General features: G+C 61.0%; 58 protein-coding genes (2 of these 58 cut by a window edge). 32 read left to right on the top strand and 26 right to left on the bottom strand.

Annotated features, from left to right (window positions below; translation table 11 throughout):
- Positions 1-264 carry the 5' portion of a helix-turn-helix domain-containing protein gene (locus AC07OE_RS03020; protein WP_495069081.1) on the bottom strand. 291 nt of this gene lie to the left of the window's left edge, so the window shows 264 of its 555 coding nt (coding positions 1-264); it begins with the start codon at positions 262-264; its stop codon lies beyond the left edge, outside the window.
- Between the two features lie 102 nt (positions 265-366).
- Positions 367-1,146, bottom strand: coding sequence for a DODA-type extradiol aromatic ring-opening family dioxygenase (locus tag AC07OE_RS03015; RefSeq protein ID WP_495069080.1), 780 nt, complete (start codon positions 1,144-1,146; stop codon positions 367-369).
- 141 nt (positions 1,147-1,287) lie between these two features.
- Here AC07OE_RS03015 and AC07OE_RS03010 point away from each other — a divergent pair, with 141 nt between their 5' ends.
- A complete protein-coding gene (locus AC07OE_RS03010) occupies positions 1,288-2,373 on the top strand; it encodes a calcium:cation antiporter (protein ID WP_495069079.1) in 1,086 nt (361 codons plus the stop codon).
- A gap of 24 nt (positions 2,374-2,397) precedes the next feature.
- Positions 2,398-3,297, top strand: coding sequence for a LysR family transcriptional regulator (locus tag AC07OE_RS03005; RefSeq protein ID WP_495069078.1), 900 nt, complete (start codon positions 2,398-2,400; stop codon positions 3,295-3,297).
- 1 nt (position 3,298) lies between these two features.
- Here AC07OE_RS03005 and nudK read toward each other — a convergent pair whose 3' ends face one another.
- The gene (gene nudK / locus AC07OE_RS03000) at positions 3,299-3,940 is read right to left on the bottom strand and encodes a GDP-mannose pyrophosphatase NudK (RefSeq protein WP_495069077.1); all 642 of its coding nucleotides are present in this window, start codon (positions 3,938-3,940) and stop codon (positions 3,299-3,301) included.
- 33 nt (positions 3,941-3,973) lie between these two features.
- Here nudK and AC07OE_RS02995 point away from each other — a divergent pair, with 33 nt between their 5' ends.
- Positions 3,974-4,732 carry a DeoR/GlpR family DNA-binding transcription regulator gene (locus AC07OE_RS02995; protein WP_495069076.1) on the top strand — a complete coding sequence of 253 codons (759 nt, stop codon included), beginning with the start codon at positions 3,974-3,976 and terminating at the stop codon, positions 4,730-4,732.
- Positions 4,733-4,746: 14 nt separating this feature from the next.
- On the opposite strand, the gene aroQ is transcribed toward AC07OE_RS02995, so the two are convergent.
- The 3 genes from aroQ to aroC are packed head-to-tail and all read right to left on the bottom strand — an operon-like array spanning position 4,747 to position 7,537.
- Complete coding sequence (gene aroQ, locus AC07OE_RS02990; protein ID WP_495069075.1) at positions 4,747-5,199, bottom strand: type II 3-dehydroquinate dehydratase; 453 nt, start codon at positions 5,197-5,199, stop codon at positions 4,747-4,749.
- 29 nt (positions 5,200-5,228) lie between these two features.
- A complete protein-coding gene (locus tag AC07OE_RS02985) occupies positions 5,229-6,437 on the bottom strand; it encodes an MFS transporter (protein ID WP_495069074.1) in 1,209 nt (402 codons plus the stop codon).
- Positions 6,438-6,442: 5 nt separating this feature from the next.
- The gene (gene aroC, locus AC07OE_RS02980; RefSeq protein ID WP_495069073.1) at positions 6,443-7,537 is read right to left on the bottom strand and encodes a chorismate synthase; all 1,095 of its coding nucleotides are present in this window, start codon (positions 7,535-7,537) and stop codon (positions 6,443-6,445) included.
- A gap of 110 nt (positions 7,538-7,647) precedes the next feature.
- Here aroC and AC07OE_RS02975 point away from each other — a divergent pair, with 110 nt between their 5' ends.
- A complete protein-coding gene (locus AC07OE_RS02975; protein ID WP_495069072.1) occupies positions 7,648-9,222 on the top strand; it encodes a methyl-accepting chemotaxis protein in 1,575 nt (524 codons plus the stop codon).
- Positions 9,223-9,301: 79 nt separating this feature from the next.
- The gene (locus AC07OE_RS02970) at positions 9,302-9,724 is read left to right on the top strand and encodes a cupin domain-containing protein (RefSeq protein ID WP_495069071.1); all 423 of its coding nucleotides are present in this window, start codon (positions 9,302-9,304) and stop codon (positions 9,722-9,724) included.
- Between the two features lie 6 nt (positions 9,725-9,730).
- Here AC07OE_RS02970 and AC07OE_RS02965 read toward each other — a convergent pair whose 3' ends face one another.
- Positions 9,731-10,387 (bottom strand): glutathione S-transferase, encoded by a 657-nt coding sequence (locus AC07OE_RS02965; protein ID WP_495069070.1) that lies wholly within the window; start codon positions 10,385-10,387, stop codon positions 9,731-9,733.
- A gap of 146 nt (positions 10,388-10,533) precedes the next feature.
- On the opposite strand from AC07OE_RS02965, the gene AC07OE_RS02960 reads away from it, so the two are divergent.
- Positions 10,534-11,751: a polyhydroxyalkanoate depolymerase gene (locus tag AC07OE_RS02960; RefSeq protein ID WP_495069069.1), complete on the top strand. Its 1,218-nt coding sequence runs from the start codon at positions 10,534-10,536 to the stop codon at positions 11,749-11,751.
- 27 nt (positions 11,752-11,778) lie between these two features.
- On the opposite strand, the gene AC07OE_RS02955 is transcribed toward AC07OE_RS02960, so the two are convergent.
- A complete protein-coding gene (locus tag AC07OE_RS02955; RefSeq protein ID WP_495069068.1) occupies positions 11,779-12,240 on the bottom strand; it encodes a CBS domain-containing protein in 462 nt (153 codons plus the stop codon).
- A 90-nt stretch (positions 12,241-12,330) separates the two neighbouring features.
- On the opposite strand from AC07OE_RS02955, the gene AC07OE_RS02950 reads away from it, so the two are divergent.
- From AC07OE_RS02950 to AC07OE_RS02925, 6 genes are all read left to right on the top strand, one after another.
- Entirely contained in the window at positions 12,331-13,644 is a 1,314-nt protein-coding gene (locus AC07OE_RS02950) for an O-acetylhomoserine aminocarboxypropyltransferase (RefSeq protein ID WP_495069067.1), read from the top strand.
- Positions 13,644-14,465 (top strand): alpha/beta fold hydrolase, encoded by an 822-nt coding sequence (locus AC07OE_RS02945; protein ID WP_495069066.1) that lies wholly within the window; start codon positions 13,644-13,646, stop codon positions 14,463-14,465. The genes AC07OE_RS02950 and AC07OE_RS02945 overlap by 1 nt, the downstream gene beginning before the upstream one ends.
- Positions 14,466-14,532: 67 nt before the next feature.
- Positions 14,533-14,871, top strand: a complete 339-nt coding sequence (locus AC07OE_RS02940; RefSeq protein ID WP_495069065.1) for an Mpo1-like protein — start codon at positions 14,533-14,535, stop codon at positions 14,869-14,871.
- 175 nt (positions 14,872-15,046) lie between these two features.
- Positions 15,047-16,276 carry an MFS transporter gene (locus tag AC07OE_RS02935; RefSeq protein ID WP_495069064.1) on the top strand — a complete coding sequence of 410 codons (1,230 nt, stop codon included), beginning with the start codon at positions 15,047-15,049 and terminating at the stop codon, positions 16,274-16,276.
- A 178-nt stretch (positions 16,277-16,454) separates the two neighbouring features.
- The gene (locus AC07OE_RS02930; protein WP_495069063.1) at positions 16,455-18,182 is read left to right on the top strand and encodes an ABC transporter permease; all 1,728 of its coding nucleotides are present in this window, start codon (positions 16,455-16,457) and stop codon (positions 18,180-18,182) included.
- Positions 18,183-18,197: 15 nt separating this feature from the next.
- Entirely contained in the window at positions 18,198-19,514 is a 1,317-nt protein-coding gene (locus AC07OE_RS02925; RefSeq protein WP_495069062.1) for an ABC transporter ATP-binding protein, read from the top strand.
- A gap of 252 nt (positions 19,515-19,766) precedes the next feature.
- Here AC07OE_RS02925 and AC07OE_RS02920 read toward each other — a convergent pair whose 3' ends face one another.
- The 4 genes from AC07OE_RS02920 to AC07OE_RS02905 form a co-directional block, all read right to left on the bottom strand.
- Positions 19,767-21,683 carry an alkaline phosphatase gene (locus tag AC07OE_RS02920; RefSeq protein WP_495069061.1) on the bottom strand — a complete coding sequence of 639 codons (1,917 nt, stop codon included), beginning with the start codon at positions 21,681-21,683 and terminating at the stop codon, positions 19,767-19,769.
- Between the two features lie 67 nt (positions 21,684-21,750).
- Positions 21,751-22,296 carry a hypothetical protein gene (locus tag AC07OE_RS02915; RefSeq protein ID WP_495069060.1) on the bottom strand — a complete coding sequence of 182 codons (546 nt, stop codon included), beginning with the start codon at positions 22,294-22,296 and terminating at the stop codon, positions 21,751-21,753.
- Positions 22,297-22,536: 240 nt separating this feature from the next.
- Complete coding sequence (locus tag AC07OE_RS02910; protein ID WP_495069059.1) at positions 22,537-23,760, bottom strand: YihY family inner membrane protein; 1,224 nt, start codon at positions 23,758-23,760, stop codon at positions 22,537-22,539.
- A gap of 16 nt (positions 23,761-23,776) precedes the next feature.
- The gene (locus tag AC07OE_RS02905) at positions 23,777-24,577 is read right to left on the bottom strand and encodes a substrate-binding periplasmic protein (protein ID WP_495069058.1); all 801 of its coding nucleotides are present in this window, start codon (positions 24,575-24,577) and stop codon (positions 23,777-23,779) included.
- A gap of 111 nt (positions 24,578-24,688) precedes the next feature.
- Between AC07OE_RS02905 and AC07OE_RS02900 the strand changes: the two genes are divergently transcribed.
- From AC07OE_RS02900 to AC07OE_RS02875, 6 genes are read left to right on the top strand one after another with little or no spacing between them, the layout of a single operon-like run.
- Positions 24,689-25,093: a DUF2069 domain-containing protein gene (locus AC07OE_RS02900; RefSeq protein ID WP_495069057.1), complete on the top strand. Its 405-nt coding sequence runs from the start codon at positions 24,689-24,691 to the stop codon at positions 25,091-25,093.
- Complete coding sequence (locus AC07OE_RS02895; RefSeq protein ID WP_495069056.1) at positions 25,090-26,511, top strand: FAD-binding oxidoreductase; 1,422 nt, start codon at positions 25,090-25,092, stop codon at positions 26,509-26,511. The genes AC07OE_RS02900 and AC07OE_RS02895 overlap by 4 nt, the downstream gene beginning before the upstream one ends.
- A 20-nt stretch (positions 26,512-26,531) precedes the next feature.
- Complete coding sequence (locus AC07OE_RS02890; RefSeq protein ID WP_495069055.1) at positions 26,532-27,692, top strand: MFS transporter; 1,161 nt, start codon at positions 26,532-26,534, stop codon at positions 27,690-27,692.
- A gap of 20 nt (positions 27,693-27,712) precedes the next feature.
- Entirely contained in the window at positions 27,713-28,561 is an 849-nt protein-coding gene (locus AC07OE_RS02885; protein WP_495069054.1) for a thymidylate synthase, read from the top strand.
- Positions 28,562-28,563: 2 nt separating this feature from the next.
- Positions 28,564-29,070, top strand: coding sequence for a dihydrofolate reductase (locus AC07OE_RS02880; protein WP_495069053.1), 507 nt, complete (start codon positions 28,564-28,566; stop codon positions 29,068-29,070).
- Between the two features lie 11 nt (positions 29,071-29,081).
- Positions 29,082-29,681 (top strand): DUF4337 domain-containing protein, encoded by a 600-nt coding sequence (locus tag AC07OE_RS02875; protein ID WP_495069052.1) that lies wholly within the window; start codon positions 29,082-29,084, stop codon positions 29,679-29,681.
- Positions 29,682-29,715: 34 nt separating this feature from the next.
- Here the strand turns inward: AC07OE_RS02875 and AC07OE_RS02870 are convergent, their stop codons facing one another.
- Positions 29,716-29,931 carry a YMGG-like glycine zipper-containing protein gene (locus AC07OE_RS02870; RefSeq protein ID WP_495069051.1) on the bottom strand — a complete coding sequence of 72 codons (216 nt, stop codon included), beginning with the start codon at positions 29,929-29,931 and terminating at the stop codon, positions 29,716-29,718.
- A gap of 194 nt (positions 29,932-30,125) precedes the next feature.
- On the opposite strand from AC07OE_RS02870, the gene AC07OE_RS02865 reads away from it, so the two are divergent.
- Positions 30,126-30,536 (top strand): response regulator, encoded by a 411-nt coding sequence (locus AC07OE_RS02865; RefSeq protein ID WP_495069050.1) that lies wholly within the window; start codon positions 30,126-30,128, stop codon positions 30,534-30,536.
- A 5-nt stretch (positions 30,537-30,541) separates the two neighbouring features.
- On the opposite strand, the gene AC07OE_RS02860 is transcribed toward AC07OE_RS02865, so the two are convergent.
- Positions 30,542-31,174, bottom strand: coding sequence for a response regulator (locus AC07OE_RS02860; RefSeq protein WP_495069049.1), 633 nt, complete (start codon positions 31,172-31,174; stop codon positions 30,542-30,544).
- Between the two features lie 56 nt (positions 31,175-31,230).
- On the opposite strand from AC07OE_RS02860, the gene AC07OE_RS02855 reads away from it, so the two are divergent.
- The 8 genes from AC07OE_RS02855 (at position 31,231) to AC07OE_RS02820 (ending at position 38,785) form a co-directional block, all read left to right on the top strand.
- A complete protein-coding gene (locus AC07OE_RS02855; RefSeq protein ID WP_495069048.1) occupies positions 31,231-32,586 on the top strand; it encodes a CHASE3 domain-containing protein in 1,356 nt (451 codons plus the stop codon).
- A 187-nt stretch (positions 32,587-32,773) separates the two neighbouring features.
- The gene (locus tag AC07OE_RS02850) at positions 32,774-32,938 is read left to right on the top strand and encodes a DUF1328 domain-containing protein (RefSeq protein WP_495069047.1); all 165 of its coding nucleotides are present in this window, start codon (positions 32,774-32,776) and stop codon (positions 32,936-32,938) included.
- On the top strand, positions 32,939-33,322 hold the full coding sequence (locus tag AC07OE_RS02845; RefSeq protein ID WP_495069046.1) for a hypothetical protein: 384 nt from the start codon (positions 32,939-32,941) through the stop codon (positions 33,320-33,322).
- Positions 33,319-33,675, top strand: coding sequence for a hypothetical protein (locus AC07OE_RS02840; RefSeq protein WP_495069045.1), 357 nt, complete (start codon positions 33,319-33,321; stop codon positions 33,673-33,675). The genes AC07OE_RS02845 and AC07OE_RS02840 overlap by 4 nt, the downstream gene beginning before the upstream one ends.
- Positions 33,676-33,746: 71 nt before the next feature.
- Positions 33,747-34,061, top strand: coding sequence for a BON domain-containing protein (locus AC07OE_RS02835; RefSeq protein ID WP_495069044.1), 315 nt, complete (start codon positions 33,747-33,749; stop codon positions 34,059-34,061).
- Positions 34,062-34,112: 51 nt separating this feature from the next.
- A complete protein-coding gene (locus AC07OE_RS02830) occupies positions 34,113-34,337 on the top strand; it encodes a CsbD family protein (RefSeq protein ID WP_495069043.1) in 225 nt (74 codons plus the stop codon).
- A 116-nt stretch (positions 34,338-34,453) separates the two neighbouring features.
- Positions 34,454-37,804 (top strand): EAL domain-containing protein, encoded by a 3,351-nt coding sequence (locus AC07OE_RS02825; protein WP_495069042.1) that lies wholly within the window; start codon positions 34,454-34,456, stop codon positions 37,802-37,804.
- Between the two features lie 210 nt (positions 37,805-38,014).
- Positions 38,015-38,785: an exodeoxyribonuclease III gene (locus AC07OE_RS02820; RefSeq protein ID WP_495069041.1), complete on the top strand. Its 771-nt coding sequence runs from the start codon at positions 38,015-38,017 to the stop codon at positions 38,783-38,785.
- Positions 38,786-38,889: 104 nt separating this feature from the next.
- Here AC07OE_RS02820 and ntrC read toward each other — a convergent pair whose 3' ends face one another.
- The 7 genes from ntrC to AC07OE_RS02785 all read right to left on the bottom strand — a co-directional run bounded on the left by ntrC (position 38,890) and on the right by AC07OE_RS02785 (position 46,345).
- Positions 38,890-40,443: a nitrogen regulation protein NR(I) gene (ntrC, locus tag AC07OE_RS02815; RefSeq protein ID WP_495069040.1), complete on the bottom strand. Its 1,554-nt coding sequence runs from the start codon at positions 40,441-40,443 to the stop codon at positions 38,890-38,892.
- A gap of 28 nt (positions 40,444-40,471) precedes the next feature.
- Positions 40,472-41,548, bottom strand: a complete 1,077-nt coding sequence (glnL, locus tag AC07OE_RS02810; protein ID WP_495069039.1) for a nitrogen regulation protein NR(II) — start codon at positions 41,546-41,548, stop codon at positions 40,472-40,474.
- Positions 41,549-41,599: 51 nt separating this feature from the next.
- Positions 41,600-42,100, bottom strand: coding sequence for a hypothetical protein (locus AC07OE_RS02805; protein ID WP_495069038.1), 501 nt, complete (start codon positions 42,098-42,100; stop codon positions 41,600-41,602).
- Positions 42,101-42,284: 184 nt separating this feature from the next.
- Positions 42,285-43,700, bottom strand: coding sequence for a type I glutamate--ammonia ligase (gene glnA, locus AC07OE_RS02800; protein ID WP_495069037.1), 1,416 nt, complete (start codon positions 43,698-43,700; stop codon positions 42,285-42,287).
- A gap of 224 nt (positions 43,701-43,924) precedes the next feature.
- Positions 43,925-44,734: a competence/damage-inducible protein A gene (locus AC07OE_RS02795; RefSeq protein ID WP_495069036.1), complete on the bottom strand. Its 810-nt coding sequence runs from the start codon at positions 44,732-44,734 to the stop codon at positions 43,925-43,927.
- Positions 44,731-45,591 carry an EI24 domain-containing protein gene (locus tag AC07OE_RS02790; protein WP_495069035.1) on the bottom strand — a complete coding sequence of 287 codons (861 nt, stop codon included), beginning with the start codon at positions 45,589-45,591 and terminating at the stop codon, positions 44,731-44,733. Before AC07OE_RS02790 ends, AC07OE_RS02795 begins: the two co-directional genes overlap by 4 nt.
- A 4-nt stretch (positions 45,592-45,595) precedes the next feature.
- Complete coding sequence (locus tag AC07OE_RS02785; RefSeq protein WP_495069034.1) at positions 45,596-46,345, bottom strand: 16S rRNA pseudouridine(516) synthase; 750 nt, start codon at positions 46,343-46,345, stop codon at positions 45,596-45,598.
- A 69-nt stretch (positions 46,346-46,414) separates the two neighbouring features.
- Here AC07OE_RS02785 and AC07OE_RS02780 point away from each other — a divergent pair, with 69 nt between their 5' ends.
- A complete protein-coding gene (locus tag AC07OE_RS02780) occupies positions 46,415-47,944 on the top strand; it encodes a DUF3369 domain-containing protein (protein ID WP_495069033.1) in 1,530 nt (509 codons plus the stop codon).
- 77 nt (positions 47,945-48,021) lie between these two features.
- Positions 48,022-48,729, top strand: a complete 708-nt coding sequence (locus AC07OE_RS02775) for a DUF2726 domain-containing protein (RefSeq protein ID WP_495069032.1) — start codon at positions 48,022-48,024, stop codon at positions 48,727-48,729.
- 16 nt (positions 48,730-48,745) lie between these two features.
- Here AC07OE_RS02775 and AC07OE_RS02770 read toward each other — a convergent pair whose 3' ends face one another.
- Positions 48,746-49,420 (bottom strand): transaldolase family protein, encoded by a 675-nt coding sequence (locus AC07OE_RS02770; protein WP_495069031.1) that lies wholly within the window; start codon positions 49,418-49,420, stop codon positions 48,746-48,748.
- 37 nt (positions 49,421-49,457) lie between these two features.
- Complete coding sequence (locus AC07OE_RS02765; RefSeq protein ID WP_495069030.1) at positions 49,458-49,895, bottom strand: RbsD/FucU family protein; 438 nt, start codon at positions 49,893-49,895, stop codon at positions 49,458-49,460.
- Between the two features lie 284 nt (positions 49,896-50,179).
- Here AC07OE_RS02765 and AC07OE_RS02760 point away from each other — a divergent pair, with 284 nt between their 5' ends.
- Complete coding sequence (locus AC07OE_RS02760) at positions 50,180-51,100, top strand: PfkB family carbohydrate kinase (protein ID WP_495069029.1); 921 nt, start codon at positions 50,180-50,182, stop codon at positions 51,098-51,100.
- A 26-nt stretch (positions 51,101-51,126) separates the two neighbouring features.
- Entirely contained in the window at positions 51,127-51,531 is a 405-nt protein-coding gene (arfB, locus tag AC07OE_RS02755) for an alternative ribosome rescue aminoacyl-tRNA hydrolase ArfB (RefSeq protein WP_495069028.1), read from the top strand.
- Here arfB and AC07OE_RS02750 read toward each other — a convergent pair.
- From AC07OE_RS02750 to ompA, 3 genes are all read right to left on the bottom strand, one after another.
- On the bottom strand, positions 51,528-52,193 hold the full coding sequence (locus tag AC07OE_RS02750; RefSeq protein ID WP_495069027.1) for an HAD family hydrolase: 666 nt from the start codon (positions 52,191-52,193) through the stop codon (positions 51,528-51,530). The two genes, arfB and AC07OE_RS02750, sit on opposite strands and share 4 nt — an antisense overlap.
- Complete coding sequence (gene ubiG, locus AC07OE_RS02745; protein WP_495069026.1) at positions 52,190-52,909, bottom strand: bifunctional 2-polyprenyl-6-hydroxyphenol methylase/3-demethylubiquinol 3-O-methyltransferase UbiG; 720 nt, start codon at positions 52,907-52,909, stop codon at positions 52,190-52,192. Before ubiG ends, AC07OE_RS02750 begins: the two co-directional genes overlap by 4 nt.
- A 71-nt stretch (positions 52,910-52,980) precedes the next feature.
- A complete protein-coding gene (gene ompA, locus AC07OE_RS02740) occupies positions 52,981-53,619 on the bottom strand; it encodes an outer membrane protein OmpA (protein ID WP_495069025.1) in 639 nt (212 codons plus the stop codon).
- Positions 53,620-53,854: 235 nt separating this feature from the next.
- On the opposite strand from ompA, the gene gyrA reads away from it, so the two are divergent.
- Positions 53,855-56,107: the 5' portion of a DNA gyrase subunit A gene (gene gyrA, locus AC07OE_RS02735; RefSeq protein ID WP_495069024.1), read on the top strand. 387 nt of this gene lie beyond the right edge of the window; 2,253 of the gene's 2,640 nt are visible here — the first part of the coding sequence; its start codon is at positions 53,855-53,857; the stop codon falls past the right edge of the window.

Genomic DNA, 56,107 nt, shown 5'->3' with positions numbered 1-56,107 from the left:
CGTCCCTTGGGCGGACGCCTCGGTTAACGCCGTGGCTACGCCAAACGCAGCAACCTCGGCCAGGCGTTTGCAAACCGTATCCACCAGCTCTGCTGCACTACCCGCCACGGGCGGCATCACCAACTCCAGCCCGGCCACACGCAGCACACGGGCATCGGGGCCGTCTTCCACCTCCACGTGCTGCGCAAAGGTGGCCTTCAGTTGGTCAAACAAGCCGTCCAATGCGGGCAGCTTGTAGCCAGGGAATGTGGGGGTGTAGGACATGGGCGTAGGCGCAGAGGCTGCGCGGCAGTGGACGCCCTATTTTTACTGCAAATGCCGATTAATTCGAAATAATCGAAATTAATTTTTATTAATTCGAAAAAATCACTGCAGCGTAAATGCGTCCATGGCCAGCATGCTGTACATCACTTCGCGGCTCAGGTAGTCGGGCCGTGCATCCGCACCCGCAGCGCCCAACGCGAAGAACAGCGGCAAGAAGTGGTCTTCGCTGGGGTGGGCACGGCTGGCGTGCGGCGCCTGGGCGCGGTAGGCCAGCAAGGCGTCCAGGTTGCCCGTGCTCAATTGCTGCTCGATCCAGCGGCTGAACTCGGTCACATAGGGCGCCACGGCGCGCTCGCCCCCAAAGAATTCGCTGAGGTTATGCGTCATGCTGCCAGAGCCCATCACCAGCACACCTTGGGCGCGCAGGCCCGCCAGTGCCGCCCCCATGGCGTAAACGTCCCGCGGTCCATAGCCTATGGGCAGGGCTACTTGCACCACGGGCACGTTAGCCTGCGGCAGCATGTGCATGAGCGGCACCCAAGTGCCATGGTCCAGCGGGCGGGTGTCATCGGGTTGGGCGGTGATGCCGGCGGCTTTGAGCGCCGCAATCACTTCGTAGCCCAGCGCCGGGCTGCCGGGTGCGGGGTACTGCAACTCATACAGCGCGGGCGGAAAGCCGCCAAAGTCGTGCCAGGTCCTGGGCTGGGGCGTGATCATCACCGCAGGGCTGCGCGCCATCCAGTGCGGCGACATGATGACGATGCCGCGCAGGTCGGCCGGCAAGGTGGCGCCCCAGGCTTGCAGCGCGGGGCCAGTGGTGCCGGCGTCCACCGCAAACAGTGGGGCACCGTGGGAGACAAACAGGCTGGGCAGTGCGGTCATGGAGGGTTCCTTGTGCAGGTTCAAAAGCGATACCTGCACTGTAAAAGCCTAGAAAATAAAGATAAATAACCGACCCATTGATTCAATGTCTCTATTTTGTTGACAATAGAGACATCCACACTGTTTCAAAAAAGCTCCGCCATGCAAAAGCACGCTCCCCTGCCCCTTTGGTCTGTGGCCTGGCCCGTGGGCGGCTGGGTGCTGTTGGGCGGCAGCCTGCTGGGCCTGGCCGGAGGCTGGTGGGTGACGCTGTTGGCCGTCGGGCTGGTGGGCACCGTGCTGTCCGCCGTGCACCATGCCGAAGTGGTGGCGCACAAGGTGGGCGAGCCCTACGGCACGTTGGTGCTGGCTTTGTCCATCACGGTCATCGAGGTTGCACTGATTGTTTCCATGATGCTGGCCGGCGGCCCCGAGACCACGGCGCTGGCACGCGACACCGTGTTTGCCGCGGTGATGCTGATCCTCAACGGCATCGTGGGCCTGTGCCTGTTGGCTGGCGGCAGCCGCTACCGCGAGCAAACCTTTGGCCAACTGGGCGTGAGCGCCTCGCTCACTACGCTGGCCGCCATTGCGGTGCTGACCCTGGTGCTACCCAACTACACCACCAGTGTGGTCGGCCCCGTGTACAGCCCCAGCCAGCTGGCATTTGTGGCCATCGTCTCACTCGTGCTGTATGGCACCTTTGTGCTGGTACAGGCCGTGCGCCATCGCGATTACTTTTTGCCCACCGAGGCCAAGACTGACGAAGAAGCCCATGCGCAGCCTCCTGGCGGCAAGCTGGCCGCCATCAGTGCAGGCCTCTTGTTGCTCGGCCTGGTGGCCGTGGTGCTCTTGGCCAAGGCGCTAGCCCCCACGATTGAAACCGCCGTGGCCAGCGCGGGTGCACCCAAAGCCGTTGTCGGCATCATCATCGCCATGGTGGTGCTCTTGCCCGAAGGCTTGGCTGCATTTCGTGCAGCGCGTGCCAACCGGCTGCAGACCAGCCTGAACCTGGCGCTGGGTTCGGCCCTGGCCAGCATCGGGCTCACCATTCCCGCTGTGGCCATCGTGTCGCTGGCCACAGGCTGGACACTGACGCTGGGGCTGGACATCAAGTCCAGCGTGCTGTTGCTCCTGTCGCTCTTCGTGTCCACGCTGTCATTGAGCACTGGGCGCACCACAGTGCTGCAAGGCGTGGTGCATCTGGTGCTGTTGGCCACCTATTTGTTCACCACCATCGTGCCCTGAGGCACCACCACCGCGGCCACCGCCATGGACCAGTTCCGCCAGATGCAGGCCTTTGTGGCCGTGGTGCAGGCCGGCAGTTTTGTGCAGGCGGCGCAGCGGCTGGACACCTCCAAGGCCGTGGTCTCACGCCTGGTGCTGGAGCTGGAGGCCACCCTCAACACGCGCCTGCTGAACCGCACCACGCGCCGCCTTTCGCTCACCGATGCTGGCAGCGACTACCTGGAGCGCTGCCGCCAAATTCTGGAAGATGTGAACGATGCCAATGCCGCAGTGAGCGAAGGTGCGGGCGCAGTGACCGGTCGGTTGAAGATCAATGCACCGCTGACGTTTGGCAACCTGCACCTGGCGCCGCTGTGGGGCGAATTTTTGAAGCTGCACCCGCGCGTGGAGCTGGACATTGCGCTGACCGACCGTGTGGTGGACCTGGTGGAAGAAGGCTTTGACATGGCGGTGCGCATTGCGCTGCTGGCTAGCTCCACGCTGGTCTCGCGCACGCTCGCGCATGACCAGGTACTGCTGTGTGCTTCCCCCGCCTACCTGCGCTCAGCCCCACCCATCACTACGTTGGACGACATTGCCCGGCACAGCGTGATGGCGTATTCGTGGTGGTCTGGCGGCGACGTGTGGACGCTGACCGATACCCAGGGCAAGCCCCACAGCGTGACCACCCACCCACGCCTGCGCGCCAATAGCGGCGACACCTGCCGCGCCGCCGCGCTGGCCGACCAGGGCCTGATTTACCAGCCCGGTTTTCTGGTGGGTGACGATGTCCGCGCTGGCCGCCTGGTGCGGGTCTTGCCTGACCTGCACGGGCCCACGCTGGGCATCCATGCGGTCTACCCCACACGCAAACATTTGCCGGGCAAGGTCCGCGCCATGGTGGACTTTCTGGCCCACGCGTTCCAGACACCCGCTTGGGTCTGAACTAGCGCAGCTGCGCCAACCCGGTCAGCGCCGCGTGCTGCAACAGCATGATGGTTTTGCCATCCTGAATGGCGCCACTGTGCACCATGGCCAGCGCATCCACCAGCGGCAGCTCCAGCACTTCGATGTCTTCGCCTTCCTGTGCCATGCCACCGCCCTCACCGGTCTGCTGGTGGGCCTGGTACTCGGCCACAAAGAAGTGCAGCTTCTCGGTCACCGAACCCGGGCTCATATAGGCCTCAAACAGCTTGCGCGGCGACTGGATCTGGAAGCCGGTTTCCTCCTGCACCTCGCGGCGGATGCAAGCCTCGGGGTCGTCGCCATCGAGCAATCCCGCGCAGGCCTCAATCAGCATGCCATCGGGACTGCCATTCACAAAGGCCGGAAAACGGAACTGCCGCGTCAGGATCACCGTGCCACGCTCGGCATTGAACAGCAGCAGCACCGCGCCATTGCCCCGATCGTAGGTCTCCCGGCTCAGGCGCTGCCAGCTGCCATCGCGGCGCTGGAACTCGAAAGTGGTTTTCTTCAACGTGTACCAGTCGTCAGACAGCACCTCGCTCTGAAGGATGCGAACGGCAGGCGCAGCGGCGCAAGAAAGTGTGGTGTTCACGGCATCTCCAAAATATGTAATTTCATGCATTATTACGCAATTTCGTGCAACTACAATGAGGCCATGCTGACCACCCAACGCAAACACCTGATCCTCGCGCGCCTTGCGGCCGACGGGCAAATTCTGGCCAAAACTCTGGCGGCAGAGCTGGGTACTTCGGAAGACACGATCCGGCGTAATCTGCGTGAACTGGCGCAGGAGGGCAAGCTGCAGCGCGTGCACGGCGGGGCCCTGCCCGCCTCCGCAGCCGTCGCCAACCTGGCAGCGCGTGCCGAGGTGTCCACGGAGGACAAGGTGGCGCTAGGCCGTGCCGGTGCGGCCATGGTGCAACCCGGGCAGCTGGTGCTGCTGGACGGTGGCACCACCGCGCTGCAGGTAGCGCGCCACTTGGCGCCCGACCTGCACGCCACCATCGTGACCCACAGCCCCACCGTGGCCGTAGCGCTGGCGCAGCGCCCGCACCTGGAGATCATTGTGTTGGGTGGGCGGCTGTACCGCCACTCCATGGTGAACGTGGGCACGGCCGTCATCGAAGCCGCCGCGCGCTACCGCGCCGACCTGTTTTTCATGGGCGTGACCGGTGTGCACCCCGAGGCTGGCCTGAGCACGGGCGATAGCGAGGAAGCGGATGTGAAACGCGCACTGAGCGCGCGTGCCGCCGAGACCGTGGTACTCGCATCCAGCGAGAAGCTCATGGCCGCATCGGCCTTTGTGATTGCGCCCGTGAGCGCAGTGTCGACCTTGGTAGTGCCGGCGGGCACGCCGGCTGCGACGTTGCGCAGCCTGCGCAAAGCGGGTATTGCCGTGGCAATGGCCCCCTGAAGCGCAGCGGAAAGTTAGGCCATCTGCATGCCGGCCAAGCCGGCCACGGCCAACGCATAGCCGTTGACCCCAAAGCCTGCCATCACCGCCTTGGCCGCGAGCGAGATGTAGGAATGGTGGCGGAACGCCTCACGCGCATGCACATTGCTGATGTGCAGTTCGATTAGCGTCACGCCCGTGCCCTTGATGGCATCGTGCAGCGCCACGCTGGTGTGGGTGTAGGCGCCGGCGTTCAGAATCACCCCGGCCAGCTGGCCTTTCGCGTGGAGCAGACCAGCCTCGTGCAGCCAGTCCACCAGCGTGCCTTCGTGGTTGCTCTGGCGAAAGTCCAGCTTGAACCCGTTGGCTAGGCAAGCCCGTTCGCACAGCGCCTCCACATCGGCCAGCGTTTGTGAGCCATAGACTTGGGGTTCGCGCGTGCCCAGCAGGTTGAGGTTGGGGCCGTTGAGGATGAGTGCTGTTTTCATGAGAACGTCCTAAAGAAAAACAATCAGGTTCAGGCAGCTGCGGTTGGCGCGGGGTGGCGCAGACGCCACACCTTGCAAGCACACGCGCAGGCCACGGCCGCCATGGCGGTGGTGCCCCAAAACACAATGGCCAGGCCAAAGCGCTGGCTCAGTTGCCCACCCACCAGGCCTCCAATGACGCCGGGAATGCCGTAGCCGATGACAATGTACAGGGCCTGGCCACGGCCGCGCAGTTTGCCCGGAAAGTGGTGCGACATCAGCGCGATGCAAGCACTGTGGTGGGCCGCAAAGGTAAGCGCATGCAGCGCCTGCGCGATAACGAGCATCCACAGCACGGACGCCATGGATGCAGTCACCGCCATCCGAAACACCATGACCGCCGCGCACAGCACCAGCCAGCCTGTCAGACTGACGCGCGGCATCCATCGGCTTTGCGTAAAGAACCAGCCGATTTCCACCGTCACCGACACGGCCCACAGCAGACCGATCATGGTCTTGCTGTAGCCCAGCGAATCGATATAGAGCGAGAAGAAGCTGTAGATGCCCATGTGCGAGAGCACATGGAAAAACACCGAGGCAAACAGCCAGCGGACCGCGGGCTGTGCCAACACCGGGCCAATCGGTTGCACCGCGGTGTCCGCCGTGGCGTGGTGCTCTTCCTTCACGTCCGGCATGCGGTAGGCGAACACCAGCAACGCAAAAAGGGTCGCGCTGACGATGAAGGGAAAGCTGCGCATGCCCACGTGCTCAAACCAGGCGCCCGCACCCAGCACGGCCAGCATGAACCCCAGCGAGCCCCACAGCCGCACACGGCCGTAGAGCTTGGTATCAAACGCACCGCCCTGACTCACCACATGGGCCACGGCGGCTTCGGTCATGGGCATCATCCCGCTGGTCTGCGCAAACATGGCCAAAAGCACCAGCCCCAACCACCAGGCATTGGAGCCCGGAAACCACAGGCCCACCGACACCACCAGGGCAATGAGTGCGCCATAGCGCAGCAACTTGGCGCGCTCACCCGTGCGGTCACTCAGGGCTCCCCAGGCATAGGGCGCCACCATGCGCGTGGCCGCCTGGATGGAGGTCAGCACGCTGATGACCACCAGGCTGAGACCCAGGCTTTTGAGCCACAGCGGCAAAAATGGGGTGAAGAAACCCGCGTGGGTGGAATAGCTGGCCGTCAGGGCCGCAAACGGGAGGAGCTGCCGGCGCGTGGCCGGTACAGAGGGTTCAGCCACGGCGCTCAGACGCTGGCCGCGATGGGCGTCAGCGCAGGTACCACATCGCCGCACTGCGCGCGATGGCGCAACACGTGATCCATCACCACCAGGGCCAGCATGGCCTCGGCAATGGGTGTGGCACGTATGCCCACGCAGGGGTCGTGGCGGCCTTTGGTGATGACCTCGGTCGCATTGCCCTGCACATCGATCGAATCACGCGGCGTGATGATGGAGCTGGTAGGTTTGATGGCAATGCTCACTTCCAGGTCCTGCCCGGTGCTGATACCACCGAGCACGCCACCCGCGTTGTTGCTGGCAAAGCCATTGGGTGTAAGGCTATCGCCATGCGTGGTACCGCGCTGGGCCACACTGGCAAAGCCAGCGCCAATCTCCACGCCCTTGACGGCGTTGATGCCCATCATGGCGTAGGCAATGTCCGCATCCATCTTGTCAAACAACGGCTCGCCCAGTCCCACGGGCACGTTGGAGGCGCTCACGCGGATGCGTGCGCCACACGAATCACCAGCCTTGCGCAGCGCATCCATGTAGTCTTCCAGCGCCTGCACGTCGGCAGCGGGGGCGAAGAACGGGTTGTGGGGCACATGGTCCCAGCTCTCGAAGGCAATCGGCAGATCGCCAATCTGCGTCATACAGCCCCGGAACTCGGTCCCGAACTTTTCCTTCAGCCACTTCTTGGCCACCGCACCGGCCGCCACCATGGGTGCGGTCAGGCGGGCGCTGGAGCGGCCGCCACCGCGTGGGTCGCGGATGCCGTATTTCTGGAAATAGGTGTAGTCGGCGTGGCCCGGGCGGAAGCTCTCCAGGATGTTGCCGTAGTCCTTGCTGCGCTGGTCAGTGTTCTGGATCAGGAGCGCAATGGGTGTGCCCGTGGTCTTGCCCTGGTAGACACCGCTGAGGATCTGCACCGCGTCAGGTTCGTTGCGCTGGGTCACATGGCGGCTGGTGCCCGGGCGGCGGCGGTCCAGGTCACCCTGGATGTCGGCCTCGCTGAGTTCCATGCCGGGGGGGCAGCCGTCAATCACGCAGCCAATGGCCGGGCCGTGGGATTCACCAAAGTTGGTGACTGCGAATAGGGTTCCGAAGGTGTTTCCGCTCATGCTAGGGATTATCCCTGACCCTGCGAACGAAGCTTGCGCCGTCCCGAAATTCCACTACCATGCCTTGAGCTGCCTGGACACAAGGCCGCACTTCACACGAAGGAGACGCTATGACACTCAACAACATGCGCGTGGCGCACAAGCTATGGCTGGTCGTTTTAGGCTTGCTTCTGTTGATGGTAGCGGCAGCTACCTGGACGCAATTGCGCTCGCGCTCTGCGACGGACGCCACCATGCAAATGGTCAGCAAGTACGAAGACGCGATCACCACCGCAGTGCGTTGGCGCGGCCTGGCCGAGCTGGCCGTCACCCTGTCCATGGGCAGCATCGTCACCACCGACGAGGCGCTCCGCAAGGAATATGACGCCAAAGTGGCGGCACTGACCGCCCGCATCACACCAGTGCAGGAGGCAGTCACCAAGGGCGCCACCTCGCAGTTGGACAAGGATGCCATGGCCTACGTGGCCAAGACCCGCGCAGAAATCCGCGGCATGGGCGACAAAGCCAAAGAGATCAAGTCTTCGGATGATGCCGCTGCCAAGCAGGCTTTTCTGGACAAGGAATACCGCCCCCTGGCGGATGCCTACTTGTCAGCCATCGACAAATTTGTGACAACGCAGGAGCAGCAACGGGATGAGGCCCGCGCGTCGCTTGAAGAGGTGCGCAAGAGCCTGATGACGATTGCGCTGGTGGCCGTCGTGGTGGTCTTTGCGCTGGGCATCTTTACCTGCCTGGTGTTGGTGCGCTCGATCACACAGCCGCTGGACCGGGCGGTCTCTGTGGCGCAGGCAATTGCCGGCGGTGACCTGACGCAAGAAGCGCGGGATGACCGCAAAGACGAATTTGGCACGCTGATGCGAGCACAGTCCGACATGGCTGCCAAGCTGCGCGACCTGGTATCCCAGGTGCGCAGTGGCGTGGAATCGGTATCCAACGCATCCACTGAAATCGCCACGGGCAATAACGATTTGTCAGCCCGCACGGAGCAAACGGCCTCCAACCTGCAGCAGACCGCTGCCAGCATGGAACAGCTCACCAGCACGGTGAACCAGTCGGCAGATACGGCCCGCCAGGCCAACGACCTTGCGGCCAAGGCGGCCACTGTCGCATCGCGGGGCGGCGAGATGGTGGGCCAGGTCGTGCAGAGCATGCAGCACATCACCACCTCATCGCGCAAGATTGGCGACATCATCAGCGTGATCGACGGCATCGCCTTCCAGACCAACATTCTGGCGCTGAATGCCGCCGTGGAAGCCGCACGTGCAGGCGAACAAGGCCGGGGCTTTGCCGTGGTGGCCAGTGAAGTGCGCTCCCTGGCCGGACGTTCGGCCGAGGCCGCCAAGGAAATCAAATCGCTGATCAACACGTCGGTGGAAACCGTGGAAGTAGGTTCCCGCCAAGTCGAGCAGGCCGGTGAGACCATGGGTGAAATTGTCAGCAGCGTGCAGCGGGTCAGCCAGTTGATCGGAGAGATCACGGCAGCCTCCAGCGAGCAGCGCGATGGCATCGCCCAGGTGAACCAGGCCGTGGGCAACCTGGACCAGATGACCCAACAAAACGCCGCCCTGGTGGAAGAGTCTGCGGCAGCAGCAACAGCCATGCGGGACCAGGCGCAACACCTGGCGGAACTGGTCTCGGTATTCAATGTAGGGGGCGGATCAGCTCGGTTGTCCCTGTCAGCCTAGGAAGCTTCTGGAACGGTTTATGCATGGTGCTGCACTGCACCAATCTAGTGTTTAAACCGCTTTCTGAAAGGAGCCTCCCATGCTGGACCGCACCGCCACGAAGTTCTCCCACGTCAAACCCGAAGACACGCAATTTGTATCCGGCGGATTGCGGGACTTTTTCCTGTATCGGGACCTGGGCGTGGCCGAAGCCACCAACGGCAAAGTGATTGCGCACCTGGTGAAGGCCAATATGGCACCAGAAACAGGCACGGGATGGCACCGACATGAGGCGGATTTTCAAATTGTCATCATGACCAAGGGCTGGGCCAAGTTCATGTACGAGGACAAGGAAACCCTGGTGCAAGCAGGTGACGTGGTCCACCAGCGCCCGGGCATTCGGCACTTCCTGTTCGACTACTCCCCCGACATGGAATATCTGGAAATCGTCTCTCCGGCAGATTTCAAGTCCATCGACGTAGACCCGGTCTGCGCCGTGCCAGCGCCCACGCCCTGGGCCTGAGGGGGCCTAAAACTCGGCGTCGAGCTCGTCGATTTCCTCGGGCTCGGCCTTGGCAGCTTCCACCCACTCCTGCATGGCAGGCAAAGCCATGATGCGCTTGCAATAAGCGGCGGCCTCTTTGTTCAGCGCTACGTCATAAGTCAGAAAGCGTGTCACCACCGGGGCATACATGGCATCGGCGAGACAGGGTTGCTTGCCGAACAGGTAGGGACCACCGTAGTTTTGCAGGCAGTCCTTCCAGATGGCCAGCACGCGGTCGATATCCGCCTGAGCCCGCGACCACACCTTGAACTTCGGGAAATGGGCCTTGAGGTTCATAGGCAGGGAACCACGCATGGAGGCGAAACCTGAGTGCATTTCCCCGCATACCGCGCGGCAGTGGGCACGGGCGCGGATATCGGTGGGCAGCAGGTGGGCCTTGGGCTTGATTTCGTGCAGGTACTCGCCAATGGCCATGGTGTCCCAGACGGTGACCCCGTCATGCTGCAAAAACGGCACCAGCATGCTGCTCGAGAGCAACAGCATCTCGGCCTTCATGGCAGGGTCATCTGGCGAAATGATCTTTTCGGTGAACTCCAGACCTGACAGCTTGGCCATGAGCCAGCCGCGTAAGGCCCAGGCACCGTAGTTTTTGCTGCTGATCGTGAGAACCGCTTTGGCCATGGAGAATCTTTCAACGGGGGTCGGTGAGTTGGCACGTGCAAGGGTTGTGCCAATGAGGGGCATCATGGCACGCCCAGCGCAGGTTGGCGCGCAAATTGCCTGCAATAGGTCCATATGGGCTATGCCCTCACACGGACAGGACCGCCATGCTCTACCAAGCCTACCAAACCCAGTCTGATTTCACCTCACCGTTGCGCCTGATGGCCCAGAGCCTGGGCGCATCGCTGTGGATGAACCAAACCGAAGGCAGTGCACTGCGCAAGATGGCCGCCGGAATGGAAGTGCTTTCCCGCCTGCGCCTGACCCACTCCCGACCGGCCTATGGCATTGACAGCGTCAAAGTGGCCGAACAAGACATTCCCGTGGCCGAAGTAGCCGTGCTGACCATGCCCTTTGGCACCCTGCTGCACTTTGAAAAACAAGCGCCCACCGCCGAGCCCCAACCCAAAGTGCTGCTGGTGGCACCTTTGTCTGGCCACTTTGCCACGCTGCTGCGTGAAACCGCGCGCACCCTGCTGCAGGACCACGACGTCTATATCACCGACTGGCACAACGCCCGCGACGTGGCGCTGCGCCACGGCCCCTTTGGGTTGGACGACTACATCGACCACATGATCCGCTTCACCCAGGCCATAGGCCCCGGTACCCATGTGATTGCGGTGTGCCAACCCTGTGTCGCCGCACTGGCCGCCACAGCCATCATGGCTGAGGATGATGACCCGGCGCAACCGCGCAGCCTGACACTGATGGCCGGCCCGGTGGACTGCCGCGTGAACCCCACCGAGGTGAACAAGCTGGCCACCAGCAAGCCCATCGACTGGTTCGAGAAAAACCTGATCAGCCATGTGCCGCTGCCGCACAAAGGCTATATGCGCCGCGTCTACCCCGGTTTTGTGCAGCTCAGCGCGTTTTTGAGCATGAATCTGGACCGCCACAAGCAGTCATTCAAAGACCTGTACCAGCACTTGGTGAATGGCGATGTGGAAAAAGCCAACATCATCCGTGTGTTCTACGACGAGTACCTGGCCGTGAACGACCTACCCGCAGAGTTTTACCTGGAGACCGTTGAAAAAGTCTTTCAGACCTACGACCTGCCGCTGGGCAAGCTGACCTACAAGGACCGCATCGTCAACCCGGCCGCTATTCGCCGCACGGCGCTGATGACCGTGGAGGGAGAGCGTGACGACATCTGCGCTGTGGGACAGACGGTGGTCGCGCAGGACCTGTGCAGCAGCGTGCGCCCCTATATGAAAACACACCATGTGCAAACCGGCGTGGGGCACTATGGTGTGTTCAGCGGGCGTAAATGGAACCAGCAGATTTACCCGCGGGTGCGGGACATGATCCACGCCAGCGAGGGCTGAGCCCCGCGGCGGCGGCTTCGGACTGCCTCAATCAGCCTTGGAGGCGGCGTCTTCGCCTTCGGGCCAGTCGCGGATGTAGGCCTTGAGCATCTTGTTCTCGAAGTTCTGGCTGTCCACCACGGCCTTGGCCACATCGTAAAAACTGATCACGCCCATGAGCATACGGTTGTCGATGACTGGCATGTAGCGCGCGTGGCGCTCCAGCATCATGCGGCGCACCTCGTCCATCTCGGTTTCCATGGTGCAGGTCAGCGGGCCGGGATCCATGGCACGGTAGACCGTGGTGGTACCGAAGCTGCCACCGTTTTTCACCACCGCCTGGATCACTTCGCGGAAGGTCAACATGCCCACCACCAGACCATGCGAAATCACCACCAGCGAACCAATGTCCTTTTCGGCCATCAGTTGGGCCGCTTCGGCTAGAGAGTCTTCCGGCGTAGTGGTGAAAAGCGTGCCGCCTTTAACGCGCAGAATATCGCTGACTTTCATGGTGCTTCCTCGTGACACTTCGGTTGGGGCAATGGCCCAAATATAGCCCACAATCCCAGCGATTCATCCCCATCCGTCACGGAGAAACCTATGGCTGGCTACGCCGACCCTGGCTTTGACACCCTGGCCCTGCACGCAGGTGCATCGCCCGACCCCACCACTGGCGCCCGCGCGGTGCCCATTCACCTGACCACCTCGTTTGTCTTCGAGTCCAGCGAGCACGCGCAGTCGCTGTTCAACCTGGAGCGGGCGGGTCATGTCTACAGCCGCATCAGCAACCCAACCAACGCCGTATTCGAGCAACGCATGGCCGCGCTAGAGGGCGGCATAGGCGCCATTGCTACGGCCAGCGGCCAGGCCGCGCTGCACCTGGCGGTGGCCACGCTCATGGGCACAGGCGGCCACATTGTCGCCAGCACCGCACTCTACGGCGGCTCGCAAAACCTGCTGCGCTACACACTGCGCCGCTTTGGCATAGACACCACGTTTGTGAAGCCAGGCGACGTGGATGGTTGGCGCGCCGCGGTGCGGCCCAACACGCGCCTGTTCTTTGGCGAGACCGTGGGCAACCCCGGACTGGACGTGTTGGACACACCCACCATTGCGCAGATCGCCCACGGGGCCGGCGTGCCGCTGCTGGTGGACTCCACCCTCACCTCCCCTTGGCTGGTGCAGCCCTTCACGCAGGGAGCCGATCTGGTCTACCACTCAGCCACCAAGTTCCTGAGCGGCCACGGCACGGTCATTGGCGGCGTGGTGGTGGACGGCGGCAGCTTTGATTGGGCACGTGCGTTTGAGACCAGTGGCAAGTTTGCCGAGCTGGCCGCGCCCTATGAGGGCTTTCACAACATGAATTTCAGCGAGGAAAGCACCGTGGGCGCCTTCCTGCTGCGCGCACGCCGCGAGGGCCTGCGCGACTTTGGCGCCTGCATGAGCCCGCACACCGCCTGGCTGATCCTGCAGGGCATCGAAACGCTGAGCCTGCGCATGGAGCGCCACATGTGCAACACCGAGAAGGTGGTGCAATTTCTGGCCAGCCAGCCTTTTGTGGGCCGCGTGGGCCACCCGCTGCTGGAGAGCCACCCCAGCCACGGGCTGGCGCAAAAGCTCTTGCCCAAGGGCGCGGGCTCGGTGTTCAGCTTTGACCTGAAGGGCAACCGCGAGCAGGGCAAGAAGTTCATCGAAACGCTCAAAGTCTTCAGCCACCTGGCCAACGTCGGCGACTGCCGCAGCCTCGTCATCCACCCTGCCAGCACCACCCATTTCCGCATGAGCGATGAAGCGCTGGCCGGTGCCGGTATCACCCAGGGCACGATCCGCCTGTCCATCGGGCTGGAGGACCCGGACGATCTGATTGACGACCTCAAGCGCGCGCTCAAGGCCGCAGAAAAGGCAGGTGCGTGATGGAGTTGCAAGTCAACGGCGCCACCGCCTACTGCTACACAGGGGGCAAGCCCTTCGACGCTGCCAAGCCCACCGTGGTCTTTATCCACGGGGTGCTCAACGACCACAGCGTCTGGATTCTGCAGAGCCGCTACCTGGCCCACCACGGCTACAACGTGCTGGCCGTGGACTTGCCGGGCCACTGCCGCAGCGCGGGCGAGGCCCCAGCCACGGTGGAGCAGGCGGCGAACTTCGTCGTGGCACTGCTGGATTCCGCGGGCGTGGAGAAGGCTGCGCTGGTGGGACACAGCTGGGGTTCGCTGATTGCGCTGGAGGCCGCCTCGCGTTTGAAAGAGCGTGCCACACATCTGGTGATGGTGGGTACGGCCTATCCCATGAAAGTGTCGCCAGCGCTGCTGGAGACTTCGCTGCACGAGCCCGAGAAGGCGCTGACCATGATCAACGTATTCTCCCGCAGTACGCTGGCTGCCCCGCCCTCGGCTCTGGGCCCGGGCACCTGGGTCTATGGCAGCAGCATGGCGTTGGGCCGCCGTGTGCTGGCCAGCAATACGTTAGTCAATGTGTTCCACCGCGGCTTCTCCGCTTGCAACGACTATGCGCATGGCGAAGAGGCCATGGACCAGGTGCAATGCCCCATCCTCATGGTGCTGGGCGAGCAAGACCAGATGACGGTGCCCAAGGCCGCGCAGCCGCTGATCCAGCGCGCCGCACAGTCTGGCAAGCGACTGCAGGTGCAGCGCATTGCGGTGGGCCACCACCAGATGACCGAGGCTCCGGAACAAACCCTGTCCGCCATGCGACAGTTTTTGGCCCAACCCTAGGGGAACTGCGCTTGTCAGGCCAGGGGGCTGACCGCCATCATGAGGCGCCATCACAGGAGACATCACCATGGACGCCACCAGCCCCACCCCCACGGCCATCGATCCGCGCAGCTTCCAGAGCTTTGCGGAGTTTTATCCGTTTTATTTGGGCGAGCACAGCAACACCACCTGCCGTCGCCTGCACTTTGTGGGTTCGACGCTGAGCCTGGCGCTCACGGCCACGTTCCTGGCCACGCTGCAACCGCAGTACCTGCTATACGGGCTGCTGTGTGGCTACGGTTTTGCCTGGATCGGCCACTTCGCGTTTGAGAAAAACAAGCCCGCAAGTTTCAAGCGCCCGCTGTACAGCTTTCTGGGCGATTGGCGCATGTACGCCGATATCTGGACCGGGAAGATCCGTTTTTGAGTCGGTTACCTGCACTGACCTGCGCCCGTCAATCGCTACATATTTTGTAGCGTAGTTTTCATATTCCACGGGGGCTACTGTCACTTTTTTTAGAGAAGTTAGTCGGCTTTCCCGTATTGTGCTTTGCGGTACGCTCGGGACTAACCCTCGCCGTCTCTTGCATCCAGTCCTCGCCATGTCCCCTGTGTCTGATCCATCCGCCGAATCTGAAGCCGCCGTGCCTTGGATGACACTATTAAGCCTAGTCAGTGCGTTCGCGCTCAGTCAGGCCTTCCGTACCGTCACGGCCATGATGGCGCATGGTTTGCAGCAGGACTTCGGGTTGTCAACGCAGGCGTTGGGCTTTTTTGCCGCCACCTTTGCCTTTTCATTTGGCTTGAGTCAGTTCGTCATTGGGATCGCGCTGGATTTCTATGGGCTGCGCCGCACATGGCTTTGCACTTTCCCCTTGGCCATACTGGGCGCACTGATTTCTTCGCTTGCGCCCAATTACGCCGTTCTGGTGTTGGGGCAGGTCCTGATCGGCATGGGTTGCTCGCCGGCGTTTGTGGTGTGCACCCTCTTCATCGCAAGACGCTTTCCGACCCATCGATTTGCCGCAGTCTCTGGAATGGCCATGGGAATGGGCGGGCTTGGGCTGATGCTGACGGGCACGCCACTGGCTTGGCTCATTGATGTCAGTTCTTGGCGCGTAGCCTTTGCTGCATTGACTGGGCTGGCGTGTGTTTCGTGGCTGCTGGTTTACCGGAATTTGCAGGAAGGGCTGGCCGCCACGCACCATCGGCCGGATAGCCTTGGGCACGCGCTGCGTGGCTTTGGCGAGTTATTTCTGCTGCCACAAACATGGGGAATCCTGCTGCTGGCTCTGGTGAACTACGCCTCTTTTCTGACCCTGCGCGGTCTTTGGCTCGGTCCCTTGCTGATGCACCGCCACGGCATGTCATTGGTACAGACCGGGAACGTGGCCTTGCTCGTTTCACTGCTGTCACTGTTCACGCCTGCGTTGTTTGGACATTTCGATCCGGGCACGGCTCGGCGACGGAAATGGATTGTGCGCGCGGTAATGACCATGACCTCAGTCTTTATGCTCATGGCGCTGGTGCCGCTGGCGTGGATAGACATTGGTGGCATGGTGGTGCTGGCGGTGCTATCTGGCGCGGGAATTTTGCAGTACGCCAACGTGCGTGCCTCCTACAGTGCCGAAATGAGCGGGCGCGCCATGTCGGTGTTCACCATGGCCATGTTTCTTGGCGTGGCCTTTGTGCAAAGCCTGAGCGGGCTTGCGGCCTCTTGGGCGCAAGCGTTGGGGCACGACCCTTATGCGGGTGTTTTGGTGAGTGTGGCGTCTCTTTTAACACTGGGTGTTATGGCGTTTCGCCTATTGCCAGTGGCGCAACCGAGGTGAGAACTTGCCCACTGCATCTGCGCAGATGGTGGATTGATGGTGGGGGCACCAAGTGCCCATACGCTGCCAATCGCACCAACACGCCGATAGGCAGGTCGATTCAGTATTTTGTCATTCCAGTGACACGGTTTTGACTCAATAATCTCGGGCAAATTCACACCGACGGCGCAGATCCGATATGGCAGCACAAAAAACATTCTTTCCCCGCCAGGTCGTTGAAGCTGGTGGAAACCGTTGGGACTGGGCTCTGTTGCCCCTCGTACTGGCACTGCTGGTGCTACTGGCGTTTGGTGCCAGGCAGATGGCCACCCCTTACCAAGTAGGTGCTGAACTTCCTATCTCCCTAGACATCAGCTATTTGCCGTACTACCTGTTGCGCACGACTTTGCGCATGTTCATGGCACTGGCGGCATCGCTGATTTTTAGTGTGGTGTTTGCCGTGTTGGCAACCAAGTACCGAGCGATGGAGAAGTTTCTTGTTCCCCTGTTGGACATCCTGCAGTCAATCCCAATTTTGGGATTCCTCTCCATTACCGTGACGGGATTTATTGCATTGTTTCCTGGGAGCCTCTTTGGCGTTGAATGCGCCGCGATATTTGCGATATTCACGTCTCAAGCTTGGAACATGGCTTTTAGCCTGTACCAGTCTTTCCGAACAGTGCCCATCGAACTGACCGAGGCTTCGCGAGTATTCCAGTTGTCAGGATGGCAGAAGTTTTGGCGCCTCGACATGCCCTATGCCATGCCCTCGTTGTTATGGAACATGATGATGTCGATGTCAGGTGGATGGTTTTTTGTGGTGGCATCTGAGGCGATATCGGTGTCCAACCAAAACATCAAGTTGCCGGGGATTGGCTCCTACATCGCCATGGCCATTGAAGCCAAAGATCTTGAAGCTATTGGCCTGGCGGTTGGTGCCATGTTGTTAGGGGTTTTGCTCTACGACCAATTGTTCTTCAGACCATTGCTAGCGTGGGCAGACAAATTTCGCTTTGAAGAAATTGGCGGCGAAGCCCAGTCTTCGTGGTTGCTGACTTGGCTGCGAAGGACCGAGCGTCTGCAATCTCTAGGCGACCTGTTTGCGAAGTTGCTGGCGCGCAGCTTTGGGCTTTTTCGGCTGCACCACGATGGCACCTCAGTTCGGGCACGCACCACCGAGACGTCTCCCGTTGTCGCCAGAGTTTGGGATGCCGTGCTCGCAGCGCTCATCATGTTTGCTTCTTGGCGCCTGTTGACTTTTATCCTCACGGAAGTCGGGTGGTCAGAGGTGGTGCATGTCTTTATTCTGGGTTTTTATACTTTTGTCCGGGTGATGTTATTGATCGGCCTGGCGGCTATCGTATGGGTGCCCGTTGGCATCTGGATCGGCATGAACCCCAAAATTGCTGCGCGTGTACAGGCTGTGGCGCAGTTCCTGGCCGCTTTTCCAGCAAACCTCATGTTTCCAGTGTTTGTGGTGGGGATCGTCCACTTTCACCTTACTCCCGATGTTTGGCTGTCCCCATTGATGATTTTTGGAACACAGTGGTACCTGCTTTTTAACGTCATTGCCGGTGCATCCACCATTCCCACGGAACTACGGTTTGCTGCAAGAAACATCGGGCTGAAAGGATCCCTGCGTTGGAGGCGGTATTTATTACCAGCGGTGTTCCCAAGCTTTGTAACGGGCGCCATCACGGCCAGCGGTGGTTCTTGGAACGCCAGCATTGTTTCAGAGTATGTGACCTGGGGCGACACCACTGTTCAAGCCCACGGCATCGGCAGCTACATCGCGGAAATGACCGCAACTGGTGACTTCCCCCGTATTGCTTTGGGTATAGGCGTGATGTGCGTCTATGTGATGTCACTCAATCATTTCTTGTGGCGCCGCCTGTATCGCATGGCTGAAGATCGACTCAACTTTTAAAGAACAAAAGACACCATGAAAGAAATCATTGTTGATCTCAAGGCCGTTGGGAAGTCATTTTCAGCTGCGGACGGTACCCCACGCACCATTCTGGATAAGGTGGACTTCACCCTGCGGGAACGTGAAATCGTAGCGCTGCTGGGACAGTCAGGATCCGGCAAATCCACGCTTTTGCGCATCATGGCAGGCTTGGTAGACGCTGATGTTGGTGACGTGCTGTATCGCGGGCAACCACTTTACGGGCCTGCTCGTGGTATCAGCATGGTGTTTCAGTCTTTTGCGTTGTTCCCCTGGTTGACTGTCCAACAAAACGTGGAAATTGGGTTGGAGGCACGTGGTGTCGCCCAGGACGAGCGCGAAAAACGCGCCCAAAAAATTATTGACATGATCGGCCTCTCAGGGTTTGAGGGGGCGTTGCCACGCGAACTCTCCGGTGGCATGCGTCAGCGCGTGGGGATTGCCCGGGCACTGGTCGTGGATCCGGACATATTGCTCATGGATGAGGCGTTTTCAGCACTGGATGTTCTGACTGGCGAACGCTTGCGAGATGACATTCTCGAACTTTGGGAAAAGGAACAGATATCCACCAAGGCAATCCTGGTCGTATCCCACAACATCCAAGAAGCCATCATGATGGCGGATCGTGTGCTGATATTTGCTAGTGACCCAGGACGCGTTAAATTTGAGATGCAAATTGCGCTGCCACGTCCCCGGAATGCTGACAGTCCTGAGGTGCGTCAACTGGTGGATGAAATATACGCAGTGATGACCGCAGGTCGCATTCGCAGCGGCCGAACTACGGAAGAAGTTGAACCGATCCGCCTGGATTACCGCTTGCCAGAGGCCGATATTGGCCTCATGGAAGGCCTTTTGGAGCGCCTGATGGAGGATCCATTCTTGGGCCGCGCCGACCTTCCACAGCTTGCAGAAGACACGGATCTTACCGACGAAGAATTGCTACCAGCAGCAGAAGCTCTGGCACTGTTGGAGTTCGCGGTTCTCGAGGCGGGCGACGTCAATCTGACTGAGTTGGGTAAGAAATACGTCGCAGCAGAAAACGAAAAACGGCAGGCAATTTTTGCGAAGCAATTGCTCAAGCGCATTCCACTTGCAGCCCATATTCACCATAGCCTGTCTCAAGAGCCCAGTGGTGAACTTAAAGAGGAGCACTTCCTGGAACTGCTCAGCGAGAGCATGGACAAAGAGGAGGCTGAACGCGTGCTTAAGGTCGCCATCGAGTGGGGGCGTCACAGCGAGGTCTACAGTTACAACTACAACACCGGGATGGTTCACCTACCCGATGCCAATGAAGTGGAGACTGTCGATAGATAGGCGGGGATCGTTCCGCCAACTGAGCTTTGACGAAATGTCGACGCCTTCTTGAGCTCACGTTGTATTCAACAGGCGATCTTATTCAGCCATTGCGAGATTTCGAAGTGTCCGCTACCGGACATCAATCTTGGTTGACGGACTTCCAATAAGGCACCGGCAGCCACCCAGCCACCATGATTGCCGCAATACGTGGTGACTACCTTGGCAACGACGTTGCCAAGGAGAATGAATGCGTCGAAAAAGGGCGACGGGTCAGCGGGCTCCCACCAGACGGGCCAATTTGAAGAAGACGTCGGTGTTGTCCATCACGCCAGTGAACGCGATAGCACCGCGGCCGAACGCAGACAACGGTACATCGGTGGCCGTGTGCACGGCTTGGTCGCCGGGTACCTGGCCTGTGATCAAAAACCCAGTCTTCGCATTGCGGACATTCGGGTTCTCTGGATAACCATTCATCGGGGACTGACCGACAAAGGGCTGCTGTGAGTCTTGTGTCGGCGTCGCGTTGGCCAGCCAGGTCTCATACCGGTCGGCGTTAGCGCCATATCCAATCAACATTTTGTAATCCACGTCGGTGCTGGTTGGGTAGCCGTCGGACGACATGGTGTATTTGGGAAATTTTGCTGCCTGGTAAGTTCCCACAATGGCATCTCGCTGAGCCGCAACACCCGGTGTATTGGTGGCATCACGCACGGCACTGATTGGCTTGGTGGATGCCCCAATGATGGAGGCACCCGAACATTCATGGTCCGCGGTCACGATAACAATAGTGTCGGGGTGTTTCGTGGCAAAGTCCTTGGCCACTTGCACCGCACGATCGAATTCAATGACTTCCAGCAACCAACGGTCGGTGTCCATCAGGTGAGACTGTTTGTCGATGGAGGCACCCTCAATCATGGCGACAAAGCCTTTTTTGTTCTTCCCCAAGACCGAGAGTGCGGCTCCTGTCATCTCATCCAACATGGGCTGGTCTGGAAAGCCGTAGTCATCAACGATGGTCGAAACCCCTCGGCGCTTGTTGATCTTGTCGAAAGCCACGTTCATATTGGAGTATGCAAACAGGCCAAGCAATTTGTCAGGTCGTGCCGCAAGCGCAGCATCCAGACCCGCACGATCAGGCGCGTAGGCGTAGCCTGCCTTCTGGAAATCAGTGAGCAGATCACGCTCTGCGTCTTTTTTGCCTACTGATGCCTTCCAGCCATTCACGATGTCGGGCGGCAGCACGTAGTCACTGCGGCTATCGCGCTGTGAACCATTCATGGGCTGACCACTGCGCGAACCGTCCGCCTTCAATGCATCTCCATTAGGCAAAAACCATTTACGGCCGCCCCCCATCAAGACAGAGAGGCCAGAGAGATGGCGGTCATCCAGAAACTGGTCCACGATGCCGGTGCCATTGCCGCGATTGCTGGTGTGCACGGCCATCGAGGCTGGCGTGGCGTCAAATACGTCGGCCGTTGTCACCACCCCCAGCGCCTTGCCTTGGGTCCGATGCAGGTATTCCGACAAATATTCAATGCGTGGGTTGTCAAAGGCGTCAGTGGTGTCGTCTGGCCAAACACCTTCTTGGTTGTTGGCTGATTTGTTCCCCGTCACATAGTTCGACATGCCAGGGGACGAGTCTGTTACCAGCGCGTCCAGGGACGACGTCATCACCATACCAGTGAAGGGAAAGGTGTCCATGGCCATGCGCCCTTGCGCCTTGCCCTGGGCATACCCCTGGCCCATGATGCGCGCGGCGGTGCGATGCGTGGCTCCCATGCCATCACCCAGCAAAATGATGATGTTTTTTGCTGGGCGACCTTCCCGGCCTAGGGCGACCACTTCAAAATTCCCTTTTGCCGAAACGATTTGCCCGTCGCTCTGCGTGGCCTGGACGGTCAGGATGTGCACACCCGGCTTGCTCACCGAATAGGCGCGCTGTGACACAACCGCGGCATTGATGTCCTTGGGCAAGGACAAGCCCGTCGTCACAATGCTGGTAGTGCCTGCCGCGGGCTTGGTGGCAACGCCGTCGACAAGGAACTGAAAATCCTTCAGAGTAGTGCCGGCATCAAGCCGCACAGTCGCTTGTAGATCAAAGCGCTGCCCAGGTAGAAAGCGCGCGATAAAGGGCGGATTGGGATTCTGCGATGCAAAGAGCTCACTGGGTGGGGTCAGGCGCGACACCGTTGGGGCAGCAAACCCAGCAGCCCAGGCGGAGCACAGCAGCACTGCCGCGGTGAGGTTGCGGGGATTAATGTTGAATAACATGTGGGGATTCCTGGGTTGAGGCGGCAGAAACAGTCAGCGGCGCGGTGACTTTTTGAGGGTCACTTTCCAGCCGAAGACGGACAAATGAGGTTCGACCATCGATCTCGGGCTTGGCGCCCAATTCCAATGTGCCCTGCACGGAGATCAGTCCCGTCATGTGTTGCACATAACCGGCGCTGCTTATGGGTGGGAGGTGCACATACAGCACGCTGGCAGGCAAGTCGTCGGCGAAACTTTCGTCTTCGTCTCCCAGCGCGACGGGCAGCGGCGACAGTATGAAAAGCCCGGGTACAGCGGTCTCACCGTCCTGACGGGCCATATAACCCACCATCCGCACGTGCCTGCCATCCAAGGCAAGCAGTTTGGGGCTCACTTGCAGGCCTCGGGGCCCAATCGGCAATTTGAAGAAATCTGCAAACCTGAAATCTGCATAGACAGCGCCGGCGTCGTTCGGCGAAATGTCAGTGGCGAAGGCATTCTGCAAAGGCAACAGGAATGCCAGCAGTACTGCTATCTTTAAATGGCGCATCAAAAGCTCCTGAGTGCCGAGTCGCAATGGCTACTCGAAGGCTCTGCAGGCTAGCGGCTCAATATGTCAAATTGATTACCGGTGCGCATTTTCCGAATTGTGTGAGGGGGTTCCAGGCAGTGAGCCCGGATTGGTCGAGCTCCACGTTGGATCGCTTTCCGTCAATCCTCCACCCGACTAAAGCGAGAGCCAGCAACCATTCAGCCCCAAAAACAGTTGCCAAACGCAATTCAACTGCTACTATTTTTGTAGCGCCTGGCGCAGGGTTGTCGAGGGCCAGCGGCCAATTTTCCATAAATTTTCAGTCACGGCGTCGGGCGACAGCAGCAACGCCCGCATCACCGGCTCCAGCACCGCCGTGTCCGGATCGGCCAGCAGCACATAGCGCGACAGTGCATCCGGGCCGGCCGCTTCATTGAGCTGCCCCACCCAGTCCAGCTCCACCAGTTGGCGCAGCACCGGCTCCAGCCGCAGCGGGTCCACCTGCAGCGCGGTGCGCAACTGGGTCAGGGTCAGGCCCTTATCCCCACGCTGGCGCGCCAACTCCAGCTGCTGCAGTGTTTCCAGCCCCAGCTGGAACTGCCAGCCATGGGCCAACTTGCGACGTGGCACACCGGCCAGCAGGCTGGGCACATAGGCCGTCAGCGCCGCGCCCAGCAGCACGATGACCCAGGCCACATAAATCCAGACCAGCAGAATCGGCACCGTGGCAAACGCACCGTACACCACCGAGTAGGTCGGCACCTTGCTCAGGTACAGGGCCAGGCCCTTGCGCGCCAGCTCAATGCCCGCCGCCACAAACAGCCCGCCCATCCAGGCATGGCCCCAGCGCACCTGGGTGTTGGGCACGTAATGGAACATGGCCGCCGTACCAGCCGCCACCAGCACAAACTGCAAGCTGTCAAACAGCACACTCACACCGCCGGGCAAGCCCCCCACCACCCCTTTGGAGGCCGACACCGCATAGGACGTCATCGTCAGACTGGCACCCAGCAGCAACGGCCCCAGCGTGATGGCGGCCCAGTAGATCAGCACGCGCTGGGCAAAGGGCCGTGGCTTGCGCACGCGCCAGATGCTGTTGAGCGTGCGGTCAATCGTGAAGATCAGCGCCAGCGCCGTGCCCAGCAGCACGGTCAGCCCCGCCACACCCAGGCGGCTGGCCTTGCCGGCAAACTGGTTCAAGTAGCCCAGCACCTGGCGGGCAATGCTATCGGGCACCAGGCTCTCGATCAGCCACTTCTGCAGCACATCCTGGAACTTGGCGAACATCGGAAAGGCCGTGAAGATGGCCAGCGCCACGGTGATGAACGGCACCAGCGCAATGGTGGTGGTGAAAGTGAGACTGCTGGCGGTCAGGCCCAGGCGGTCTTCCCGAAAACGCTCGCGCAGCGTGCGCACGGCATGGCGCCAGGGAAGGCTGGCCACGTCGTGCAACCAGGGTTTAAGGCGGTCTATCAGTTGCATCCCGCCATCATGCCAGCTACTTCTCCACCAAGGTCGGCTGGGCCTTCCACTTCTGGAAGCTCTTGCGAATCAGCTCATCCAGCACGCCACTTTTCTTCAGCAGGGCCAGGCGCGCGTCTATCAACTCCAGCTTTTCCGCGCACTTGCCGTAGCGCGCAAGCACCATGAAGTTGGGGGTGTCCACCAGAAACGGCTCCTTCACCACAAAGCGCTCTTCGTCCCCACGCTTGAGCAGCATGGCCATGCCCGTGTAGTAACCGGTGATGAAGTAATCAATGCGACCCAGGGCCAACTTCTCGAAATTGCTCTCGGGGCTGTTGGACTCCTGGACATTGAGCTTCTCCTTGAGGTACTCATCCACCCCCCCGCCAAACACATTGCCGCGGGTGATGCCTCCGCGCAAGCCCACCAGGTCGGCCCGATCCTTGAACTCAAAGGGATGTTCGCGCGCGCCAAACACGGCCACCGGGTTGGAGAGGGCTGGCGTCTTGGGGTAGAGCAAAAAGGCTTCGCGCTCGGGCGTCTTCTTCAGGGTGGCAATCATGTCCACCTCGCCGCGCTCGGCCAGCGACATGATCCGTGGAAACGGCCCGAGGTAGCGAACCTCGTAGGGGATTTTGAGCTCCGTCAGCACCCGTTTGGCAATTTCGATGCTGGCGCCCTGCAGGGTTTCGCCGTCGTACCAGTGCATGGGCGGATACGCGGGGTCCGCGGTCAAGACCAAGCGCGTGCACTCTGCCTGCGCGCCCAGCGCAAGCCCGGCAAAAACCCCACACGCTGCCCACTGTTGCCAGTACCGAGATCGCAGGAATGCCATATCAGTGCTCCACGCCCGAGGGGACGGCCCCAGCCTAGCGCGATTGCCAAGCCCCCACAAGAGGGGAAAGCCGGGCCGGGCGGGGCATTTGTTTTAAGCTATGCGGTTCCCATGACAGCAACTCCCCTCCCCCTCCCCGCGCATTCCGTTCAACTGAGCCGCTGGACGGCCGTAGCCAGCACGCTCGCGCTGATTGCCCTGGGCTTGGCCTGGGAGCTGGCGCTGGCGCCCATTCGCCCGGGTGGCTCCTGGCTGGCACTCAAGGTGCTACCCCTGTGCATCCCGCTTGCGGGCCTGCTGAAAAACCGCATGTACACCTACCGCTGGGTCAGCCTGGTGGTGTGGCTGTACTTCACCGAAGGCGTGGTGCGCGCCTGGAGTGACCGATTCCCCGGCAACGGGTTGGCGGGCCTGGAGGTGCTGTTGTGCCTGGTCCTGTTTGTCGCCTGCACTGTCCACATACGCTTGCGCCTCAAGGCAGGCAAGGCGCTGATACCGAAGACCGCCACCCCATGACGATCCACACCACCCTGCTGGCGACCTTGCGCACCATCGTGGGCGAAACCCACGTGCTGACCGAGGGCGACCTCACCGCCTATGAGCAAGACTGGCGCAAGCGCGAGCGCGGCAAAGCGCTGGCCGTGGTGCGCCCCGGTGCCACTGCAGAAGTGGCCGCCGTGGTCAAGGCCTGCGCCGCAGCGGGTATCAGCATCGTGCCGCAAGGTGGCAACACCGGCATGGTGGTGGGCTCCATCCCCGACGCATCGGGCCTACAGGTGGTGCTGAGCCTGCAGCGCATGGCACAGATCCGCACACTGGACGCGGCCAACCTGACCGTCACGGTGGAGTCCGGCTGCATCCTGCAAACCCTGCAAGAGGCGTGTGAGAAAGAGGGTTTCTTATTCCCGCTAAGTCTGGCGGCCGAGGGCAGCTGCACCATAGGCGGCAACCTGTCCACCAACGCCGGCGGTACGCAGGTGGTGCGCTACGGCAACACACGCGAACTCTGTCTGGGCCTGGAAGTAGTGACCGCCCAGGGCGACATCTGGAACGGCCTGACGGGGCTGCGCAAGGACAACACGGGCTACGACCTGCGCCACCTGTTCATCGGTGCCGAAGGCACGCTTGGCATCATCACCGCGGCCACGCTGCGCATGTACCCGTTGCCCGCCAGCCAGCTCACCGCGTTTGCCGCCGTGCCCTCGCTGGAAGCGGCGGTGGAACTGCTCGGCCTGGCCCATAAGCACCTGAATGCCGGCCTGACCGGGTTTGAAGTCATGGGCGCCTTTGCGCTGGGCTTGGTGCGCAAACACTTTCCGCAACAGAACGTGCCGTTTGATGGCCTGTCGCCCTACTGCGTGGTCCTCGAAAACTCGGACCACGAATCCGAAACCCATGCCCGCGAACAGTTTGAGCGCCTGCTGGAGGTTGCCCTGGAGCAGGGCTGCGTGCTGGACGCCGTGGTGGCCGAAAACCTGGCCCAGGCCCGCGCGCTCTGGCACATCCGCGAGAGCATTCCACTGGCGCAGGCGCAAGAGGGGCTCAACATCAAGCACGATATCTCGATCGCCGTGTCGCGCATTCCGGCCTTTGTGCGCGAAACCGACGCGCTGCTGGCGCAGCACTTCCCAGGCGTGCGCCTGGTCAACTACGGCCACTTGGGCGACGGCAATCTGCACTACAACGTGCAGGCCCCTGACGGTGCGGATGCCGAAGCCTTTTTGCGTGACCAGGAAGGTCCCATCAACACGCTGGTGTACGACGTAGTGGACCGCTACCACGGCTCCATCTCGGCCGAGCACGGCATTGGCAGCCTCAAGCGCGACAAGCTGGAGCACCACAAATCGCCCGTGGCGCTGAACGCCATGCGCGCCATCAAGCTGGCGCTGGACCCCCACAACCTGCTCAACCCCGGCCGGGTGTTGAAGCTCTGACTCTTTCCCCAGGAATCCCCTTGGCCCATCTCTTACTGCTTGGCATCGTCTACGTTTCCTTCATCAGCCTGGGCCTGCCCGACGGCATCCTGGGCGTGGCCTGGCCCGCCATCCGGGCGGACATGGGCCAGCCCCTAGCGGCCGTGGGTTTCATCACGATCACCATGACGGCCTGCTCGGCCACCTCCAGTTTTTTTGCGGCTGCCATCGTCAAGCGGATCGGCACCGGCGCCGTGGTGGCCACCAGCTGCCTGATGACGGCGCTGGCGCTGCTGGGCTTTTCCATCGCCCCCTCGTTCATCTGGCTCGTAGCGCTGGCCATTCCCCTGGGCTTGGGTGCCGGGGCAGTAGATGCCAGCCTCAACCACTTCGTGGCCGCGCACTACTCCTCACGCCACATGAACTGGCTACACGGCTTCTGGGGCGTGGGCGCTACCACCGGCCCCTACATCATGAGCCTGGCCCTGGCCAGTGCCGCGGGCTGGGTCATCGGCGCGCGCGCCATTGGCCTCATCCAGCTGAGCCTGGCGGTGGTGCTGTGGCTCACGCTGTCACTGTGGTCCAAGGAGCATTCCAAACCACCCGCCGACGATGGCGAGCACGGCAGGCCCAGCAGCTTCAAGCCGCTGCGCACCAGCGCGCTATGGCTGGCACCGCTGTGTTTTCTGTTTTATGTGACGGCTGAAATGGGCACCGGCCTGTGGGCCGCCAGCATCCTGGTCGGCAGCCGTGGCGTGTCACCGGTCACCGCTGGGGTGTGGGTATCGATCTACTTTGGCTCCATCACCGCGGGCCGCTTTGGCGTGGGCCTGATCGCCAACCGCTTGGGCAACCGCCGCCTGATCCGCCTGGGCATTGCCGTAGCCACCGCGGGTGCATTGGTGTTTGCATCGTATGACCTGCTAGGCGCTGCCTCGATGGCCGGACTGGTGCTCATGGGCCTGGGCTGCGCGCCCGTGTTCCCGTCCATGATGCACGAGACCGCGCGCCGCTTCCCCGACGAGATAGCGCGCACCGTGATTGGCCGCCAGATGACGTTTTCCTACATCGGTGGCTCGGTTGTCCCCGCTGCCTTTGGCCTGCTGGCCACCTGGGCCGGCCTGGGTGCTGTGATGCCCGTGGTGGTGGTGTTATTGATCGCCATGTTGGCGCTGACCGCGACCCTGGACCGCCTGACCTGAGCCCAAATTAAAATCCTGCCATGACCAGCACCACGCCCCAGCGCCCTGTGCGCAGCCAGTACGAAGATTTCATGCGCCACGTGTACACCACGGGCGTGCACAAGGCCGACCGCACCGGCACCGGCACGAAGAGCGTGTTTGGCTACCAGATGCGGTTTGACCTGAACGAAGGCTTTCCGCTGGTGACGACCAAGAAGGTACACCTGCGCTCCATCATCCAAGAGCTGCTGTGGTTCCTGACCGGCTCTTCCAACAACAACTGGCTCAAAGAACGTGGCGTGAGCATCTGGGACGAGTGGGCGAATCCTGAAACTGGCGACCTAGGCCCCGTCTATGGCGTTCAATGGCGCAGTTGGCCCACGCCGGATGGCGGCCATATCGACCAGATTGCCGACGTCATCAAGACCCTGAAGACCAACCCCGACAGCCGCCGCATCATCGTGAGCGCCTGGAATGTGGCTGAGCTGAACAAGATGGCGCTAATGCCATGCCATGCGTTCTTCCAGTTCTACGTCGCGCCGGCCGAAACACCCGGTGGCAAAGGCAAGCTGAGTTGCCAGCTGTACCAACGCAGTGCCGACATCTTCCTGGGCGTGCCCTTCAACATCGCCAGCTACGCCCTGCTGACCCACATGGTGGCGCAGCAGTGTGACCTGGAGGTGGGCGACTTCATCTGGACCGGCGGCGATTGCCACATCTACAGCAACCACCACGAACAGGTGGAGCTGCAACTGAGCCGCGCGCCCATGGCCTATCCCACGCTGCACATCAAGCGCAAGCCCGATTCCATCCTGGACTACCAGTTTGAAGACTTTGAGGTGCTGGGCTACGAAAGCCACGCGGCCATCAAGGCCCCTGTGGCGGTGTAAGCATGACAAACGCTGCAACAGGCTCGCGCCTGCACCTGATTTATGCCCGCGCCGCCAATGGTGTGATCGGTATCAACGGCAAACTGCCCTGGCATTTGCCCGAAGACCTGGCGCACTTCAAACGCACCACGCTGGGCTGCCCCGTGATCATGGGTCGCAAGACCTGGGACTCGCTCCCCCCCAAATTCCGCCCTCTGCCGGGCCGTACCAACATTGTGGTCACGCGCCAGGAAGATTGGCATGAAAACGGTGCCCAGCCCGCGCAAAATCTGCGCAAAGCGCTACAACTTTGTGAGCAATCTCCCGACGTGTGGGTGATCGGAGGTGCCCAGCTGTATGCGCAAACTGAGCCGCTGGCGACTACCGCCGTGGTGACCGAGATTAAGAAAGACTTTGAAGGCGATGCCTTCGCCCCCAACTTGGGGCCAGCGTGGCGGGAAACCGCACGCGAACACCACGTGGCAGCCAGCGGGCTGCCCTTTAGTTTTGTCACGTACGCACGCGCTTAGGAGATTGATAGATGTCAGGTGATGGTTTTCACGTCCACGGCCCCCACGACCACGAGTTGGAGCACGCGACGCAAGGCGGCCATGGCGACCATGGTCACGGCAAGTCAGGAGGGATGATCAACCAGATCGCCATGTTCACGGCCATCATCGCCACGGTGGGCGCCATCTTTGCCTACATGGGCGGCGCCACGCAGGCCAATGCAGGTCTGTACAAGAACAATGCGGCGCTGAAGAAGACTGAAGCTTCCAACCAGTGGAATTTCTTCCAGGCCAAGAGCACCAAGCAGTCCCTGGCGGAACTGGCCATGAACCTGTCACCAGAGGCGGGCAAAGCCGCTTACCAGGCCAAGGTGGACCGCTACGAGAAAGAAAAAGGCGAGATCAAACTGGTCGCCGAGAAGCTGGAAGCCGAAGCCTCCGAGTGGGACCACCAGAGTGATGAGCAAATGCACCTGCACCACCGTTGGGCCCAGGCCACCACGGTGTTGCAGGTCGCCATTGCGTTGGCGGCCATCGCACTGCTTACCAAAAAGAAATGGCTGGAGTACGCCATGTTTGGCGTGGGCTCATTGGGCGTTCTGGTGGGCGCGCTCGCAGCACTGCACATCTGAGTGCTTGCGGCGCAGGCACGCGCCGCATGTCTCCTTACTTCTTGCCCAGTTGGTGGCCGATCACGCCACCGGCTGCGGCGCCAGCGGCAGTGCCCAGAACGCCTCCGCCCAACACGGCGCCCGCTGCCCCCCCAATGACAGCCCCGGTCGCCGTGCTTTTCTCTCGAGCGGTCATTCCTGCGCACCCCGTCAGGCTGAGCAACGCCAGAGCCAGGATTGACGCAGAGAGTGTGGAAGTCGAATATTTCATGAAAGAACCCCTTATGGTTGACATCGGCGATGTCTTATGGGGTCAGTATCAAAAATACCCGCACTTGCCGCTAGCAGACGAAGCCGCTAGTCTTTGTAGGACTGGTCCGACACCAAATAGAGCGCCCCGCCCATGGAAAGCGCGCGCAGATGCGTGCACACTAGCGACCAATCGCTGAGAACTTTCCTCACCCCATGTCCGCACTCAAGACCTTTCTCGTCGAAGACAGTCCCGTCATCCAGCAAAGTCTGATTGCGACGCTGGAGGAACTCACACCTGTCAAAGTCATTGGCATGGCCGAGGACGAGTGGCATGCCACACAGTGGCTTGCGGAGCCCGCGAATGATGTCAGCCTGGTCATCGTCGACATTTTTCTCAAACGCGGATCGGGGCTGGGGGTGTTGAAGGCTGCCCAGCATTTGGGGTCCCGCTGCTCACTGGTGGTGCTGAGCAATTACGCCACCAAGGACATACGCTCCAAGTGCCTGGCCCTGGGTGCCAGGCGGGTGTTTGACAAGTCCACGGAAATTGACGCTCTGATCCAGTACTGCAGCGAACTGGCCGAAGGGAGCAATACCACCGGCCCCGCTGCCTTGGGCGTATGAGCCCGCTACTGGATCAGCCCGTTCTTCAACCCGTAGTAGGTCAGATCGCTGTTGGACTCCAGCCCCATTTTTTCCATCACACGCGTGCGGTAGGTGCTGACCGTTTTCATGCTCAGCGACATGCTAGTGGCAATGTGGCTCACCGTTTCACCACGGGCCAGGCGCAGAAATACCTGCATCTCGCGCTCCGACAATTGTTCATGCGCCGGCTTGTCTCCGCCCTCGCCCAGCCCCTCCGCCAGCAGCTCAGCTACGCCCGGGGTGATGTACTTGCGTCCACGGTGCACGGTGCGAATGGCTTTGATGATGTCGGCCGGGTCACAGTCCTTGTTCAGGTAGCCGCTGGCACCATGGCGCAGCATGGTGGTGGCGTAATGCATCTCGGCAAAGCCGCTCAAGATCAGCACCGGCAAGTCCGGTGCGCGCGCCTTGATAGCCGCCAGCGCGTCTATGCCGCTGTGGTCGGGCATGGAAATGTCCATCACCATCACGTCCACTTCGCCCTGGCGCACCACATCCAGCGCTTCACGCCCATTGACCGCCTCGGCGACCACACAGAAGTCCTCCTCGTCCGAGAAGAACTGCCGCAGCCCGGCGCGGACCATGGCATGGTCATCCACAATGGCAATTCTGATCATGGGGTGCGACGAAATTTCATGCTGCATGATCCCATACTTTACAAAATTCCCCGCATATGAAGGTGCTCACTGTTGTCCAACGCCACCCAGTGGTGCTTGCCTTGGCATGCGCCGCAGCGGCTGCCATGATCTTTGTGAGCGAGGGCTCGTACTCCCAGTCCACAGCGACACTGGACAGCCTGACCGCCATGGGCGCGGCGCGCACCCAGATCCAGATGCTGGAGCGCAGCATGCTGGACGCAGAAACCGGACAACGCGGCTACCTGCTGACCCACCGCAAGGAGTACCTGCAGCCCTACGAGAAGGCGCTGGTCCGCATCGATGAGTCCTATCGGCACCTCGATGCCTTCTATGGCGAAGACACCGAGTCCCGCGATCTGCTCAAGCGCCTGCACGAGCTCACCGAAACCAAACTGTCCGAACTGGCGCTGACCCTGCAACTGGATGAAAAAGGCCATGGCCAGGCGGGCACCGAGATCCTGCTGACCGACATTGGCAGGGAAAAAATGGACGCCGTACGGGCCGTATGCGCCGAGCTGCTGGCCTACCAGACGCAGAACGTGACCGCACGACGCGCCGAGCTGTTTCGCAGCCTCATGCTGGGGCGCATCGGGGTTGCCTTGCTCAGCCTCATCAGCCTGATCGCCCTGTTCTACTACCTGCGCCAGTCTCTGGCGCTGAAGCTGCAACAGCAGGAGCTGCAGCGCGTGGTTCAGCTTGAGCGCGACCGCCTCGAGGTGGAAGTCGTTCAGCGCACCACTGAGCTCACCCAATTGGCGCAGCACCTGCAAACGGCGCGCGAAGATGAACGCCAGCGCCTGGCACGCGACCTGCACGACGATTTGGGTTCGCTGCTGACGTCGGCCAAACTGGACGCTGCGCGCATTCGCTCCCGGCTCTCACAGGGGCCCTCCGAGGCTGTGGAGCTGCTGGCCCATCTGGTGGGCACTCTCAACAGCGGCATTGCACTGGGGCGGCGCATCATTGAAGACTTGCGCCCGTCCTCGCTGAGCAACCTGGGCCTGGTGGCGGCGTTGGACATTCTGGTGCGCGAGTATGCGGACCATTCCGGCGTGGAGGTGCATTGCGATCTGGAGCCCGTGAATCTGCGCATTTCTGCCGAACTTATGGTCTACCGTCTGGTGCAAGAGGCCATTACCAACATCACCAAATATGCGCGCGCCAGCCACGTATGGGTGAGCCTGGTGACCAAGGATGACATGGTGGAAATCACCGTGCGCGACGATGGAGTGGGCTTTGACGCCAGCAGCAAGCCCACATCCGCCCACGGACTGGTCGGCATGCGTTTCAGGGTGGAAGCCGAAGGCGGCACCCTGCGTCTGGTGTCTGCGCCGGGCCAGGGCACACGCATCCATGCGCGCATTCCCCAAGCCGGTCCCACCTCCTCCTAGCCTGTATCAAGGGCTGTCAGCGCAGTCCTACACGTTTTCACGACGTTTCCCCACACACAGACGGCGAGCTGCCCTATCGCCTTTGCGCGCCTGGCAAGACACACTGGACCCATCGCATTCACACCCGTTTGCACCCATGTGTTAACCGGACGAGACACCGTTCTCGCCCATTTGCCAGGAGCTGAAAATGCTGCATTACGCCGTTGTCTTCTTTGTCATTGCCTTGATTGCTGCCCTGTTTGGTTTTGGTGGCATTGCCGCCAGCGCAGTCGGCATTGCGAAGATTCTTTTCATCGTTTTCCTGATCCTCGCTGTCGCCAGTTTCCTGTTCAGTTTGATCAAGGGGATTTGAGTGCTGCATCCTCTGCTTCTGTTGCTGTCCAGCCGGACCCAGTTGCTGGCGGAACACGCTGAGGGCTATGCCGCATTGGTGGCCGCCGAGGCCGGTGTGGCATCGGCCATCTGGAAGCGCAATGCATTGCTCCACGCCCTGGCCTTGTGCACCTTTGGCGCTGCCGCCGTACTCACAGGCGTGGCCTTGATGCTGTGGGCCACGGTGCCTCCGCAAAACATCCAGGCACCCTGGGCACTGTGGGCTGCCCCCTTGTTGCCAGCAGTCATGGCCTTGGTGTGCACCTTGCTCGCAAGGCTGTCCTCAGCCCCTGGGGCATTCAGCCAACTACGCCAACAGCTCAAGGCCGACATGGCCCTGCTGGCAGAGGCGAGCCAACCATGAGCAACGACGCTATCACCGCTGCCACGGCTCGCCTGACGCTTTCACGCATGCGGCTGCGCCAGGCACTGCATACGCACAGCGACGCTGCGCCCGCCGCATGGCTCTGGGGGCAGCGTGCGACCCCTGAATGGATGGCACACCTGAGAGCGTCGCCTGAAATGCAGTCCTTGTGGACAAAGGCCAAAGCGCAGTTTCAAGTGCACCCACTGGGGTGGACGCTGGGCGTTGTCGCCGCTGCGGCCGTGCTGGCCTGGAGTCGCCCATGGCGCTGGATATTCCAGCCTGCGGTGGTGGCCAGCCTGCTGCCCTACCTGGTGAGCAGCCTGCGCGCCCGCGAACCGCCGCCCCCCTGACCCGTTCCGCCCACAGGCAGTGGGGCCCATCACTGCCCTCGTCAACACCATTTTTTAATTGGAGATTCACCATGAACTTACGTACCACCCTCGCCATTGCTTTCACATCCCTGGCACTGCTCTTCACCGCGGGTTGCGCGGTGAGCCGCGGTCAGGAAACTGTAGGCGCCTATGTGGATGACACCGCGATCACCACGTCCGTCAAAAGCCGCTTTGTAGAGAACAAAACGGTGGACGCTGCAGCCATCAGCGTAGAGACCTTGAACGGCACCGTGATGCTGTCTGGATTTGCCAAGAACACCAGCGAAAAGCTGACCGCTGAAACCATCGCCCGCGGCGTCAAGGGTGTCAAGGCTGTGAAGAATGAAATCGCCATCCGGCCCTGAGCGTTGACCATCCATCGTTCACCGCTGTAACCAACCTCCAAGAAGTCACTCATGAATTGGGACCGCATACAAGGCAACTGGAAGCAAGCCACTGGCAAGGCCAAAGAACAGTGGGGCAAGCTGACCGACGATGACCTGGATGTCATCGCGGGCCGACGAGACCAGCTGGCCGGAAAAATCCAGGAGCGCTACGGCGTTGCCAAGGATGAAGCCGAGAAGCAATTGGCGGCTTGGGAGCGCAAGGCCACAGACGCCTGGTTTACCGACAAGCCCTGAGCCAAGATGCTTTGCTCAGGCCCCGCACACCGCAAGGCGTGCGGGGTTTTCGTATGGATCATTCCAACCAAGTGGAGCAGAATGATTGGGTCACATATCAAGAACGGTGGGACTCTGTGCATACACGCTCCAGCTTCGAGGCCAAGGTGCTGGCGGCTTTCACGGCTGCCGTGGTGGTGGTATGCCTGTTGTGGGCCAGCATCTGGAAGCTGGGGGGCGACACCACCCAGGCTCTGCGCCTGGTAGGACACACGCACGAAGTCATCAGCACCCTGGCCCATATCCGCAGCGATACGCTGCAGGTAGAGATCAGCACCCAAAACTTCCGCGTCACGGGTGATCCGGCCTTTTTGACCGAACGGGATGCCACTATGGCCCAGCGCGAAACCGCTGTGGCACGCCTGCAGCGACTGACCTTGGACAGTCCCAGCCAACAGGAGCGCTGGGGCCAGTTGCGCGAGGTGCTCGACCAGCGCATGGCCATTTCTAAACGTGTGGAATGGTTGCGCAAGACCCAGGGCCAGGAGGCGGCCAATGCGTTCATTGCCATCTCGCCTTTGAAGGAAACCCGCGAACGCACCTACCGGCTGATCAGCAGCATGGAAGACACCGAAAATCTGCTGCTACAAGACCGCACCCGCACGCAGCAACGCACGCAACAGCTCTTGCTGGCCGCGGGCATTGCAGTGACCGTGTTGTTACTGGCATTGTTGTCAGCCACCTATGTCCTGATCAAGCGCCAACTGCGCGACACCGAAGCCAGCCACCGCGCCCAGGCCGCCAGCGAAGAGAGCCTGTCCACTACGCTGTACTCCATAGGGGACGCAGTCTTGGCGACCGACACGCGCGGCCACATTGTGCGCATGAACCCGGTCGCAGAGCAGCTGACCGGATGGTCCCAGGCAGAGGCGCTGGGCCGCCCGGTGGACGAGGTCTTCCACATCGTGCACGAATTCACACGCCTGCCCGCGCAGGTACCGGTGACCAAGGTCATTGCGACCGGCGAAGTCCAGGTGCTGGCCAACCACACGGCGCTGATTGCACGCGATGGCCGCGAGTGCCCCATTGCGGACAGCGCAGCCCCCATTCGTGACAGCAGCGGTCAGCTGGTCGGCGTGGTTCTGGTGTTTCGCGATGAGACCACGGCCCGACTGGCGCAGAACGCCGTGCGTGAGCACAGCGCGCTACTGGAGCAGCGCGTACAGGAGCGCACCGCGCAACTGCGTGAAAGCGAAGACCACCTGCGCAGCGTGATCAACAACGTGCCCGCGTTGATTGCGTTTGTGGATGCCCAGCAGCGCTATGTGTATGTGAACCAGCAGTACCAGGAACGGTTTGCCCCCGCGCGGACGGACCTGGGTGGCTGTACGGTGCGAGAGATCCTGGGCGAAGCGCGCTACGCCATTGCAGCGCCACTCATAGCGAAGGTCTTGCAAGGGGAGCCGCAAAGCTACGACTGGCAACCATTCCCCGGCGTCTGGCAGCTCATCCGCTACATGCCCAAACGCGATGCACAAGACCAGGTCAGCGGTTACTACGTGTTGGGCTCCGACATCACGGAGCGCAAACTTGCAGAGGAAAAGATCCAAGGACTTTACAAGGAGCTAGAGCAGCGCGTGCATGAACTGGAAAGTGCCAGCCGCGCCCTGCGTACCTTGAGTGCAGGCAACCGCGCCATGCTACGCGCCACTGAAAAGAAGGCCTTGCTGAACGGCATGTGCAGCGCGATTGTGGAAGCTGGGGGATACCCGATGGCGGTGGTCTGGTATGTGGGCACTGAGCCGGGCGCCCCCCTACGCCCCATGGCCCAATGCGGACATCCCGCCGGGCTGGAGGGCTTGCAAATGCAGGACAACCACTGGGTGGACGATGGGCAGGACCGCGGTGTCGTTACCACTGCCATCCGCACAGGCAAGACCTGCACCGACCAGGATCCGCGCCAGGAGTCTGGCCGCGTGCCTTGGCAGGCCAACCTGCATGGCCATGCCCATGCCGTGGCGTGCCCACTGCACGTGGGCGGTGCGGTCATCGGTGCACTGGTGATTTACGGTGCACAGCCTGAACCCTTTGGCACCGATGAAATCACCCTGCTGACCGAATCCGCCGACGACCTGGCCTTTGGCATATCCAACCTGCGCGCCCGTGCCGAGCAACAACGCGTGGAGGACGCGATGCAGCGCCTGTCCCTCCACGATCCGCTCACCGGACTACCCAATGAGGCGCAATTCACCGCGCTGCTGGTGGATGCCATCGAGACCTCGACACGGCGGCGCCAGCCTTTTGCGGTGTTGCAAGCCAATATTGAGCGCCTCAGCGAAATTAACGATGCCCTGGGCTTCAGCCGCGGGGACCAGATGCTGCAGGAGTTTGGGGCCCGCATGAGCGACGCCGCTACGCCATCCGCCAAGGTGGCACGCCTGCGGGGCGACGAATTTGCGATCTTGTTGCCGGGCAGTGACGTGGGGGCGGCCCTGTCCATGGTGCGGCGCCTGGAGGACGCGCTGGCCCGCCCATTTGCTGTGGCCGACATCGCGCTGCACGTGTCCGCGTGGATCGGCGTGAGCCTTTTCCCCGGCCACGGTACTACGCCCCACGATCTTTACCGGCATATGGACATTGCGGTACACCAGGCCAAGAAAAAAGGACTGCGCCATATTGTTTATGACCCCAGCATGAGCCAAAACCAGGCGCACCGCCTGAACATGGCCGGTGAGTTGCAGCGGGCCATTGAGGCCGGCGACCTGATGCTCTATGTGCAACCCAAGGTAGAGATCGCCACCCGCCGGGTGTGCGGTGTGGAAGGTCTGGTGCGTTGGCGCCACGCCGAACGTGGGGTGATCCCGCCCGGAGAATTCATTGGACTGGCAGAACACACAGGGTTGATCAGACCCCTGACCGAATGGGTGATCCAGACCGGCGTGCGCCTGATCCAGGCGTGGCAAGCGCAAGGCCATGCACTTCCCATTGCGGTGAACTTGTCGGCGCGCAATTTACGGGACGACGACCTGCTCGACAAAATCCGCCGTTGGCAAACCCAGTGGGGCGCAGCCGCTGGCCTGCTGGAGATGGAAATCACGGAAAGCGCGGTGATGGAGGATGCCGAGCTGGCGCTGCGCGTGCTGCACGGCCTACGCCTGGAAAGCATCACGCTGTACCTGGACGACTTCGGCACCGGCTACTCGTCGCTGAGCTACCTGCAAAAACTGCCGGTGTCCTACATCAAGATTGACAAGTCATTTGTGAGCGACATGTCGCGGGCCAATGACTCGGCGGTGATCGTGCGCTCCACCATCGACTTGGCTCACGACCTGGACTGCAAAACCGTGGCCGAGGGCGTGGAAACTCAGGCACAGTGGGATCAACTGGCCGCCTTTGGCTGCGACATGGCCCAGGGCTATTTCATCGCCCGCCCCATGCCGGCCGAAGACTTTCCGGCCTGGCTGGAGAGCTACCAGGCGCAGGGCTGAATTCGCTTCCGCCATGGGCGGGTTATCCACGGCATGTGGCTGCGTTGAACAGCGCTGGCGACACCAAATCCGCGTGCTTCACGCTGCAGGGTGAGATGGAGTCTTCGGTGCGCGAGGTGCGACAATGCGCCGCGGATGAAAGCGTAGCCATTGTGTCCCCCCAAGGGCGCCGACTTCCCTCCCTTTTTTCGACTCATGCACCCCATCACCATGAAACTTGCCACCTGGAACGTGAACTCTTTGGGCGTACGCCTGCCGCAGGTGCTGGACTGGCTGGCGGCCAATCCGGTGGATGTGTTGGCGATGCAGGAGCTCAAGCTCACAGACGACAAATTTCCTGCCGACGCCTTTGCCGCCGCAGGCTACACGGCCCAGTGGTTTGGCCAAAAAACTTACAACGGTGTGGCCCTGCTCGCCCGCACGCCGATTACCAATGTGGTGAAGAACATTCCCGGGTTTGAGGACGACATGGCACGCGTGATCACGGGCACGGTCAACGGTGTGCGAGTGATCGGTGGGTACTTCCCCAATGGCCAGGAGCCTGGCAGTGAGAAGTTTGAATACAAGATGGAGTGGCTGACCGCTCTACGCCGCTGGGTCAAGGAGGAGATGGCCGCGCACCCCCAGCTGGTGATCATGGGGGACTACAACATTACCTTTGACGATGATGACGTGTGGGACCCGGCTGCCTTGTTTGAAACCATCCACTGCACCGAGGAAGAACGCTACCACCTGCGTGCGCTGATTGCACTGGGGCTGACCGACAGCCACCGCCTGTTTGCGCAACCGCCCAAGAGCTTCAGCTGGTGGGACTACCGCGACGCAGGTTTTCGCCGCAACCGCGGCCTGCGTATCGATCACATCCTGGTCAGCAATGCGCTCAAGCCGCTGGTGCGGGCCTGCACCATCGACAAGGTGCCACGCAAGAACGAGCGTCCCAGTGACCATGCGCCGGTGGTGGTCGATATCGCGCTGGACTGACCCATAAAAGGCAAAAGGCCCGCACGACACGGGCCTTTTTACTATCATTTCAGGAGCTACCCGCGCATATTCCACGGGGGCTAGCAGCCTAAAACACGTATCGACTATTCGAGACCCAGCTCCTGGATCTTGCGCGTAATAGTGTTACGGCCAATGCCGAGTTTCTGCGCAGCTTCAATTCGGCGCCCCTTGGTGTTCGCCAGGGCGGCAAGGATGAGGCGTGACTCAAAACGCCGCGTCAACGTATCCCACACATCGGCCTGGCCCGAACCCAACAGTGCCACCGCCTCGGTTTCCAGCTCGGCCTCCCAGCCCTCCAGCGGCCCATGGGCCGCGGCGGCACGGGCCAGCACGTGGGAGAGATCAGGCTCTGACTCCATGGCGGGAGCAACAACAGAAGGAACCGCATACGCCAAGCCATCTTTGCCCAGCACCTCGGAGGAGGCCGTCAGCACCGGTGCTGCCGCAGGCGCTGGCAGGCCCGAGCCCTCGCGGCCCATGCTCACTTCGGGCGGCAGATCTTTGCGTTCAATCACCTGCGCCGGCGCCATCACCGTAAGCCAGTGGCAGATGTTCTCTAGCTGACGCACATTGCCGGGGAAGCCAAAGCCTTCCAGCCAAGCCAGCGCGGTATCGGAAATTCGCTTGGGCTCCACGCCCAGTTGCTTGGCGCTTTGCTGCAGGAAGTGGCGCGTCAGCATGGCCACATCTTCCTTGCGCTCACGCAAAGCAGGCAGCCGCAGACGAATCACGTTGAGGCGGTGGAACAAATCCTCACGGAACACGCCATCCTTGACGCGCTGCTCCAGGTCCTGGTGGGTCGCCGCAATCACGCGCACGTTCGACTTGACGGCACTGTGACCACCCACGCGGTAGAAATGTCCGTCACTCAAAACGCGCAACAAACGCGTTTGCAGCTCAAACGGCATGTCGCCAATTTCATCGAGAAACAGCGTGCCACCATCAGCCTGCTCAAAGCGGCCGCGGCGCATAGTCTGCGCTCCGGTGAAGGCACCGCGCTCGTGGCCAAAGAGTTCGCTCTCCAGCAGGTCCTTGGGAATGGCCGCGGTGTTGATGGCCACAAAGGGGCCGTCGGCGCGCGGCGAATGCTTGTGCAGCGCACGCGCCACCAGCTCTTTGCCGGAGCCCGATTCGCCAGTGATCATGACCGTGACGTTGCTTTGGCTCAGCCGGCCAATCGCACGGAACACGTCCTGCATGGCGGGTGCCTGGCCCAGCATTTCGGGGGACTCGGCCATGCGCTCTTCGGCCACCTCTTCGCGCTGGCTTTCTTCCACCGCACGGCGGATCAACTCCACCGCCTTGGGCAGGTCAAACGGCTTGGGCAGGTATTCAAAGGCACCGCCCTGGAAGGCGCTTACAGCACTGTCCAGATCGGAAAATGCCGTCATGATGATGACGGGCAAACCGGGGTGTTTGGCCTTGACCTTGTCGAGCAGATCCAGCCCGGATCCGCCTGGCATGCGAATATCGCTCACCAGAATTTGGGGGCCCTCATCGTCCGCGGCCGTGGCCAGGGCACTCAGTACATCGCGTGGATTGGAAAAGCTGCGTGTGGGCAGATGCTCACGCAGCAGCGCCTTCTCCAGCACGAAGCGGATGGACTGGTCATCATCTACGATCCAAATCGGCTTCATGTTGTGGCGCACCCTTGTGTTTTTGTGTTTACGGTAACGGGATCAGTATTTTGAAATCCGTTCGGCCTGGCACGCTATCCACTTCAATCAAACCGTGGTGTTGCTGAACAAAGGTTTGCGCCAATGTCAGCCCCAGCCCCGAACCACCTTCTCTGCCCGACACCAGCGGATAAAAAATGCGGTCTCTGATCGAATCTGGCACACCAGGTCCGTTGTCGATGACATGCAATTCCAATGCCAACCGATAGCGCTGTTTACCGAACGTTACCTGACGGGCTACACGCGTGCGAAATGTGAGCCGTGCATCGCCCGCGGCAATGCGCTCTGACAAGGCCTGGCAGCCGTTGTGGGCGATGTTCAATACCGTCTGGATGAGTTGCTCTCGGTCCCCACGAAATTCCGGGATCGACGTGTCATAGTCACGCACCACACGCAGACCGCGCGGGAATTCGGCCATGATCAGCGAGCGCACACGCTCGCACACTTCGTGGATGTTCACGTCGCCCACCAGGTGGGGCCTGCGATGGGGTGCCAAGAGCCGATCCACCAAGCTTTGCAGACGGTCTGCCTCATGGATGATGACCTGGGTGTATTCGGTCAGCTCGGGCGACTCCATCTCCATCTCGAGCAACTGTGCTGCGCCACGGATACCACCCAAGGGGTTCTTGATCTCATGGGCCAGGTTGCGGATCAGTTCCTTGTTGGTCTGCGCTTGCTCAGCCAGACGCTCTTCGCGGTCCTGGCGGGTCTGCTGTTCCAGAGGCACCATCTCGATGATGATTTCTTCGGAGAACTCAGTGCGCGTGACAATCACGTGGACCGGCATGGGGTCCAACGCCGCGCGCTTGAGCCAGGCGTCATAGCGCAAGGCCGCAAAAGCGTTTTCTGCGGCCCCTTCCAGCGCGCTTTGCAAGGCGGCCGGCTCCGTGAATACATCCGCGAAGCTGGAACCCACAATGGTTCTGCGCGAAGTGCCCAGCGCATCTTCCAGCGCAGCGTTGGAAAACTGCACGGAGGCATCTGCATACACCACAGCCACCAGGGTGGCCAGCAGGTCAAACGATTGGAAACGCTCGGGGATAGGGTCTGTGCGGGTCACGGGCATGGAAATAGTCAAATACGGCGCAGCCAGCCGGGCCACACAACCGCGGCACCGCTATTTGGCGAGTGGCGCAGACTGGGCCGTAGCCCCACCGGGCACACGGCCCAGCTCGCGGCGAATACCGGCAATGTCACTCTCGTTGCGGGCAATGGCGGCCTTGAGTTCGGCCACGCGGTCCAGGTACTTCTGGTAGTTGCGGGTTTCAGGACCCAGCTTTTCAGGCTCACCGTTGTTGTACTCCTTGAGCAGCTCGATCTGCTTGGCTTCAGCCTTCTTGAGTTCCGCCTCAAGAATCAGCCGTGCATCCGAATCTTTGGCACGCTGATCGGGTGAATCCACACGCGCCGGGCTCGGCGCTGCTGAAGCGACTTTCGTACCAGGCTTTTGTGCCTGCACGACGGTGACATTGCCGCCTGAGATCAACTTGCAGTTCTTCGCCTGGGCCTCGGACACCGTGTTGGTGTACTCGTTGCCACAACGGTAAATGCGCTCCTGCGCGAACGCGCCGGAAAGCGAGCCAAAAGCTATCAAAAAAATCAAAGAATGGGTATTCATGCTGTGTCCGCGCTAACGGGGTGCCTGGCGGTGGATTCAGTATGCGCCAAAAAGTGCCCAAAAACAAAACCGCCACCAGTATCCCTGCCAATTGGACACAAATCTGTATCGGTGTGTTTGCAAAAAAAAGGACGGCTTGCGCCGTCCTTTCTACAGAAAACCACTGCCGCAGAGGCAGCGGAAATCACAGGGAGTAGTACATGTCGTATTCGACAGGGTGTACCGACATGCGGTAACGGGTCACTTCTTGCATCTTCAGATCGATGTAGGCATCGATCATAGAGTCGGTGAACACACCACCCTTGGTCAAGAAGCCGCGGTCCTTGTCCAGGTGCTCCAACGCTTGGTCCAGGCTGTGGCACACGGTTGGTACCTTGGCATCTTCCTCGGGAGGCAGATGGTAGAGATCCTTGGTGGCTGCTTCGCCGGGATGGATCTTGTTTTCCACACCGTCCAGACCTGCCATCAACAGGGCCGAGAAGCCCAGGTAGGGGTTCATCAATGGATCGGGGAAGCGGGCTTCCACGCGACGGCCCTTGGGGTTCGCCACAAACGGGATGCGGATGGAAGCGGAACGGTTCTTGGCGGAGTACGCCAGCTTGACCGGAGCTTCGAAGTGAGGAACCAGGCGCTTGTAGCTGTTGGTACCGGGGTTGGTGATAGCGTTCAGGGCACGTGCGTGCTTGATGATGCCGCCGATGTAGTACAGCGCGAAGTCAGACAGACCGGCATAGCCGTCGCCAGCAAACAGGTTCTTGCCGTCTTTCCACACGGACTGGTGCACGTGCATGCCGGAACCGTTGTCACCGTGGTAAGGCTTGGGCATGAAGGTGGCGGTCTTGCCGTAGGCATTGGCCACGTTGTGCACCACATACTTTTGCAGCATGGTCCAGTCAGCACGTTCCACCAGGGTGGAGAACTTAGTGCCGATTTCGTTTTGGCCAGCGCCCGCCACTTCGTGGTGGAACACTTCAACTGGGATGCCCAGGGATTCGAGAATCAGGGACATCTCTGCGCGCATGTCTTGCGTGCTGTCGACTGGAGGCACGGGGAAGTAGCCGCCCTTCACTGTGGGACGGTGGCCGCGGTTGCCGCCTTCGAGCTTGGAACCAGTGTTCCAAGGTGCTTCGTACTCGTCGATTTCGTAGAAGGTGTTGTTGGATTCAGTGCTCCAGCGCACGCCGTCGAAGATGAAGAATTCTGGCTCAGGACCGAAGTAGGCTGCGTCGCCGATACCGGAAGCCTTCAGGTAGGCTTCTGCGCGCTTGGCGATGGAACGGGGATCGCGGTCGTAGGCCTTGCCGTCAGCAGGTTCCACCACGTCACAGTTCATGATGATGGTGGTTTCTTCGAAGAAGGGGTCGATGTTGGCCGTGTTGGGATCGGGCATCAACAACATGTCGGAAGCCTCGATGCCCTTCCAGCCGGCGATGGAAGAACCGTCGAACGCATGGCCGGAGGTGAACTTGTCTTCGTCGAAATGCGAGACAGGCACGGTGGTGTGCTGCTGCTTACCGCGGGTATCGGTGAAACGGAAGTCAACAAACTTGACTTCGTTCTCTTTCACCATCTTCATCACGTCTGCGACGGTCTTGGCCATCAAATACTCCTGTTGCACGGTTGTAAAAAAGAATTGCCCCGTCTTCAATGCAGCTTTTGTGCCAAAAGCCGCCAGCTGGGCAATTTAGAGAAACCGCCGTATTCTGCCCTGAGAAACCGGCGTTTTAGGGTGGCGCACCGCAAAGATGCAGCCGTGTAACCGCCTTTTGCACCAACATTGCACCATATTGGTGCAATGTTGGTGCGCACTAGTTCTGTGCAGAATCAGCCTCGCACCAACTCAGGGCCCAGCGACATCTGCAGTGCATTCAGCCCTTCCAGCAGACCCGCGTACGCCAGTTGCACCGCAGCCGGTTCACCCTTCACACCCAGCTCGATGTGGCGCCCCCATTCCGGGTGGTCCACGCTGGGCAAGCTGAACACTTTGACCGCGTGGCGGCGCTCCAACGCCTCCATCAAGGGAGTCAGGGTGGACTCCATGGCACCAAAAACGACCACAGATCGCTCCAGCCAACCCTGGCGGCGGTGCAGGTGCGCGTACTGCTGGTCCAGCACCCATGCCACCATGGGCCAGGCCATCACCGGGAAGCCGGGAACAAAGTGCACGCCGCCGGATTGGGTCCCCACACAGCTGAAGCCGGGGATCTTGTTGTAGGGGTTAGGAATGATGGCCGCACCGCGGGGAAACATGCCCATGTTGAGGCGGTGCACGTTGTCGGCGCGATCAGGCTCGTAGGGCAAGCCTTGCTCCATGGCAACGTCCTGCATGCGCTCGCGGATCAGTTGCTCGGCCTGCGGGTGCAATTCCAGTGGCACGCCCAGCGCACGCGCCGCGCACTGGCGCGTGTGGTCATCGGGTGTTGCACCTATGCCACCAAATGAGAACACCACGTCGCCCGAGGCAAACGCACGCTGCAAGGTCTGGGTGATGCGCTCGGGGTCGTCACCCACATAGTCTGCGTAGGCCAGCTGCAAACCCCGCTCGCCCAACAGCTCAATGGCTTTGGACAAATGTTTGTCGGCACGCTTGCCCGACAGGATTTCGTCTCCGATGATGACCAAACCAACGTTCATGCAAGCTCCAGAGGGTTGACGGGCAATTCAGGTGACTGGGGTGGCGCAGGTGGCACCTGGGCGCGCTCCCAGCGCAGTTGCTGCAACGCCGCCAGACAGTAGTGGGCAAACCACAGCGACGCGAAAGCAAACACCAGGGTGTACAGCCAGATGGAAATGGGGATCAGGAATGGCGCCATGGCCACGGCCACAAAACCCACGGACCAGACCAGGCTGGGCGCGGCCCCCAGGTATCCCGCAAACACGCCCATGCCCAGCAGCCACCAGCGGTGGCGCTGGAACAGGGTATGGCGCTCTTCGGCCGTGGCATGGTCGGCCAGCGCGTCAAACGCCATCACGCGGTAGGTCAGCCAGCCCCAAATCAGCGGTGGTACGATCAGTACCAGCGGAGGCACAAACCACAGCGGCGCGGACAGCAGCATGGCCGACAGCGCCAGCACTGTGGAGCCCAAGGCCCAGACGATGCTGAAAGCGTAGGAAGCACCGCCGGTGCGCTCCAGCTGTGGAAAACGGCGTCGGGTGACCAGGCGCACCATCAGTGGCGTCATCAGCATGGCAACCAACAACAGACAGGCCATCACAATCAGGGGCGTGGCCACAGCGATGACGATCAGCGGGACCAGTACGGTTTTCAATTTACCCGCACCTGCCGATTCGAGCCATGCCCACAGGCTGTTGAGCAGGTCGGAGGACTCCAGCATGCGCTGTACGGCCGCCAGCGCGGCGTCCATGAAAAAATAGCCCAGCCCGGCAATCAGCCCGATCATGAGTAGCAGCGGCAACAGCGAGAGGCCAATCACCCGTGGGTGCAGGCAGTACGCCACCGAGCGCCAGAAGGCATCGAGCATGGCGTTCATGGTTCTAGCCCACCGCCTGCACGGCAGCCAATTCATCGGCACTCAGCCACCGCCACTGACCAGGCGCGAGATCGGCCGGTAAAGCCATGCCACCGATTTTGGAACGGTGTAGCCCTTCCACCCGGTTGCTGACCGCAGCCACCATGCGTTTGACCTGGTGGTACTTGCCCTCCGTCAGGGTCAGGCGCAAGTGGAACTCGCCCACAGCCTCACAGGCGGCGGCGCGCACGGGCTTGGGGTCATCGTCCAGCACCACGCCAGCCAACAGCTTTTGAACCTGCTTTTCATCCAACGGGTGCTTCACTGTCACGTCATACACCTTGGGCACATGGTGGCGCGGAGAGCTCATTTTGTGGATGAACTTACCGTCGTCGGTGAGCAGCAGCATGCCCGTGGTGTCCTGGTCCAGCCGGCCTACAGCCTGCACGCCCTGCACAGCGGCTTTTTGCGGCCTTGTGCGCAGCGGAGATGGCAGCAGCGTGTAGATGCTGGGGTAGGTGGAGGGCTTTTGCGAACACTCCGTACCAGCTGGCTTGTGCAGCACGATGTAGGCCTTCTCGAAGTACTGCCACTCCACACCCTGCACCTTGAAACGCAAACCCTCTGCTACAAATTCAGTAGCTGCTTGTTCAATGGCGACGGGGGCTAGCGTGTCATTTGGCATGTAGACCTGCACCAGACCCTGTTGGATCAAACCCGCACACACCCGGCGCGTGCCAAAGCCCTGCGAATAGAGTATTTCCTGAAGCTGCATGGACCGTAGTATCGCAGCCACAATCCGATTTAAACTTTGTCCACCCATCTCTTAGCGAGCAACCAACACATGTCTGATGATCTGGTGTTTAGTGACGAGCAAGCAGAACCCGTGACCCGCAAGGGGCTGGTGCCTTGGCAGGTTCTGGTGGTGGATGACGAACCCGCCGTGCACGAAGTCACCAAGCTGGTGATGTCGGACTTCGAGATGGACGGCCGCCGCCTGGAGTTCACCCACTGCTACAGCGCCACCGAAGCCCGCACCGTGCTGGCCACACGCACGGACATTGCGCTGATCCTGCTGGACGTAGTGATGGAAACCGAACACGCTGGCTTGGATCTGGCCCGCCACATCCGTGAAGAGCTGGGCAACCTGAACGTGCGCATCATCCTGCGCACCGGCCAGCCAGGCCAGGCGCCTGAAGAGCAGGTGATCCGCGACTACGACATCAACGACTACAAGGAAAAAACCGACCTCACCCGGCGCAAGCTGATCACGGTCTTCTACGCTGGCCTGCGCGCCTACCGCGACCTGATGCGCATCGAGCACGCCCGCCTGGGTCTGCGCCGCTCCATCGAAGCTATCAGCCAAGTCTGTGATTCGCGCAACCTGCGAGGCTTTGCCTCCGCCGTGCTGGAGCAGGTCAATTTCCTGCTGGACCTCAATGGTGAGGGCCTTTGCGCCAGCCGCGTGTCCGCCTACACAGCGAATTCGAACGAAGGCCAGCTCAAGGTACTGGCAGCCACCGAGGCCTATTCGCAGCTCATGGTGGACGAGGAAGTGAGCAACCTGCCGCGCAGCGTGCAGGACGCCATTGCCCGCGCGCTGCGTGACAAAGCCAGCCACCATGGAGAGCAGCACTACGCAGGCTACTTCAAGACCAAGGCCGGCAGCGAGAGCCTGATCTACATGGAGTTTGACGAACCCATCAATGACCAGGCTTGCGAGTTGCTGGAGCTGTTTTCGCGCAACGTGGCCATCACCTACGACGGCCTGCTGCTGCGCGAGGACACCGAGGCGGTACAGCGCTCCACCATCGGCCTGCTCAGCGGCGCCATCGAGCGGCGCTGCAACGAGTCATCCCTGCACCCCCAGCGGGTGGGTGATCTGGCCGCGTTGCTGGTGAGCAAGCTGGGTGCCAGTGACCACGAGGTAGAGCTCATGCGGGTGGCGGCCACGCTCCACGATGTGGGCAAGGTCTGCATTCCTGACCACATCCTCACCAAGCCCGGTCCACTCGATGCGCAAGAATGGGAGACCATGAAAACCCATGCCGGCGAGGGACACGCCCTGCTCTCGCGTTCACGGTCGCGCGTACATGCCTTGGGTGCGCAAATAGCCCATGAGCACCACGAACACTGGGACGGCACGGGCTACCCACAAGGCCTCAAGGCCGACGCCATCAGCTTGCCTGGGCGTATTGCCGCCGTGGCCGACGTGCTGGACTCGCTGGCCAGCGCCAGCTGTTACAAGAAGGCCTGGCCTCTGGCTGAGGCGTTGGACTACCTGAACGCTGAGGCCGGCCGGCACTTTGACCCCAGCCTGGTAGCTTTGGTGAACACGCACCGCGCAGAAGTCGAGAAGATTTACAAAAACTGACCAAATCGCAAAAGCACGGTAAACTTTTACCCAATTACAGAGCCGCAAAGACGGCTTAACTTTCAGGGTGGAACGTGATGTTGCTTTCTCTTGTAGTCGGTATCGCGCTGGGGGCCGCCCTGTATTGGGGGTGGGACCGCTACCAGCAACGCCAGCGGCGGCGTATCCCCTCGGTTTGGCCCCTTAAAACCCGTCCCTTGGTCAACTCCCAGGAACGGCGCGTCTGGATCTGGCTCACCAAGGTGATGTTTGACCAGCACATCCTCATCAAACTCCCCGTCACCCGCTTCACCGCCCCTGCCAAGCAGACCGAGGCGACGCACTGGTACAAGATCCTGAACGGGGTGTACTGCACTTTCACCATCTGCGGACTGGATGGCAAGGTGGTGGGCTGCATTGACGTGATTGGCCCGCACGGCCTGTCCATGGGCAACCAGACCCTCAAACACAGCTTGTTGGACCAATGCAATATCCGCTACTGGGTGGTGGACCCCGCCAACCTGCCGCACCTGAGCCAGATTCGAGCCGCCTTTTTGGGCGAACAGGCAGCACATGTCACGGGCAGTCAACCGCTGGAATCCCGCTTCCAGGATGTGCGCGACCACCTGCACGCGGTGGTCACCCGGCGCCGGCAGAGCAAGGACGCGGAGGGCACTCCCTCAGGCTTGACGCCTTTGGAAGCCGCACCAGCATCCGATTTCCCGGAAAGCCGCTTGGCCTCGGGTTGGGAAATCAATTCCTTTGTCAGTCCGCTGGACAGCCGCGTGAACGACCACGCGGCCTGAATCTAGCGGCGCGCTACTAGCGCGCGCCAAGTGCCAGGCTGGCCTGGGTATCCTGGTCGAACTGCGCCATGGCCGCTTGCGTGAGCGCATCAGTGGACCATGCCGCGAGACTGGCGGGTGGCAGGGTCACGGCAGCCGCCCCAATCCCGATCAGTTGGGCCAATACTTCGGGCGACTTGATGCTCGCAGCCAGCAATTGCGGCCCCTGCCCCTGCAGTGCCACACAGGCCTGCATCAGCGCCCAGACATTGCGCCCGTCGTTGGCCAAGCGCCCCACATAGGGCGCAACGTAGTCGGCTCGCATGTCACGCGCCCAGAGTAGCTGCACTGGATTGGAGAGTCCTGTCAACAAAATCGCCTGCCCAGACTCTCGAACCTGGCGAATGCAGGGCTCCCACACCGCGGCACACGGCAGCTTGATGGTGAGCTGCACGCGCGCAGCGTCGGCCGCATTGCGCAGCGCATTCAGCCACCGCGCGGCGTCTGTCAGGTCCGCGCTGGGCAATTGCAGCATCAGCTCGGCAAAACCGTGGTCAGCAACTGCCTGCACCAAGCCCAGATAGGACGCCAACGTGACGGGGAGACCGGCCTGAAACACCAAGCTGGGGTTGGTGGTCACGCCCTGCACAGCAGGGCAACCGGCAGGCAGGATCCAACTCGTCACCTGCGCCGAGTCAAGGTAAATTTTCACACCCAAATTCCTTTGTTCAACGCCCCCAAATTGGGGCTCAGAGGATCACGCCCTTGCAATACATGGCGTTGCCATAGGCAGTCGCCTCGCCACTCTGGACAATCAGGCTGGCACCCTTGATCTTGTCATAGAAGGCAAAGCGTTCAACCGGTTCCACGCGGCTTTCGGGCAATCCTTCCTGCTGCAGCCAGTCCACCACCGCCTGCTGGGCAGCCGTGCGGTGCTCCAAAGGCTGGTGGCTGACACGCATGTAGGCAGCTGGACACGCCACATCTTCCGCCAGCGGAATCACCGACAGCACAGCCTTGCTCACCCGTTCCAGCGAATGGCCGGGCAGGCGTACCAGCGGCTTGCCCGCGCTCAAAAAGTCCGCCGTGAAATTGGCATCCACCACGGCCACCCACTCTCCATGGCCCATGGCCGAAAGGTGCATGAGCAACTCCGGAGTCAGCAAAGGATCTATTCCCTTCAACATAGCGCAATCTTCCTTAAATGGGGGCCAACGCGTGCACCGCAAAAATCTGCACGGACACCGATAGCCTGTTTACGTCAGGGCTGGAGCATGCCAGACCCTGATACGAAATCATATTAGTAAAACTACTTGATTTATTTAAACGAAACTGCGTTATTCTCGCTGCCACTGCAAAATAGGTATTACTTTTTGCCAAATCAGGCGTGGTCACAGGTATTGCGCCGGTTTAAGCTGCGCAGCGCGCTGGTACAGACCAGACGAAGCGCATCAACCAATCTGAGAGAACAATGACTGCATCGATATGGGTACTGGGTGAGGCCTTGATGGATTGTGTGGCCCAGGCCGATGGTAGCTTGCGCCCCTTCATGGGCGGTAGCCCGTTTAACCTGGCCCGCGCCGCCGCGTTGCGCGGTGCTGCAGTGGGTTATGTAAACCCCTTGTCGGCCGACCAGTTCGGTGAACACATGCAGGCGCAGTTGCGCAGCGATGGTGTGCAGGTGCTGTCGCCCCCCAGCCCCCTGCCCACCTCTTTGGCAGTGGTGCAAATCCACCACGGACAGCCCAGCTACGGCTTTTACCGTGAAGGCATTGCGGACCGGGACTACACCGTGGAGTCAGTGCTGCAGCGTCTGCAAGACCAGCCCACCGGCGTGCTGCATACCGGCTCACTGCTGCTGGTTCCTCCCGAACACCATAAAGTGCTGGCCATCCTGCGAGGCGCGAAGGCGCTTGGCTGGACCATCAGCGTGGATGTCAACCTTCGCCCCAAATTAGCCGCAAATCTGGCGGACTACGTGCAGGCCGTGCGGACCGTTGCAGCCATGGCTGACTGGCTAAAGGCCAGCGACGAGGACTTGGAGTTGTTGGGCTTTCCTGAACCCAGGCGTACGGACGGTGCGCGTATCGCCGCACACTTCGCTGCGCAGGGCACCAGCCGCATTGCACTCACATTTGGGGGCGATGGTGCCTGGCTGGGCGTGGACGGGATGTGGGCTGAAGCCGATGTGCCGGCCACCCAGGTTGTGGACACGGTAGGCGCAGGTGACACCTTCTGGGGCAATTGCCTGGGTGACTGGGCACTGAATCCGGTGAACGCTGCCCAACGCGTAGGGACCACACTGAAAGAAGCGATGCAGGCCGCGGCTATCAATTGCAGCCGCGCAGGATGCCAGCCGCCACGCTATGGCGAAGTTGTGGCGGCGGTGTAAACCGCGAGGGGTGGTAAGGTTGGTGAATGGCCCCACGCATCACCATCCAGGAAACCGAGGTGGAAACCTCGGCAATCCGCGCCCAGGGCGCGGGCGGGCAAAACGTCAACAAAGTCAGCAGCGCCATCCATCTGCGCTTCGACATTCCTGCATCGTCCCTTCCGGATGAAGTGAAGGAGCGGCTGCTGCAACTGTCGGACAGCCGTATCACGCGAGATGGTGTGCTGGTTATCAAGGCGCAGCAGTTTCGCACCCAAGAGCTGAACCGGTTTGACGCCTTTGAGCGCCTGCACACGTTGGTCAACAGCGTGGCTGATCCGCCAAAAGCCCGCAAAGCAACCAAGCCCACCTACGCCGCCAAACAACGCCGGCTGCAGTCCAAGGCGCAGCGATCGGCCATCAAGGCCCAACGTGGACGAGGCGAAGACTAGAGGAGATCCAACAGAGCCTCCGGGCTGGCGATGGACGCATCCGCGCCCCAGGCCAGGGTGTCACTTTGGGCCCCCAGATAGCCATAGGTGGCAGCCACGGTGTACATGCCCGCCGCCCGCCCGGCCACAATGTCACGCTCATCGTCCCCAACGTATACACAATGCGCGGGGGCCACGCCCAGACGCCGAGCCGCCTCCAGCAGCGGCGCCGGATGCGGCTTGGCATGCGGCGTGGTGTCGCCACTCACAATGGCCTTGGCCGAGGCAAACAAAGGCATGGCCGCTGCCAGCGGCTCGGTGAAGCGCGCCGATTTGTTGGTCACCACGCCCCATAGCAACCGACGCTCGACGATGGCCTGTAACAAGGGCGGAACTCCGTCAAAAGCAAACGTGCGCTCGGTCATACAGCGCTCGTAGTTGGCGAAGAACTCATCGCGCAAGGCCTCATAGCCCGCGTCGCTCGGCCCGATGCCAAACGCCACGCCCAGCATGCCGCGCGCGCCAGCGCCAGCCATGGGACGGTAGTGCTCCAGTGGCAACGACGGCAATCCACGACCTACGCGCATCAGATCAGCTGCTGCCCCCAGATCAGGGGCACTGTCAATCAGCGTGCCATCCAAGTCAAAAAGTACCGCCGCAATCGGTCCTGCAAAACGGGTCATCGGGCTTCCAGAGGTTTTTGGGTGGCAAACAGGTAGTTCACCTGGGTATTGGCACTCAATGCGTAGCGCCGAGTCAGCGGGTTGTAGCCCAGACCCTGGGTGGCTTGCAGTTCTAACCCGGCGCGTCGGCAGTAGGCCGCCAGCTCGCTGGGGCGAATCATCTTGGCGTATTCGTGGGTGCCACGCGGCAAGAGGTTGAGCAGGTACTCCGCTCCCACAATCGCCTGCAAAAATGCGCTGGCATTGCGGTTCAGGGTTGAGAAAAACACCCAGCCACCGGGCTTGACCAGGGTGGCACAGGCTTGCACCACGGACGCGGGATCGGGCACGTGTTCCAGCATTTCCATGCAGGTCACCACATCAAAGCTGGCTGGCTTCTCCTGCGCGAGGGCTTCGGCACTCACCTCACGGTACGCCACGTGCGCCGTTTGCGCCTCTAGCGCATGCAGCTGCGCCACCTTGAGCGCCTTGGACGAGAGGTCAATCCCGAGCACGTCAGCCCCTTGACGGGCCATGGAGTCGGCCAGAATGCCGCCACCGCAACCGATATCCAAAGCCTGCCCCCCCCGCAGCGCACACATGGATTGGATCCAACCCAGCCGCAACGGATTGATCTGGTGCAGCGGCCGAAACTCGCTGTCCATATCCCACCAGCGGTGGGCTAACTCGGAAAACTTGGCCAGCTCGGCCGGATCAGCGTTCAAGGTAGTGGTCATAAGGTAATGGTGGCACAGACAAGAAAAAACCCGCCGAAGCGGGTTTTTTCACAAACCATGGAATGGTCCAGTTATTGGGCGCGAGTGCCAACAACTTCAATTTCCACGCGGCGGTTCTTGGCGCGACCTTCTTTGGTCTTGTTGTCAGCAACAGGCTGCTTCTCGCCCTTGCCTTCGGTGTACACGCGGTTCTTTTCGATGCCCTTGGACACCAGGTAAGCCTTGACAGCTTCAGAACGTGCAACCGAAAGCTTTTGGTTGTAGGCGTCAGAACCAACCGAGTCGGTGTGGCCGACAGCGATGATGACTTCAAGGTTGATGCCCTTGACCTTGCCGACCAAATCGTCCAGCTTAGCCTTGCCTTCAGGCTTCAACACAGCCTTGTCAAAATCGAAGAACGCATCAGCTGCGTAAGTCACTTTGCTGGCTGCTGCGGCAGCAGGAGCTGCGGCTGCGGGGGCTGCTGCGGCAGGAGCTGCGGCTGCGGGAGCGGCAGGAGCTGCAGCGGCAGGCGCGGGAGCAGCGATGGCACCGTCGCAACCAGGAGCGGCCGTAGCGGGGGTCCAGCTAGCATCGCGCCAGCATTCGCCGGATGTGTTTTTCCAAACGTCACCGGAGACATTGCGCCAGTTGTGGATTTCTTGCGCACCAGCAGCAGTGGCCAAAACGGCTGTTGCAATGAGGATTGCGACTTTGTTCAATTGTTTCATGAGACCTTCCTTTGTCGAGACAAACTGCAGCAACGCTGCGACTATTTATGTGACGCCCAAAGTAATTGTGCACCAGAGACGTTCGCGCCATTGTGCCATAGCGCACATAGGCTTTTGATACATCCGTATCAGCCCTGTAACTCCCTAGCCGCCTATCGGGTGCTTTGTTGCTCTCAAGCCACAGCTCGGCGGCCGTAGAATCAAAGGCTGTCCCTGACATAGCCTGCCACCATCCATGACCCAGTTCGCCAAAGAAACCCTGCCCATCAGCCTTGAAGAGGAAATGCGCCGGAGCTACCTTGACTACGCCATGAGCGTGATCGTGGGCCGCGCCCTCCCTGATGCGCGGGACGGTCTGAAGCCCGTGCACCGCCGTGTGCTGTTCGCGATGCACGAGCTGAACAACGACTGGAACCGGGCTTACAAAAAGTCGGCGCGTATCGTGGGCGACGTGATCGGTAAGTACCACCCCCACGGTGACCAGTCGGTGTACGACACCATCGTGCGCATGGCGCAGGACTTCTCGATGCGCCACATGCTGGTCGACGGCCAAGGCAACTTCGGTTCGGTGGATGGCGACAACGCCGCTGCGATGCGTTACACCGAAATTCGGTTGGCAAAAATTGCGCACGAACTGCTGGCGGACCTGGACAAGGAAACGGTCGATTTCGGACCCAACTACGACGGATCCGAAAAAGAACCCCTGGTGCTGCCCACCCGCATTCCCAACCTGCTGGTCAACGGCTCGGGCGGCATTGCCGTGGGTATGGCCACCAACATCCCGCCGCACAACCTGAACGAAGTGGTGGATGCCTGCCTGCATCTGCTGAAAAACCCCAGCGCATCCATCGACGAGTTGATGGAAATCATCCCGGCACCCGACTTCCCCACTGCCGGCATCATTTACGGCATCAATGGTGTCAAGGACGGCTACCGCACGGGCCGCGGGCGCGTCGTGATGCGCGCCAAATGCCACTTTGAGGACATCGACAAGGGCCAGCGCCAAGCCATCATCGTCGACGAGCTGCCCTACCAGGTCAACAAGAAGACGCTGCAGGAGCGCATGGCCGAACTGGTGCACGAGAAGAAGATCGAAGGCATCAGCCACATCCAGGACGAATCCGACAAGTCCGGCATGCGCCTGGTGATCGAACTCAAGCGCGGCGAAGTACCCGAGGTGGTGCTGAACAACCTGTACAAGCAGACGCAGTTGCAGGACACCTTCGGCATCAACATGGTGGCGCTGGTGAATGGCCAGCCCAAGCTGTGTAACCTGAAGGACCTGATCGAGGTTTTCCTGAACCATCGCCGCGAAGTGGTGACACGCCGCACGGTGTTCAACCTGCGCAAGGCGCGCGAACGCGGCCACGTGCTGGAAGGTCTGGCCGTGGCGATGGCCAACATCGACGAGTTCATCCGCATCATCCGCGAATCGCCCACGCCGCCTGTGGCCAAGGTCGAGCTGATGAATCGCCCTTGGGACAGCAAGCTGGTGCGCGAAATGCTCACCCGCACGCGTGCCGACGGCGGTGTGGTCAATGCCGACGACTACCGTCCGGATGGTCTGGAAAAAGAATTCGGCATGGGCAACGACGGTCTGTACCGCCTGTCCGAAACGCAGGCGCAGGAAATCCTGCAAATGCGCCTGCAACGCCTGACGGGACTGGAGCAGGACAAGGTCATCGCCGAGTACAAGGAAGTCATGGCGGAGATCGAAGATCTGCTGGACATCCTGGCCAAGCCCGAGCGCGTTTCGACCATCATTGGCGAAGAACTGGGCCATGTGAAACAGGAATTCGGCCAAAGCAAGCTGGGCGTCCGCCGCAGCCTGGTCGAGCATTCCTCGTTCGACCTGTCTACCGAAGACCTCATCACGCCCACCGACATGGTGGTGACCATGAGCCACAGCGGATATATCAAGAGCCAGCCCCTGGGGGAATACCGTGCGCAAAAACGCGGCGGCCGTGGCAAACAGGCCACCGCCACCAAGGAAGACGACTGGGTCGACCAGCTCTTCGTGGCCAACACGCACGACTACATCCTGTGCTTCTCCAACCGCGGTCGCCTGTACTGGCTCAAAGTCTGGGAAGTGCCACAGGGCTCACGCGGTTCACGCGGCCGCCCCATCGTCAACATGTTCCCGCTGCAAGAGGGCGAAAAGATCACCGTGGTGCTGGCACTGACCGGTGAGAAACGCACCTTCCCGGCCGACCAATATGTGTTCATGGCCACCAGCATGGGCACGGTCAAGAAGACCGCACTGGACGAATTCAACAACCCGCGCAAGGGCGGCATCATTGCCGTGAACCTGGACGAGGGCGACTACCTGATTGGTGCCGCGCTGACCGACGGCAAGCACGACGTGATGCTGTTCAGCGACGGCGGCAAGGCTGTGCGCTTTGACGAAGACGATGTGCGTCCGTTGGGCCGCAACGCCCGCGGTGTGCGCGGCATGTCGCTGGAAGCCGGCCAAAGCGTGATCGCCATG

Source organism: Rhodoferax sp. GW821-FHT09E07 (genome assembly GCF_059416145.1).
This window is presented reverse-complemented; position numbering and strand designations above follow the sequence as displayed.

Coding starts and splice junctions, on each gene's coding strand:
- AC07OE_RS02905 (WP_495069058.1), bottom strand. CDS start 24,577: ATGGCATTCCTGCGATCTCGGTACTGGCAACAGTGGGCAGCGTGTGGG.
- AC07OE_RS02820 (WP_495069041.1), top strand. CDS start 38,015: ATGAAACTTGCCACCTGGAACGTGAACTCTTTGGGCGTACGCCTGCCG.
- AC07OE_RS02925 (WP_495069062.1), top strand. CDS start 18,198: ATGAAAGAAATCATTGTTGATCTCAAGGCCGTTGGGAAGTCATTTTCA.
- AC07OE_RS02785 (WP_495069034.1), bottom strand. CDS start 46,345: ATGCAGCTTCAGGAAATACTCTATTCGCAGGGCTTTGGCACGCGCCGG.
- AC07OE_RS02995 (WP_495069076.1), top strand. CDS start 3,974: ATGCTGACCACCCAACGCAAACACCTGATCCTCGCGCGCCTTGCGGCC.
- AC07OE_RS02850 (WP_495069047.1), top strand. CDS start 32,774: ATGCTGCATTACGCCGTTGTCTTCTTTGTCATTGCCTTGATTGCTGCC.
- AC07OE_RS02830 (WP_495069043.1), top strand. CDS start 34,113: ATGAATTGGGACCGCATACAAGGCAACTGGAAGCAAGCCACTGGCAAG.
- AC07OE_RS02975 (WP_495069072.1), top strand. CDS start 7,648: ATGACACTCAACAACATGCGCGTGGCGCACAAGCTATGGCTGGTCGTT.
- nudK (WP_495069077.1), bottom strand. CDS start 3,940: ATGCATGAAATTACATATTTTGGAGATGCCGTGAACACCACACTTTCT.
- glnA (WP_495069037.1), bottom strand. CDS start 43,700: ATGGCCAAGACCGTCGCAGACGTGATGAAGATGGTGAAAGAGAACGAA.
- aroC (WP_495069073.1), bottom strand. CDS start 7,537: ATGAGCGGAAACACCTTCGGAACCCTATTCGCAGTCACCAACTTTGGT.
- AC07OE_RS02910 (WP_495069059.1), bottom strand. CDS start 23,760: ATGCAACTGATAGACCGCCTTAAACCCTGGTTGCACGACGTGGCCAGC.
- AC07OE_RS03010 (WP_495069079.1), top strand. CDS start 1,288: ATGCAAAAGCACGCTCCCCTGCCCCTTTGGTCTGTGGCCTGGCCCGTG.
- AC07OE_RS02875 (WP_495069052.1), top strand. CDS start 29,082: ATGTCAGGTGATGGTTTTCACGTCCACGGCCCCCACGACCACGAGTTG.
- AC07OE_RS02955 (WP_495069068.1), bottom strand. CDS start 12,240: ATGAAAGTCAGCGATATTCTGCGCGTTAAAGGCGGCACGCTTTTCACC.
- ntrC (WP_495069040.1), bottom strand. CDS start 40,443: ATGAAGCCGATTTGGATCGTAGATGATGACCAGTCCATCCGCTTCGTG.
- AC07OE_RS03005 (WP_495069078.1), top strand. CDS start 2,398: ATGGACCAGTTCCGCCAGATGCAGGCCTTTGTGGCCGTGGTGCAGGCC.
- glnL (WP_495069039.1), bottom strand. CDS start 41,548: ATGCCCGTGACCCGCACAGACCCTATCCCCGAGCGTTTCCAATCGTTT.
- AC07OE_RS02970 (WP_495069071.1), top strand. CDS start 9,302: ATGCTGGACCGCACCGCCACGAAGTTCTCCCACGTCAAACCCGAAGAC.
- AC07OE_RS02805 (WP_495069038.1), bottom strand. CDS start 42,100: ATGAATACCCATTCTTTGATTTTTTTGATAGCTTTTGGCTCGCTTTCC.
- AC07OE_RS02780 (WP_495069033.1), top strand. CDS start 46,415: ATGTCTGATGATCTGGTGTTTAGTGACGAGCAAGCAGAACCCGTGACC.
- AC07OE_RS02960 (WP_495069069.1), top strand. CDS start 10,534: ATGCTCTACCAAGCCTACCAAACCCAGTCTGATTTCACCTCACCGTTG.
- AC07OE_RS02930 (WP_495069063.1), top strand. CDS start 16,455: ATGGCAGCACAAAAAACATTCTTTCCCCGCCAGGTCGTTGAAGCTGGT.
- AC07OE_RS02855 (WP_495069048.1), top strand. CDS start 31,231: ATGAAGGTGCTCACTGTTGTCCAACGCCACCCAGTGGTGCTTGCCTTG.
- AC07OE_RS02950 (WP_495069067.1), top strand. CDS start 12,331: ATGGCTGGCTACGCCGACCCTGGCTTTGACACCCTGGCCCTGCACGCA.
- ompA (WP_495069025.1), bottom strand. CDS start 53,619: ATGAAACAATTGAACAAAGTCGCAATCCTCATTGCAACAGCCGTTTTG.
- arfB (WP_495069028.1), top strand. CDS start 51,127: ATGGCCCCACGCATCACCATCCAGGAAACCGAGGTGGAAACCTCGGCA.
- AC07OE_RS02870 (WP_495069051.1), bottom strand. CDS start 29,931: ATGAAATATTCGACTTCCACACTCTCTGCGTCAATCCTGGCTCTGGCG.
- aroQ (WP_495069075.1), bottom strand. CDS start 5,199: ATGAAAACAGCACTCATCCTCAACGGCCCCAACCTCAACCTGCTGGGC.
- AC07OE_RS02795 (WP_495069036.1), bottom strand. CDS start 44,734: ATGAACGTTGGTTTGGTCATCATCGGAGACGAAATCCTGTCGGGCAAG.
- ubiG (WP_495069026.1), bottom strand. CDS start 52,909: ATGACCACTACCTTGAACGCTGATCCGGCCGAGCTGGCCAAGTTTTCC.
- AC07OE_RS02835 (WP_495069044.1), top strand. CDS start 33,747: ATGAACTTACGTACCACCCTCGCCATTGCTTTCACATCCCTGGCACTG.
- AC07OE_RS02915 (WP_495069060.1), bottom strand. CDS start 22,296: ATGCGCCATTTAAAGATAGCAGTACTGCTGGCATTCCTGTTGCCTTTG.
- AC07OE_RS02945 (WP_495069066.1), top strand. CDS start 13,644: ATGGAGTTGCAAGTCAACGGCGCCACCGCCTACTGCTACACAGGGGGC.
- AC07OE_RS02895 (WP_495069056.1), top strand. CDS start 25,090: ATGACGATCCACACCACCCTGCTGGCGACCTTGCGCACCATCGTGGGC.
- AC07OE_RS02940 (WP_495069065.1), top strand. CDS start 14,533: ATGGACGCCACCAGCCCCACCCCCACGGCCATCGATCCGCGCAGCTTC.
- AC07OE_RS02775 (WP_495069032.1), top strand. CDS start 48,022: ATGTTGCTTTCTCTTGTAGTCGGTATCGCGCTGGGGGCCGCCCTGTAT.
- AC07OE_RS02885 (WP_495069054.1), top strand. CDS start 27,713: ATGACCAGCACCACGCCCCAGCGCCCTGTGCGCAGCCAGTACGAAGAT.
- AC07OE_RS02860 (WP_495069049.1), bottom strand. CDS start 31,174: ATGATCAGAATTGCCATTGTGGATGACCATGCCATGGTCCGCGCCGGG.
- AC07OE_RS02965 (WP_495069070.1), bottom strand. CDS start 10,387: ATGGCCAAAGCGGTTCTCACGATCAGCAGCAAAAACTACGGTGCCTGG.
- AC07OE_RS02880 (WP_495069053.1), top strand. CDS start 28,564: ATGACAAACGCTGCAACAGGCTCGCGCCTGCACCTGATTTATGCCCGC.
- AC07OE_RS02760 (WP_495069029.1), top strand. CDS start 50,180: ATGACTGCATCGATATGGGTACTGGGTGAGGCCTTGATGGATTGTGTG.
- AC07OE_RS02790 (WP_495069035.1), bottom strand. CDS start 45,591: ATGAACGCCATGCTCGATGCCTTCTGGCGCTCGGTGGCGTACTGCCTG.
- AC07OE_RS03015 (WP_495069080.1), bottom strand. CDS start 1,146: ATGACCGCACTGCCCAGCCTGTTTGTCTCCCACGGTGCCCCACTGTTT.
- AC07OE_RS02750 (WP_495069027.1), bottom strand. CDS start 52,193: ATGACCCGTTTTGCAGGACCGATTGCGGCGGTACTTTTTGACTTGGAT.
- AC07OE_RS02900 (WP_495069057.1), top strand. CDS start 24,689: ATGACAGCAACTCCCCTCCCCCTCCCCGCGCATTCCGTTCAACTGAGC.
- AC07OE_RS02935 (WP_495069064.1), top strand. CDS start 15,047: ATGTCCCCTGTGTCTGATCCATCCGCCGAATCTGAAGCCGCCGTGCCT.
- AC07OE_RS02840 (WP_495069045.1), top strand. CDS start 33,319: ATGAGCAACGACGCTATCACCGCTGCCACGGCTCGCCTGACGCTTTCA.
- AC07OE_RS02865 (WP_495069050.1), top strand. CDS start 30,126: ATGTCCGCACTCAAGACCTTTCTCGTCGAAGACAGTCCCGTCATCCAG.
- AC07OE_RS02765 (WP_495069030.1), bottom strand. CDS start 49,895: ATGTTGAAGGGAATAGATCCTTTGCTGACTCCGGAGTTGCTCATGCAC.